Origin of the sequence: Alcanivorax sp. MD8A (genome assembly GCF_002888555.1) — a bacterium.
Classification (GTDB): Bacteria; Pseudomonadota; Gammaproteobacteria; order Pseudomonadales; family Alcanivoracaceae; genus Alcanivorax.
On record NZ_AQOQ01000003.1, the window covers coordinates 113,716 to 171,386 of the forward strand.

At 57.6% G+C, this 57,671-nt stretch carries 47 protein-coding genes (1 of these 47 running past the window's edge); 28 read left to right on the top strand and 19 right to left on the bottom strand.

Translation table 11 applies throughout. The annotated features are described in order from the left end of the window. Positions 1-59: 59 nt before the first annotated feature. From A15D_RS02600 to A15D_RS02615, 4 genes are all read right to left on the bottom strand, one after another. A complete protein-coding gene (locus tag A15D_RS02600; protein ID WP_102790651.1) occupies positions 60-656 on the bottom strand; it encodes a TetR/AcrR family transcriptional regulator in 597 nt (198 codons plus the stop codon). Positions 657-776: 120 nt separating this feature from the next. After that, entirely contained in the window at positions 777-1,478 is a 702-nt protein-coding gene (locus tag A15D_RS02605; RefSeq protein WP_102790705.1) for a PspA/IM30 family protein, read from the bottom strand. A gap of 37 nt (positions 1,479-1,515) precedes the next feature. Then, on the bottom strand, positions 1,516-1,788 hold the full coding sequence (locus A15D_RS02610) for a YiaA/YiaB family inner membrane protein (RefSeq protein WP_022985945.1): 273 nt from the start codon (positions 1,786-1,788) through the stop codon (positions 1,516-1,518). A 79-nt stretch (positions 1,789-1,867) separates the two neighbouring features. Continuing rightward, a complete protein-coding gene (locus A15D_RS02615) occupies positions 1,868-2,500 on the bottom strand; it encodes a DapH/DapD/GlmU-related protein (protein ID WP_102790652.1) in 633 nt (210 codons plus the stop codon). A gap of 222 nt (positions 2,501-2,722) precedes the next feature. Between A15D_RS02615 and A15D_RS02620 the strand changes: the two genes are divergently transcribed. Beyond that, positions 2,723-3,439, top strand: a complete 717-nt coding sequence (locus A15D_RS02620) for a DUF4197 domain-containing protein (RefSeq protein WP_233192023.1) — start codon at positions 2,723-2,725, stop codon at positions 3,437-3,439. Between the two features lie 132 nt (positions 3,440-3,571). On the opposite strand, the gene A15D_RS02625 is transcribed toward A15D_RS02620, so the two are convergent. The 3 genes from A15D_RS02625 to A15D_RS02635 all read right to left on the bottom strand — a co-directional run bounded on the left by A15D_RS02625 (position 3,572) and on the right by A15D_RS02635 (position 5,805). Beyond that, on the bottom strand, positions 3,572-4,300 hold the full coding sequence (locus tag A15D_RS02625; protein ID WP_102790654.1) for a glutamine amidotransferase: 729 nt from the start codon (positions 4,298-4,300) through the stop codon (positions 3,572-3,574). A 250-nt stretch (positions 4,301-4,550) separates the two neighbouring features. Next, positions 4,551-5,114, bottom strand: coding sequence for a DNA-3-methyladenine glycosylase I (locus A15D_RS02630; RefSeq protein WP_102790655.1), 564 nt, complete (start codon positions 5,112-5,114; stop codon positions 4,551-4,553). After that, complete coding sequence (locus tag A15D_RS02635; protein ID WP_102790656.1) at positions 5,083-5,805, bottom strand: YafY family protein; 723 nt, start codon at positions 5,803-5,805, stop codon at positions 5,083-5,085. Before A15D_RS02635 ends, A15D_RS02630 begins: the two co-directional genes overlap by 32 nt. Before the next feature lie 179 nt (positions 5,806-5,984). On the opposite strand from A15D_RS02635, the gene glyQ reads away from it, so the two are divergent. The 5 genes from glyQ to A15D_RS02660 all read left to right on the top strand — a co-directional run bounded on the left by glyQ (position 5,985) and on the right by A15D_RS02660 (position 11,284). Continuing rightward, the gene (gene glyQ, locus A15D_RS02640; RefSeq protein ID WP_022985939.1) at positions 5,985-6,974 is read left to right on the top strand and encodes a glycine--tRNA ligase subunit alpha; all 990 of its coding nucleotides are present in this window, start codon (positions 5,985-5,987) and stop codon (positions 6,972-6,974) included. Then, positions 6,974-9,046, top strand: a complete 2,073-nt coding sequence (gene glyS, locus A15D_RS02645; protein WP_102790657.1) for a glycine--tRNA ligase subunit beta — start codon at positions 6,974-6,976, stop codon at positions 9,044-9,046. Before glyQ ends, glyS begins: the two co-directional genes overlap by 1 nt. A gap of 256 nt (positions 9,047-9,302) precedes the next feature. Beyond that, positions 9,303-9,845, top strand: coding sequence for a D-glycero-beta-D-manno-heptose 1,7-bisphosphate 7-phosphatase (gene gmhB, locus A15D_RS02650; protein ID WP_102790658.1), 543 nt, complete (start codon positions 9,303-9,305; stop codon positions 9,843-9,845). Between the two features lie 2 nt (positions 9,846-9,847). Then, positions 9,848-10,573 carry a 1-acyl-sn-glycerol-3-phosphate acyltransferase gene (locus tag A15D_RS02655; RefSeq protein ID WP_102790659.1) on the top strand — a complete coding sequence of 242 codons (726 nt, stop codon included), beginning with the start codon at positions 9,848-9,850 and terminating at the stop codon, positions 10,571-10,573. 354 nt (positions 10,574-10,927) lie between these two features. Further along, positions 10,928-11,284, top strand: coding sequence for an H-NS family nucleoid-associated regulatory protein (locus A15D_RS02660; protein WP_102790660.1), 357 nt, complete (start codon positions 10,928-10,930; stop codon positions 11,282-11,284). A 320-nt stretch (positions 11,285-11,604) separates the two neighbouring features. Here A15D_RS02660 and gyrB read toward each other — a convergent pair whose 3' ends face one another. The 4 genes from gyrB to dnaA all read right to left on the bottom strand — a co-directional run bounded on the left by gyrB (position 11,605) and on the right by dnaA (position 17,994). After that, positions 11,605-14,022 (bottom strand): DNA topoisomerase (ATP-hydrolyzing) subunit B, encoded by a 2,418-nt coding sequence (gene gyrB / locus A15D_RS02665; protein WP_022985934.1) that lies wholly within the window; start codon positions 14,020-14,022, stop codon positions 11,605-11,607. A gap of 9 nt (positions 14,023-14,031) precedes the next feature. Continuing rightward, positions 14,032-15,141: a DNA replication/repair protein RecF gene (recF, locus tag A15D_RS02670; protein ID WP_022985933.1), complete on the bottom strand. Its 1,110-nt coding sequence runs from the start codon at positions 15,139-15,141 to the stop codon at positions 14,032-14,034. 293 nt (positions 15,142-15,434) lie between these two features. Continuing rightward, a complete protein-coding gene (gene dnaN / locus A15D_RS02675) occupies positions 15,435-16,535 on the bottom strand; it encodes a DNA polymerase III subunit beta (RefSeq protein ID WP_102790661.1) in 1,101 nt (366 codons plus the stop codon). Between the two features lie 43 nt (positions 16,536-16,578). Then, the gene (gene dnaA / locus A15D_RS02680) at positions 16,579-17,994 is read right to left on the bottom strand and encodes a chromosomal replication initiator protein DnaA (protein WP_102790662.1); all 1,416 of its coding nucleotides are present in this window, start codon (positions 17,992-17,994) and stop codon (positions 16,579-16,581) included. A 746-nt stretch (positions 17,995-18,740) separates the two neighbouring features. Between dnaA and rpmH the strand changes: the two genes are divergently transcribed. The 10 genes from rpmH to A15D_RS02725 all read left to right on the top strand — a co-directional run bounded on the left by rpmH (position 18,741) and on the right by A15D_RS02725 (position 30,764). After that, complete coding sequence (rpmH, locus tag A15D_RS02685) at positions 18,741-18,875, top strand: 50S ribosomal protein L34 (RefSeq protein WP_008929683.1); 135 nt, start codon at positions 18,741-18,743, stop codon at positions 18,873-18,875. 37 nt (positions 18,876-18,912) lie between these two features. Then, positions 18,913-19,278 (top strand): ribonuclease P protein component, encoded by a 366-nt coding sequence (gene rnpA / locus A15D_RS02690; RefSeq protein ID WP_102790663.1) that lies wholly within the window; start codon positions 18,913-18,915, stop codon positions 19,276-19,278. A gap of 40 nt (positions 19,279-19,318) precedes the next feature. Then, positions 19,319-21,067, top strand: coding sequence for a membrane protein insertase YidC (gene yidC / locus A15D_RS02695; protein WP_102790664.1), 1,749 nt, complete (start codon positions 19,319-19,321; stop codon positions 21,065-21,067). 184 nt (positions 21,068-21,251) lie between these two features. Continuing rightward, positions 21,252-22,619 (top strand): tRNA uridine-5-carboxymethylaminomethyl(34) synthesis GTPase MnmE, encoded by a 1,368-nt coding sequence (gene mnmE, locus A15D_RS02700; RefSeq protein ID WP_102790665.1) that lies wholly within the window; start codon positions 21,252-21,254, stop codon positions 22,617-22,619. A gap of 462 nt (positions 22,620-23,081) precedes the next feature. Then, positions 23,082-24,374, top strand: coding sequence for a hypothetical protein (locus A15D_RS02705; RefSeq protein WP_102790666.1), 1,293 nt, complete (start codon positions 23,082-23,084; stop codon positions 24,372-24,374). A gap of 128 nt (positions 24,375-24,502) precedes the next feature. After that, on the top strand, positions 24,503-24,979 hold the full coding sequence (locus tag A15D_RS17125; protein WP_146026833.1) for a hypothetical protein: 477 nt from the start codon (positions 24,503-24,505) through the stop codon (positions 24,977-24,979). A 10-nt stretch (positions 24,980-24,989) separates the two neighbouring features. Continuing rightward, positions 24,990-26,291, top strand: a complete 1,302-nt coding sequence (locus A15D_RS02710; RefSeq protein WP_146026834.1) for a hypothetical protein — start codon at positions 24,990-24,992, stop codon at positions 26,289-26,291. Between the two features lie 12 nt (positions 26,292-26,303). Then, a complete protein-coding gene (locus A15D_RS02715) occupies positions 26,304-27,005 on the top strand; it encodes a hypothetical protein (RefSeq protein WP_146026835.1) in 702 nt (233 codons plus the stop codon). Beyond that, entirely contained in the window at positions 26,995-28,998 is a 2,004-nt protein-coding gene (locus A15D_RS02720) for a DUF6160 family protein (protein ID WP_146026836.1), read from the top strand. The genes A15D_RS02715 and A15D_RS02720 overlap by 11 nt, the downstream gene beginning before the upstream one ends. A 392-nt stretch (positions 28,999-29,390) precedes the next feature. Then, positions 29,391-30,764 carry a lyase family protein gene (locus tag A15D_RS02725; RefSeq protein ID WP_102790670.1) on the top strand — a complete coding sequence of 458 codons (1,374 nt, stop codon included), beginning with the start codon at positions 29,391-29,393 and terminating at the stop codon, positions 30,762-30,764. Between the two features lie 93 nt (positions 30,765-30,857). On the opposite strand, the gene A15D_RS02730 is transcribed toward A15D_RS02725, so the two are convergent. Beyond that, entirely contained in the window at positions 30,858-31,607 is a 750-nt protein-coding gene (locus tag A15D_RS02730) for a transporter (RefSeq protein ID WP_102790671.1), read from the bottom strand. Positions 31,608-31,903: 296 nt separating this feature from the next. On the opposite strand from A15D_RS02730, the gene A15D_RS02735 reads away from it, so the two are divergent. The 4 genes from A15D_RS02735 to A15D_RS02750 all read left to right on the top strand — a co-directional run bounded on the left by A15D_RS02735 (position 31,904) and on the right by A15D_RS02750 (position 39,043). After that, positions 31,904-33,535 (top strand): fatty acid--CoA ligase, encoded by a 1,632-nt coding sequence (locus A15D_RS02735; RefSeq protein WP_022985920.1) that lies wholly within the window; start codon positions 31,904-31,906, stop codon positions 33,533-33,535. Positions 33,536-33,953: 418 nt separating this feature from the next. Beyond that, positions 33,954-35,066 (top strand): efflux RND transporter periplasmic adaptor subunit, encoded by a 1,113-nt coding sequence (locus A15D_RS02740; RefSeq protein ID WP_102790672.1) that lies wholly within the window; start codon positions 33,954-33,956, stop codon positions 35,064-35,066. Then, positions 35,063-38,155: an efflux RND transporter permease subunit gene (locus A15D_RS02745; RefSeq protein WP_102790673.1), complete on the top strand. Its 3,093-nt coding sequence runs from the start codon at positions 35,063-35,065 to the stop codon at positions 38,153-38,155. Before A15D_RS02740 ends, A15D_RS02745 begins: the two co-directional genes overlap by 4 nt. A gap of 222 nt (positions 38,156-38,377) precedes the next feature. Beyond that, positions 38,378-39,043 (top strand): M48 family metallopeptidase, encoded by a 666-nt coding sequence (locus A15D_RS02750; RefSeq protein WP_102790674.1) that lies wholly within the window; start codon positions 38,378-38,380, stop codon positions 39,041-39,043. Positions 39,044-39,126: 83 nt separating this feature from the next. Here the strand turns inward: A15D_RS02750 and A15D_RS02755 are convergent, their stop codons facing one another. The 4 genes from A15D_RS02755 to A15D_RS02770 all read right to left on the bottom strand — a co-directional run bounded on the left by A15D_RS02755 (position 39,127) and on the right by A15D_RS02770 (position 42,710). After that, positions 39,127-39,570: a transposase gene (locus A15D_RS02755; protein ID WP_102790675.1), complete on the bottom strand. Its 444-nt coding sequence runs from the start codon at positions 39,568-39,570 to the stop codon at positions 39,127-39,129. Positions 39,571-39,895: 325 nt separating this feature from the next. Next, complete coding sequence (locus A15D_RS02760) at positions 39,896-40,099, bottom strand: cold-shock protein (protein ID WP_022985916.1); 204 nt, start codon at positions 40,097-40,099, stop codon at positions 39,896-39,898. Between the two features lie 194 nt (positions 40,100-40,293). Beyond that, positions 40,294-41,106: a D-hexose-6-phosphate mutarotase gene (locus A15D_RS02765; RefSeq protein WP_233192028.1), complete on the bottom strand. Its 813-nt coding sequence runs from the start codon at positions 41,104-41,106 to the stop codon at positions 40,294-40,296. A gap of 230 nt (positions 41,107-41,336) precedes the next feature. Next, the gene (locus A15D_RS02770; protein WP_102790677.1) at positions 41,337-42,710 is read right to left on the bottom strand and encodes a wax ester/triacylglycerol synthase family O-acyltransferase; all 1,374 of its coding nucleotides are present in this window, start codon (positions 42,708-42,710) and stop codon (positions 41,337-41,339) included. A 583-nt stretch (positions 42,711-43,293) separates the two neighbouring features. Here A15D_RS02770 and A15D_RS02775 point away from each other — a divergent pair. After that, on the top strand, positions 43,294-44,892 hold the full coding sequence (locus A15D_RS02775) for an isocitrate lyase (RefSeq protein ID WP_102790678.1): 1,599 nt from the start codon (positions 43,294-43,296) through the stop codon (positions 44,890-44,892). 524 nt (positions 44,893-45,416) lie between these two features. On the opposite strand, the gene A15D_RS02780 is transcribed toward A15D_RS02775, so the two are convergent. The 3 genes from A15D_RS02780 to A15D_RS02790 form a co-directional block, all read right to left on the bottom strand. Then, positions 45,417-47,231: an acyl-CoA dehydrogenase C-terminal domain-containing protein gene (locus tag A15D_RS02780; protein ID WP_102790679.1), complete on the bottom strand. Its 1,815-nt coding sequence runs from the start codon at positions 47,229-47,231 to the stop codon at positions 45,417-45,419. 299 nt (positions 47,232-47,530) lie between these two features. Beyond that, a complete protein-coding gene (locus A15D_RS02785) occupies positions 47,531-48,340 on the bottom strand; it encodes an SDR family oxidoreductase (protein WP_022985911.1) in 810 nt (269 codons plus the stop codon). A 102-nt stretch (positions 48,341-48,442) separates the two neighbouring features. Then, positions 48,443-50,143: a potassium/proton antiporter gene (locus A15D_RS02790; protein ID WP_022985910.1), complete on the bottom strand. Its 1,701-nt coding sequence runs from the start codon at positions 50,141-50,143 to the stop codon at positions 48,443-48,445. A 369-nt stretch (positions 50,144-50,512) separates the two neighbouring features. On the opposite strand from A15D_RS02790, the gene mnmG reads away from it, so the two are divergent. The 7 genes from mnmG to atpB all read left to right on the top strand — a co-directional run. Next, complete coding sequence (gene mnmG, locus A15D_RS02795) at positions 50,513-52,408, top strand: tRNA uridine-5-carboxymethylaminomethyl(34) synthesis enzyme MnmG (RefSeq protein ID WP_102790680.1); 1,896 nt, start codon at positions 50,513-50,515, stop codon at positions 52,406-52,408. Continuing rightward, the gene (gene rsmG / locus A15D_RS02800) at positions 52,405-53,034 is read left to right on the top strand and encodes a 16S rRNA (guanine(527)-N(7))-methyltransferase RsmG (protein ID WP_102790681.1); all 630 of its coding nucleotides are present in this window, start codon (positions 52,405-52,407) and stop codon (positions 53,032-53,034) included. The genes mnmG and rsmG overlap by 4 nt, the downstream gene beginning before the upstream one ends. Positions 53,035-53,193: 159 nt before the next feature. After that, on the top strand, positions 53,194-53,991 hold the full coding sequence (locus tag A15D_RS02805; RefSeq protein WP_022985907.1) for a ParA family protein: 798 nt from the start codon (positions 53,194-53,196) through the stop codon (positions 53,989-53,991). A 114-nt stretch (positions 53,992-54,105) separates the two neighbouring features. Next, entirely contained in the window at positions 54,106-55,023 is a 918-nt protein-coding gene (locus A15D_RS02810) for a ParB/RepB/Spo0J family partition protein (RefSeq protein WP_102790682.1), read from the top strand. Between the two features lie 63 nt (positions 55,024-55,086). Further along, a complete protein-coding gene (locus tag A15D_RS02815; protein WP_102790683.1) occupies positions 55,087-56,190 on the top strand; it encodes a hypothetical protein in 1,104 nt (367 codons plus the stop codon). A 236-nt stretch (positions 56,191-56,426) separates the two neighbouring features. Then, positions 56,427-56,855, top strand: a complete 429-nt coding sequence (locus tag A15D_RS02820) for an ATP synthase subunit I (protein ID WP_233192030.1) — start codon at positions 56,427-56,429, stop codon at positions 56,853-56,855. Between the two features lie 16 nt (positions 56,856-56,871). Beyond that, a protein-coding gene (gene atpB / locus A15D_RS02825) for a F0F1 ATP synthase subunit A (RefSeq protein WP_022985904.1) crosses the window boundary here: on the top strand, positions 56,872-57,671 show its 5' portion. The gene runs 109 nt beyond the window's last position; the window shows 800 of its 909 coding nt (coding positions 1-800); the start codon lies at positions 56,872-56,874; its stop codon lies off the right edge, out of view.

Consider the following 57,671-nt stretch of genomic DNA (forward strand, 5'->3'; position numbering starts at 1 on the left):
ATCTCGGCGCGGACCGCATTCCTCTCCGCAACGACGACCTGTCCTCGTGTTGCCGCTTGCTACTCCCCGGCCCAGCTATTCAAATAATGCTGCAATAACGACTCAATCATCGCCTGCGCATCCACATCTCCGGCCACGACCAACTTGTCATCCGCGGCCAGCAGGGCAATACCGTGGACGCTGCCCCACAGGGTTCTGGCGGCCAGGTGAATCTGCGCGGTGTCCTGCTGTTGCGCAAGCTGATCCATGCGGGCTTCCACTTCGCGGAACAGGGTTGCGGTCTTTTCCAGATACCAGCCGGGTACCGCCGCGGCGTTTTGCATCTGGTGCATGAACACCATCTTCCACAGGGCTGTCTCGTCACGGGCCATGGACACATACACCTGTGCCATGTGCTGCAACTGCTCGCGAGGGGCAGGTGATGGACAGTCGATCATGGCTGCCAGCAGTTGCGCCAGGGTGTCCGCATTGGCCTGCAGAATCAGATCGTCCAGATTGGCGAACACATGGTAAAGCATGCCGGCGGTATAACCGATGCGCTCTGCCACCTTGCGCACACTGAGTTTCTCCAACCCGTGTTCAGCCACAAGGTCCCGTACCGCCTGTATCGCCAGCGCCTGCAATTCTTCACGGCTGTGTTGGTTACGACGTGCCACAGCAACTCCTGGTTGTTTTTACTTTTGAAGCAGCAGCGCCTGAGCCGCGGACCTTGAGCACATCAGGATAACGAGCATTCAGCCCTCGTTATCGCTCGGTTCGTGACTCAAGCGGCGCTCCTACGGTGCCGTCTGTGCGCCGCGCAACCCCGCCAGAATCTCTTCTGCCCGACGGCTCTGATGATCGCCGATCCCCGCTTCCGCCATGCGCTGGTCCAGGCTGTCGCCGAGACGATCCCCCTGTAACTGCGCTTCACTCTGCCACAACAGGCGACATTCTTCCTGTCGTTGCTGAATCTGCTGCAGGGTGTGCTGACTGTCGCACAATCGCTGCGCCAGACCGCGCTGGTCCTGATGACGTTGCCGGGATTCTCCAAACAGGGTTTCCTGGCTGCGCGCCATGGATTGCTCCTGGCGCAGGGTTTTCAGGGTATCTGCTGCCTGTTTGATAAACGCCTGAAACTCGGTTTTCTGTTGCTCCAGCGTCACGCCTTGCCGGGCAAGGCGGCTTTGCTGTTGCTCCAGATCCGCCAGACGCTTGCCGATATCCAACGCCAGGACATCATTCTCTGCCGCCAGGGCCTGGCGAGCCCCCTCCTCATAATGCCGACTCTGTCTGATCAACTCATCGGCACGACGCTGATTCAGTTTCTCTTCCGCCATCAGCCTTGCCAATTGACGGCGCGCGTCACGCAGGGATTGCTCGGTTTCATACAGCTGCTGGTCCAGCAGCAGCATGTCATTCGCGTTGACGATCTGTTCCATGCTGATACGGGCCTGGCCTCGCATCAGGGTTTTCAGTTTGGTCCATGCTGTTGCCATGGTGTTCTCCTTATTCACATCTGACATTCGACCGGTTTTAGTCGGTGTATTCCTTCAACAATCTTTCCGTCTTCGCCTCACTGATCCGGTTGATCAGACGCCGGGCCTCATGGTCATCGCGCAGGGTCTTGGCAAGGGTGATGGTGGAGCCGACCACAAACATGATGCCCATCACCAGGTAGCCCTTGATCCACAGGTCAGTGGGTAACCAGACGATGCCCAGCACCATCAACCCCAGGCTGATCCCGAATGCCGCCTTGACGTAAAACAGCCAGCCCCCGGAGTGTCGTTGAATCGCACTTTCATCCATGGTGAAACCCTCTTGTTTAACGGTGTTCAATTAAAATGCCAAACAACTAAACACCGTTCAACAATAAGGATGTTACCGGCTATGTCGAGGGGTGTTCAGGGGGCGAACCTGGCCGGCGGCCAATGGGCCGGGCAGGGTTGCCCGCCACGATGGTCCAGGGGGGAACATCCTTGGTAACCACGGCCCCCATCCCCACCACGGCATGATCTCCGAGGGTCACCCCGTCCACAATCCCGACCCGGGCGCCCACCCAAACATCCTTGCCAATGTGAATCCCCTTTGACGTGACCGGCTGCTCGCGCACCGGACGGTCTGCATGCACACCGTGGTTGAAGGCATAAAAGGTACAGTAAGCAGCGATACGGGAGCCGTCGCCGATATGCACCCCGGCGCCCCCTCCTTCCAGAGTCACATGGTGGTTCAGACTGACATTTCGGCCCAGGCGTACCGGGCCGTGAATGACGCAATCTGCGGCGATCTGGCTGCCATCACCGACGATAATGTCGCGACCTGGCTCGGCCAGCAGCACCGCCTGCGGCGCCACAAAACAGTCCGTTCCAAAAGTCACCGTTTCCAGCGCCATCCAGCGTTGCTGAAGGGCCTGCTGCCACGGCTCGGCCCAGGCGCGATGCTTCGGTTTCAACCGGGCATACAGCCAGGGCATATAGGCGAGGCGTTGCTTGTGTTGTTCGCGGTAATCGTCTTCGGTCATAAGGCAGGGGCAAGCTACAAGCTTCAAGCTGCAAGGCGCGATCATGCTTATTGAGCCTTGAAAGGCTGTGCCCGCGCAACATTAATTCCATGAATCGCGGCGCAGATCCAATCGGTTACAACTCGCCTGATCCGCGTTGTAGCTTGTAGCTTGCTCCTGAAAGAAGTGTTTAGCCGCCCGGACGGGTGCAGTAGCATGTCCGCCAAAACAAAGGAGACTCCCTTGAAGACACGACTTTCTCTTGTCCCCCTGTTGCTTGTCCTGGCTCTGACCGGGTGTCAGCACATGGAAGCGGTCATGCCCTGGGTCAACGCAGGCAACCAGATGGCCAAAGACGCCGGTTACGATACCGAGTCGCGGCTGGTCTCCGGCATCAAGGAAGCCCTGATCAAGGGCACCGATACCGCTGCTGCCCAGCTGTCCCGCGAAGGGGCCATGAACCTGCAACTGCCGGACGCTGCCCAGCCGGTGGCCAACACCCTGCGCCAGTTTGGCTTGGGCCGTTATGTAGACCAGCTCGAAACCGCCATGAACCGGGGGGCAGAAAAGGCCGTCGCGGCGGGCGCCCCGGTCTTCAAAAATGCCATCAATTCCATGAGCGTGGATGATGCCCTGGGCATTATTCAGGGCGGGGACACCGCAGCCACCACCTATTTCCGCGGGGAGACGGAAGCAAGCCTGCGCCAGCGTTTTGAACCCATTGTGGAAGACAACCTGCGCAAGACCGGGTTCTATGATCAATACCAGACATTACTGGCGGCCTACGATAAGTTACCACTTACTAACAAGCCGAACCTGGACCTGGAAAAGTACGTTATCGACACCAGCATGGACCAGCTCTACACCCGCATCGGCGAGCAGGAAACCCAGATCCGCCAAAACCCCTTCCAGCAGGGCAGTGCCCTGATCGGCGCGGTGTTCGGTGAACAGGCAGAATAAGTCGCAAGCGACAACGCGGGAATCTTCATCGTGTCTGAAATGCCCTACGCGGACCGAATCAGGAGCGCGGGCAGGGCGGGCTGCTTAATGACGAGACCCGCCGCGTTGTAGCTTGAAGCTTGTCGCTTGCTCCTACGCCACCTGCGGCAACGTCAGGCGGGCGAAACGGGCCAGGATGCTGCTGGCATCCTGACACTCCCGCACATCCTGAAGATGGGTATCCACCTGCTGCTGGGTGAGGCTGTCACCGCTCAACGCCTGCAGGTAGGCACGCATTACATCAGCGCTGAACTCGGGGTGAAATTGCACCCCCCAGACACACTCCCCGTACCGGAAGGCCTGACAGGCGTCATGAACATTGCTGGCAAGCACCGTGGCGCCCCTGGGCGGAGTCAGTACTGACTGCCTGTGCACCACTTGTGCCCACGGATGCCCGACGATGGCGCTCAATAAGGGATCGTGATGCCCCGCCTCGGTGAGCCGCAGGGGCACAGTCCCAACCTCCATTCCCATCGGATTGTCAGCCACTTCGCCCCCCAGGGCATGGGCCAGCAGTTGATGCCCAAAACACAACCCCAGCACCGGCATCGCCGGGCTATCCTTCACCAGGCTATATAGCCAGTGGGTCAGGGCCCGCATCCAGGGGGTTTGCTCTGTGACCATGGCATGAGACCCGGTAATGACCACCCCGGCCAGCGATGCCGGTTCGGGTAGCGGGTCGCCATGGTGGGCACTGATGACACAGGCAGGGGTATTGCCAAGCCCCGTGTGAATCCAGTGGTCAAAGTCCCCATAGTGCTGGCTGATCTGGGGATAGGTGTTGCCGGTCTTGATGATGAGGATGGGCTTGCTGTTATTCATTGCTGGGTACCCTGAACGACATCCTGTCTTTGACTACTCTCCATCCTTACCCTCAGCAAGGGGCGTACCAACTTTTGAGGGGCAAGGGGCAAGCGGCAAGCTTCAAGCTACAACGCGACTCAAGGCGTTTCTCTTCTCAAATGCACTGCACGCGCCCAGAGATTTCAGCGCGGGGTCACATTCGTGAAAATACACTCATGATTCTGGTTCGTGTTGCAGCTTGAAGCTTGAAGCTTGTAGCTTGCCGCTTTCAACTGCACTCACTGTGCCGCGGACAGGTGATGAGGTGGTCATTGACCATGCCCACCGCCTGCATGAAGGCATAGACAATGGTCGGCCCGACGAACTTGAAACCGGCTTTTTTCAGGGCCTTGCTCATGGCTTCAGCGGTAGGCGTCAGGGCCGGCACCTCGGCAAGCGTCGCAAAATGGTTGATCGTCGGGGTACCGTCGACAAAATCCCAGAGAAAGCCAGACAAGCTCTGTCCGCGATCACGCATGGCGAGAAAGGCCTGGGCATTGCCAATGGTGGCCGCCACCTTGAGTCGATTGCGGATAATCCCGGGATCCGCCAGCAAGGCAGCCACCTTCGCCTCGTCATAACGGGCGATCTTTTCCGGATCGAAGCCATCAAAAACCTGCCGATAGTGCTCACGCTTGCGCAGCACCGTGATCCAGCTGAGGCCCGCCTGGGCACCTTCCAGATTCAGGCACTCGAACAGGGTCTGATCGTCATATTCCGGAACGCCCCATTCTTCATCATGGTAGCGCTGATAGAGCGGGTCATCCCCGCACCAGGGACAGCGGTCTTTCATCGGCTTCTCTCTTTTCACACTGTTCGATTTCCAGGGCTTCATAATCCGCAAGCGTCTGACCAGGCATGACCGGATAATGGCTGCCCAGGGTTTGCAGAATGACGATCCGGTCGACACGAAAATGCCGAAATGCCCTGCGCAATTCGCACCATCCCACCAGGGTCCAGCAATGGCCCCAGAAATACAGCCCCAACGGCCAAAGCGTACGCACACTCTGGGCGTCCAAGGCATCGCGGTAATGAATCTGCACCTTCACCTGATCGGCGATAGCCCGCTGCAGGGGATCGAGCAACGCACCAAGCATCCTTCGCTCGGGCAAGGCTGGCGCGGTTACCGTCGCTGTCTGCGCCCGTAACCGGGCCGGCACCGCCATGGCGAGTTTTTCCTGAACGGCCTGCAAAACTCCCGCCTGGCGCTGCCCAGCCCAACCTTGCGCCATGGCCAACCCGGTCAGCAACGCCTGCCATTCCTCGGCACTGAACATCAGCGGAGGGAGTTGATATCCCTCCAGCAGGGCATAGCCCTTGCCCGCCTGGGCGTAGACCGGCACGCCACTGCCACACAGATGGTCAATATCCCGGTAAATGGTGCGCTCCGACACCTCCAGGCGCTGCGCCAGAGTCTGGGCCGTGGTCCAGGGGTTGGCCCCGATGATCTGTACGATCTGAAACAAGCGTTCCGCGCGTCGCATGCTCTTCCCTGTGATATGTCGCCTGACGGCCTGCCGGCCGATATCCACACCATTCTACCCGGTGTCTACTGACACCCTGCTGTCAGTAGTTGCGAGAGGCGCAACAGCGGTATCACCGCTGCGGACGGCCCGGTATACTTGCGCCTTCGCGGAAAATGTATTGAACAACAGGATTCACCATGGCGGAACAACCGCAGACGGATATCATGACGTTTCAGGGCCTGATTCTGGCCCTTCAGCAATACTGGGCAGAGCAAGGTTGCGTGGTGGTACAGCCACTGGATATGGAAGTCGGTGCGGGTACCTTTCACCCCTCTACCTTCCTGCGCGCCATCGGCCCGGAGAACTGGAACAGTGCCTACGTGCAGCCTTCCCGTCGTCCCACCGACGGCCGTTACGGGGAAAACCCCAACCGGCTGCAGCACTACTACCAGTTCCAGGTGGTCCTGAAACCGTCGCCGGACAACATCCAGGAGCTGTACCTGGGTTCCCTGCGCATGCTGGGTTTTGATCCGCTGGTCCATGATATCCGCTTTGTGGAAGACAACTGGGAATCCCCAACGCTGGGCGCCTGGGGACTGGGTTGGGAAGTGTGGCTCAATGGCATGGAAGTGACCCAGTTCACCTACTTCCAGCAGGTGGGCGGCATCGACTGCTACCCGGTGACCGGGGAAATCACCTACGGTCTTGAGCGTCTCGCCATGTACATTCAGGGCGTAGATTCGGTCTACGATCTGGTGTGGTCCGATGGCCCCTTCGGCAAAGTCACTTACGGCGATGTGTTCCTGCAAAACGAAGTGGAAATGTCCACGTTCAACTTCGAGCATGCCAACGTGGAAGAACTGTTCAAGCAGTTCGACCTGTTCGAATCCGAGTCCACCAAGCTGATCGAGGCCGGCCTGCCGCTGCCCGCCTATGAATATGTCCTGAAGGCCTCGCACACCTTCAACCTGCTGGATGCCCGCAAGGCCATCTCTGTCACCGAACGCCAGCGCTTTATCCTGCGGGTACGCACCCTGGCCCGGGCCGTGGCCCAGGCCTACTTCGATGCGCGCCGCACGCTGGGTTTCCCCATGGCCGACGACGCCATTCGTGAGGAAGTGATGGCAGAGCTGCAAAAGCAGGATGAGAAAGCCGCCAAACAGGCGAACAAGAAGGGGAAGAAATAATGTCCCGGGATTTGCTGATTGAACTGGGCACCGAAGAGCTGCCCCCAAAAGCCCTGCCGAACCTGAGTGCGGCGCTCACCGACGAGTTTGTTCGCCAGCTGGATGAAGCAGGACTGAATCACGGTGACGTAGAAAGCTTTGCCGCCCCCCGTCGTCTGGCGGTACTGGTTCGTGGCCTGGACGACAAGCAGGCTGACCGTGACATCGAACGCCAGGGCCCGGCCGTACAGGCGGCCTTCGACAAGGACGGCAACCCCACCAAGGCCGCCCAAGGCTTTGCCGCTTCACTGGGTCTGACCGTGGACCAACTGGGCCGCCAGGACACCGGCAAGGGCGAACGTCTGGTCGCCAACATTACCGAGCAGGGCAAGCCCACCGTTGAGCTGGTGCCGGAATTCTTTGCCCAGGCCATTCAGAAACTGCCGATCCCCAAACGCATGCGCTGGGGCAAACGCAAGGTACAGTTTGTGCGCCCCGCGCACTGGCTTGTGGCGCTGTTTGGTGACGAAGTAGTGCCGTTCGAGTTGCTGGACCTGCAATCCGGTCGCACCAGCTATGGCCACCGTTTCCACGCACCGGGTGCCATCGAGCTGGCCAACGCCGGTGAATACCCGACACGGATGGAAAATGACGGTCATGTGATCGCTGACTTCAATCGCCGCAAGGCCATGATCGATGAACAGGCCATTGCCGCAGGCAAGCAGGCCGGCGGCACGGCGCAGATTGACCCTGACCTGCTCAACGAAGTTACCGCGCTGGTGGAATGGCCTGAAGCCCTCACCGGCAGCTTCGACGAGGACTTCCTGCGGGTCCCCCAGGAAGCACTGATCAGCGCCATGGAAGAACACCAGAAGTACTTCTCTGTTCTGGACGCCAACGGCAAGCTGATGCCCAGGTTCATTACCATCAGCAACATCCAGTCCAAGGATGCTGAACAGGTCATCGCCGGCAACGAGAAAGTGATTCGCCCGCGTCTGGCCGATGCGGCGTTTTTCTACGACAACGATTGCAAGAAGACCCTGGCGCAACACGGCGAGGGATTGGCCAATGTGGTGTTCCAGCAGCAGCTGGGTACCGTGGCGGACAAATGCCAGCGCATTGGTGCCCTGGCGGCAGTGATTGCCGAGCAGATTGGTGGCGACGCGGCCCAGGCCAAACTGGCGGGCGAGCTGAGCAAGGCCGACCTGAACAGCGAGATGGTGTACGAGTTCGACACCATGCAGGGCATCATGGGTTACTACCTGGCCCAGCGTGAAGGCCAGCCGGAAGAGGTCGCCAACGCACTGTACGAGCAGTACCTGCCGCGCTTCGCCGGCGACAGCCTGCCGCAGAGCAAGACTGGCATGGCCGTCTCTCTGGCCGACAAGATTGATACCCTGGTGGGCATCTTCGGCATCGGCCAGAAGCCCAGCGGCACCAAGGATCCCTATGCCTTGCGTCGCGCCACCCTGGGGGTGCTGCGCATCATCATCGAAAACGGTCTCGCCATTGACCTGCGTGAGCTGCTCGATCAGGCAGGCCAGCAACTTGGCGAACGCATTGATGCCAGCCAGATCGACGAGGCGTTCGATTTCATCAAGGGCCGTTACCGCGCCATGTACCAGGAGCGGGGCATTGCCACCCCGGTGATCCTGTCGGTACTGGCCATCGACGACGCCTGCCGCAAGCCACTGGATTTCGACCGACGCGTGAAAGCCGTTGCCGATTTCCAGCAGCGTGAAGAAGCTGCCGCGCTGGCCGCCGCCAATAAGCGGGTGTCCAACATTCTGGCCAAGCTCGACGGGGAACCGCCCGAAGAGATCGACGGCGCTCTTCTGGAAGACGACGCCGAACAGACCCTGACCAATCTGGTCGTGGCCAGCTATGAGCAATCCGAACCGCTGCTGGAGCAGGGTGACTATCAGGGTGTGCTGGAAATGCTGGCCGAGCTGCGTGAACCGGTCGATGCCTTCTTCGACACCGTGATGGTGATGGCCGAAGATGAAGCCGTACGCAACAACCGGCTGGCGTTGCTCGCATTCCTGCGTGATCTGTTCCTGAACGTGGCGGACATCAGTCTGCTGCAAGAGTAAGACGCAACACGCTGCACGCATCAAGTAACACGCAAAACCGGGCCGCAGTCACTGCGGCCTTTGTTTATACACCCAACACTGCTGTAAGAGCGTCGCTGGCGGCGCGATCACAACGTCGTGAGTGACGAAAACGAGTTTCGAAAGATAAAACCCGCAGACCATTCGGTTTCAAGGTTTTAGAAACTCGTTACCCGTCCCAGGCCAAGGTGATCGCGCCGCCAGCGACGCTCCTACAACTAAGGCACAGGGTTTATTCATGAACAAACTCATCATCCTCGACCGTGACGGGGTCATTAACGAAGACTCCGATGCCTACATCAAGACGGTAGACGAATGGGTTCCGATCCCGGGCAGCATCAATGCCATCTCACGGCTCAGCCAGGCCGGATATACCGTGGTGGTGGCCACCAATCAGTCCGGGATTGGCCGTGGCTACTACGACGTTGCCACCCTGGATGCCATGCATGCGCGGATGCGTGAATTGGTGGCCGCGCAGGGCGGTGAAATGGGCGGTATTTTCTACTGCCCCCACGGCCCGGACGATGGCTGCGACTGCCGCAAACCCCTTCCCGGTCTGATCGACCAGATTGTTACCGAGTATGGCGATGTCACCGGAGCACCACTGATTGGTGATAGCCTTAGGGACCTGCAAGCGGGAATCGCTCGTCACTGCCAACCGGTGCTGGTACTCACCGGCAAGGGACAAAAGACCCTGGACAAGGGCCTGCCCGAGACATTGGGTGACGTGGCCATTTTTGATTCTCTTGCCGACTTTGTTGATCACACCTTGAAGGACTAGGTATGCAGCACGACACACCGTCGCTGTCGATCAAGGTTCGCAGCGCGCTGTTTTTCGTGCTGTATAACCTTGCCGGAATCATTTACAGCTTTTTCTGCGTCATCGTTGGCTTCTGGCTGCCGATGCGCCCCCGCCATCGTTTTATCAACCAGTGGACTCACCTGACCATGTGGCTCGACCGCCACCTCAATGGGGTGAAGGTGCAGCTGGAAGGGGTCCATAACCTGCCCGATGCACCTTGCGTGGTGCTCTCCAATCACCAGAGCAGCTGGGAAACCTTTTTCCTGCAAACGCTCATCTGTCCGCAGACTACCGTGGTCAAACGGGAGCTGTTGTGGATCCCGTTTTTCGGTTGGGGGCTGGCCCTGCTCAACCCCATTCGCATTGACCGCAGCAAAGGCAATGCCGCACTGAAATCCCTGCTCAAGCAAGGCAAGGAACGACTGCAACAGGGACTACCGGTAGTCATTTTCCCGGAAGGGACACGCCAACCACCGGGCACCATCGGTCGCTTCAATCATGGCGGCACCATGCTGGCCTGCCAGGCCGGTGTCCCGGTGGTAGCCATCAGTAGCAACAGCGGTGATTGCTGGCCCAAAGGCAGCTGGATTCGCTATCCCGGCACCATCACCGTTCGCATCAGCCCCCCGATCGGCACGGAAGGAAAGAAAGCCCAGCAGGTCACCGCAGAAGTACAGCAGTGGATTCAGGAGCATTATCCGGGGTAGGGCAGGGCGTTTATTCGGGAAACGTGGGCGGCTAGCAGAACCGGTTGCCTCGCTTGGGCTCGGTTCGTTATGCGAGTGTTTTGTATAGGCTCTGGAATCCTTACCTCGTTTAGACTCGGATCGCCATGCGAGCATGGCTCCTACAAAGTGCTCGGGTTATTTATTGGCGCCGAACTCAACGATCTGAAAGGCGTTTCCGTTCTTCTAAAAAACCTGGGAACTATTTTGGGTTTGCCTTTCCAATCAAGTGTAGCTTGTAGCTCACATCTATTTTAACCAAACCCTTATTGCCAACCCTGCTTAAAATAATTAGAGTCGTCGCGCAGTTAAATGACAAATCACAAGGGCATAATAATGACCATCAATCTTGATGAACTTTCCATCGACGAACTGGAAAAACTGATCAAGCAGGCGGAAGCCGCTCTGGATAAAAAGCGTAAGGCTGAGCTGAAAAATGCCCAGGCGGTACTGGAGAAGATGGCCAAGGAACTGGGCGTAGATCCTTCTGAACTGCTGAAGGCCAACGACAAGAAAAAGACCACTCGCAAGAAAACGGCTGGCAAGAAAAAAGCAGGGGTACGCAAACCTGCTGCAGTGAAATTCCGCGACCCGAACAACAGCAGCAACACCTGGACTGGACGCGGCAAACGTCCGCTGTGGTTGCAGGATGCGCTGGCCAAAGGCGCAAAGCTGGAAGATTTTGCGGTGTAAGGCAACGCTGACACGCGACACCCTTGCACGCAAAGAAAAAGCGAACCCATCGGGTTCGCTTTTTTTATGGGTTCATCGTCAATTGACGCAATTAGAATCAGCTTCCCGTAGGAGCGTCGCTCGCGGCGCGATCACCTTGGCCAGGAGCGAGTAACGAGTGTCGAAAACCTTTAAGCCATCAGATCTGCTGATTTTGCCTTTCGAAACTCGCGACTTTGTGATCGCGCCGCGAGCGACGCTCCTACGGTGGCGCCGGTTGATAAACAAAGGCCGCAGTCACTGCCTGCGGCCTCGGTTAGGCGTGTTCCCTGTTGCGTTAATTACACATCCAGGTTCGATACCTGCAACGCGTTGGACTCGATGAACTGACGGCGGGGATCCACATCATCGCCCATCAGGCAGGTAAAGATCTGGTCCGCCGCAATGGCGTCTTCGATGGTCACCTGCAGCATACGGCGGCTCTCGGGATCCATAGTAGTTTCCCACAGCTGCTCGGCATTCATTTCACCCAACCCTTTATAACGCTGGATAGCCGTACCACGACGGGCCTGGATCATCAGCCACTCCAGCGCTTCCGCAAAGTGGCGAATCGGCCTCTGGGTTTCGCCACGCTGCACATAGGCATCTTCTGCCAGCAGGCCTTCCAGGGTCTCGCCCAGTGCCTTGATCTTCTGGTAGTCCGGAGACTGAAGAAAATCGATAGTCACTTGATATTCGCGGGGTACACCGTGAGCAAGTACTCGCACACGTGGCAAGAAGAGGCCACGCTCTTCGTCCTTGCGGGCACTGATGGTAAAGGTCTGGGTAGCATCCGTAATGGCATCCACACGCTTGCCCAAACTCTCACACCAGCTTTCCATGCCCGCCTGGTCTTTCAGGCTGTCTTCAGACAGGGAGGGCATGTAAATCATTTGCTCCAGCACTTCCTCAGGGAAGACCCGGGACTGACGATCCACGATTTTCATCACATTGCGGTATTCCGCAATCAGATTGGCCAGCGGTTCACCACTGATCGGCGGCGCATCGTTACCCGGGTACAAGGAGGTCTTTTCCAATGCCAGGGTCGTGAGGTACTCCTCCATGGCCGGATCATCCTTGATATAGGTTTCCTGCTTGCCTTTCTTCACCTTGTACAACGGCGGCTGGGCAATATACACATAGCCACGTTCAATCAGCTCTGGCATTTGACGGAAGAAGAAGGTCAGCAGCAGGGTGCGAATGTGGGAGCCGTCCACGTCCGCATCGGTCATGATGATGATGCGGTGGTAACGCAGCTTTTCCACGTTGTATTCATCACGGCCGATACCGCAGCCCAGGGCCGTGATCAGGGTGCCCACTTCCTGAGAAGAGAGCATCTTGTCGAAACGCGCCTTTTCCACATTGAGGATCTTGCCCTTCAGCGGCAGGATCGCCTGATTCTTGCGATCGCGGCCCTGTTTGGCTGAGCCCCCCGCAGAGTCACCCTCCACAATGTACAGTTCAGAGAGGGCAGGGTCCTTTTGCTGGCAATCCGCCAACTTGCCTGGCAAGCCGGCAATATCCAGCGCCCCTTTACGGCGGGTCATTTCGCGCGCCTTGCGGGCCGCATCCCGTGCACGCGCGGCATCAATGATCTTCTGGGTAATGGCCTTGGCTTCACCCGGGTTTTCCAGCAGATAGTCCTGGAAAAGCTCTCCCATGGTCTGCTCTACCGCCCCCTTGACCTCGGAGGACACCAGCTTGTCTTTGGTCTGGCTGGAGAACTTGGGATCCGGCACCTTCACGGAAATCACCGCTGTCAGGCCCTCCCGGGCGTCATCACCGGACGGGTTGGCCTTTTCTTTCTTGAGCAGACCTTCCTTGTCCATGTAGTTGTTCAGGGTACGGGTCAACGCACCCCGGAAGCCGGCCAGGTGAGTACCACCATCCCGCTGGGGGATATTGTTGGTGAAACAGAAGATGTTTTCCTGATAGGAATCATTCCACTGCATGGCCACTTCCACGGCAATACCGTCTTCCTCACGGTCATACTGGAAGTGAAACACCTGATTCAGTGGCGTCTTATTCTCGTTCAGGAAGCTGACAAAGGCGCTCAGGCCCCCTTCATATTCGAACACTTCCTCTTCACCGCTACGCTCATCTTTCAGATGAATACGCACACCGGAGTTCAGGAAGCTCAGTTCACGCAGGCGCTTGGCCAGAATATCGTAGTGGAACTTGATGTTACTGAAAGTCTCCGCAGAAGGGCGGAAGTGGATGCTGGTCCCGCTGGAGTCCGTGTTACCTACGACATCCAGGGGTTTGTCCGGTACGCCATGACGGTAGATCTGCTCGTGGACCTGGCCATTACGCCGAATCGTCAGCTTCAGCTCTTCGGAGAGGGCATTCACTACGGACACCCCTACACCGTGCAGCCCACCCGATACCTTGTAGGTGTTGTCATCGAACTTGCCGCCGGCGTGCAGTACGGTGAGGATTACCTCTGCCGCTGAAACCCCTTCTTCCTCATGGATATCCACCGGAATTCCGCGACCATTATCCTGAATGGAGACGGATTCGTCCGGGTGAATGACAACCTTGATCTCGGAACAGAAGCCAGCAAGAGCTTCATCGATGGAGTTATCCACCACCTCAAAGACCATATGATGCAGACCGGTGCCATCATCCGTGTCACCAATGTACATGCCGGGGCGCTTGCGAACGGCATCCAACCCTTTCAGCACCTTGATGCTGGATGAATCGTAATTTTTCTCCGCCATGCTCTTTCCTTATTCACTCCCGGTAAGGGATCGAAGCTTGCCATGTTCCACGTGGAACATTTTGCTCTCGATCGCCTGTAAAGCGTTGTTGTCATTCACGATGGCCGCCCATTGGGGCGCATCCAGCGCGGTTATCAATGTCTGGTGGCCCGTCATCGCCAGGTATTGAAGCAGACGGTGACGGTGCTCTTCGTCCAGCTCTGCGGCCAGATCATCCACCAGCAGGGTACACACCTTGCCCACTCGCTGTATCAGCGGTAGCTGAGCCAACACCATGCCATACGCCACCAGCTTGGCCTGACCACGGGACAACCGGTCCCGGGCCACTACCTCACCGATATCAATGCGAATATCCGACCGGTGAAAACCCGCCTGGCTGAACCCCCTGCGGATATCGTCTTGCCGCAAGCGCTGCAGCGCAGCAAGAGTGTCTTCGCCTTTTTGGCGCCCGGTCTGCAGCCGTAAACGGATCTTCATGTCCGGCGATAGCACGGCCAGGGCGTCATCAAGTCCAGCCTGCAGTTCTTTCAAATAGCTGCGGCGTAACCCTTCGATTCTATCAGAAGTCTGCGCCAGTTGCTGATCCCAAAAGCCCAATTCCCGCGGGTTTATGCTGCCACTGCGTAAAAGCGCATTGCGTTGCTTCAACGCAGCATTGGCGGTACGCCAGAGGGGCATAAACTCATGTTCCACGTGGAACATTCCCCAGTCCATAAAGCGGCGACGCAGAGCCGAAGCCCCAAACACCAAGTCCACGGAGCCGGGATGAAGCGCCAATACCGGAAGCAATGTGGCCACCTCACTGAGGGCCTTCGGGGTGGCACCATCCAGCTTGATCGCATCAATGCCGCCCGGCGTCCGGCGAACCCCAAGACGGCGAACACTTTCACCATCATGCACTTCCGCGTAGAGCGTCGCGGCTTCCGCCCCGTCACGCACAAGACGAGACAGGCGACCACCCCGAAACGAGCGCCCGCCACTGCCAATAAAATAGATCGCCTCAAGCAGACTGGTCTTGCCACTGCCGTTATCACCCAGGATTACATTCAGGGAAGGAGACAGGCTGACATCCGCCTGACGGTAGTTACGAAAATCTCCCAGCTGGAGACGATTCAACATAAATCCGGATCCTGACCCCGAAGACAGCACTGGCACCAGCGCAAAACAACCGCACCGGCAAACGAATTGGACATTGATTGTAGCGCAGGCAGCCCCAGGCTGCCTGCACCCCCAGCCACCTTTCTCCACAGCAAGACACAGGCTACCCACAGACCTATCCACAAGGCGAGGAACCCCAAGCCCAAGCTTAAATGAATAGCGAGCAAGAACAGGCTGACGCGCTCATCCACGATGAAGCACAAAAAAAGCCCGGCAAATGCCGGGCTTTTTCTATCCAGAACAGTCAGGTCACATCACAGCCGCATGGGCATCACCACATACACCGCCGCTTTACTTTCCGGATCGAAGACCAGGGCACTGCTATTGCTGTCCCCCATCTCCAGTTCCGCCTGGGTGCCAGACATGGTGTTCAGCACATCCAGCAGATAACTCACGTTAAAGCCGATTTCCAGCGGCTGACCATTGAAGTCCACGGACACTTCCTCTTCCGCTTCTTCCTGCTCGGGGTTGTTGGCGACAATACGCAGGCTGCCTTCGGCCAGCTGGACACGCACGCCGCGGTACTTTTCATTGGAAAGAATCGCCACCCGGGCCAGCGCCTGGCGCAGGGTTTCACGATCGGCAATCACGTGCCGAGTGCCTTCCTTGGGAATCACACGATCGTATTCCGGGAACTTGCCATCGACCAGCTTGGAGGTGAAGGTAATCGCGCCCACCACGATCCGCACATGGTTGCGACCGATCGTCAGCCGCGCGACTTCACCGGCATCCCCAAGGATACGAGACAGCTCCATAACCCCTTTACGGGGCAGAATGACAGAAGCCTCTTCTACCGGTGCCTCCAGCTCGGCATCGCACAATGCCAGGCGATGGCCATCGGTGGCAACCGCACGCAGACGGCCCGGCTTGAGCTCGAACAACATGCCATTGAGGTAGTAGCGAACGTCCTGCTGGGCCATGGAGAACGCGGTGCGGTCAATCAGGCTGCGCAGCACATTGGGCTGGATATCCAGCGTAGAGCCTGCAGCATCCTCTTCCTGGTTGGGGAACTCGGATGCGGGCAGGGTGGACAGGGTGAACCGGCTACGCCCGGAACGCACCAGCATGCGCTCGCCATCGACCTCAAACCGGATATCCGCTTCGGCAGGCAAGCTCTTGGCAATATCCACCAGCTTGCGTGCCGGCACCGTGGTTTCACCCGGCTGCATTTCCCCTTCCAGCGGCAGGCGAGCGACCAACTCCAGTTCCAGGTCCGTGCCCGTCATGGAAAGCTGCCCATCGCCCACTTCCAGCAACACATTGGAGAGCACCGGCAGGGTCTGACGTTTTTCCACCACCGCAGCCACCTGCTGCAAGGGCTTGAGGAGCTGTTCTCTATTGATTGAGAATTTCATCGCGCTTTCCCGTTCTGGTTACCTTCCTGGATATGGTCCCTGCTCATGACGTCAGCGTCCGTAGCAGGTTCTGATAATCTTCTTCAATTTCCGGGTTGGATTCCCGTAACTCCAATACCTTTCGGCAGGCATGCAGCACAGTGGTGTGGTCCCGACCACCAAAGTTTTCACCGATTTCCGGCAGGCTGTGGCTGGTCAACTCCTTGGAGAGCGCCATAGCCACCTGGCGCGGACGCGCCACCGAGCGAGTACGCCGTGGCGAGAGCAGATCGTTGATCTTGATCTTGTAGTACTCGGCCACAACCCGCTGGATATTGTCGATACTGATTTGCCGCGCCTGAAGGGCAATGAGATCCTTCAACGCTTCCTTGATCAACCCGATATCGATCTGCGCACCGGTAAATCGCACATGGGCGATCACCCGCCGCAGCGCCCCTTCCAGTTCTCGTACATTAGACCGGATTCGTTGCGCAATAAAGAAGGCGGCATCATTGGGCAGGTCAACCTTGGCCTCTTCTGCCTTCTTCTTGAGAATCGCGACACGGGTTTCCAGTTCTGGCGGCTCCATGGGCTGGGACAACCCCCAGCCAAAGCGGCTCTTGAGACGCTCTTCCAGGCCATCGACTTCCTTCGGGAATTTGTCGCAGGTAAGGATGATCTGCTGCCCGTTTTCCAGCAGAGCATTGAAGGTATGGAAGAACTCTTCCTGAGACTGCTCCTTACCTGCAAAAAACTGAATATCATCGATCAGCAGGGCATCCACACTACGGTAGAAGCGCTTGAACTCATTGATGGTCTTGTTACGCAGCGCCGAAATCATATCCGCCACAAAGCGCTCACTGTGAAGGTACACCACCTTGGCATTGGGGTTGCGGCGCATCAGCTCGTTGCCCACCGCATGCATCAGGTGGGTCTTGCCGAGCCCCACACCGCCATACAACAACAGCGGGTTATAGCCATGGCTGGCCGGGTTCTCCGCCACCTGCTGGGCTGCCGCCGCCGCCATGCGATTCGACTTGCCCTCTACAAAGGTGGAAAACGTAAAGCCGGTATTGAGATTACTACGGTGCTTGCGGGCACCACCGACTTCCGCCACAACAGGGCGCGGCTCAGGGGCCTCCTGATGACTCTGCATACCATTAAAGGGCTGAGGGGCAGGACGAGCTGTGGCGGGCTCTGCAACGGGCGCTACGGACGCAGGGACAGGCCGGCTGGAGCCGACCTCCAGACGCAACTGAGGCAACGGGCCAGACTGCATCTCGCCCAGCACCTCGCCAATGCGATCCAGGTACTTGTCACGAACCCAGTCCACCACAAAGCGGTTGGGCGCAAACAGGGTCAGCTCGGCACCATCTGCGGACGCCGCAACCTGTAACGGGCGGATCCACATGTTGTATTGCTGTGACGGCAACTCATCTTCGAGCCGCGTCAGACAGCGTTGCCAGAGCTCTTCAGACACAAAACCGCCTTGCTCGCTTGTCGTTATACAGAGAAAGAGGGCTCAAGGTGAACCCGAATCGAGCCAGCCATTCTACCCTCAGGCAGGCACATCTATCCACAGGGCGGCCGGCATTTTTTGCAATCATTCACTCTGTGGATAACTATGACCATAACCGTGTGAATTCCCACAGGGACAACCGCGTGGATAACCACCGGGATGAGTTATACACACAGTTAATGACAGGCCATCCCCATGTCGTCCCCGCAGACGACACAGGGTCATACGCAAGTTATCATTAACACAAGATTTTGAATTTATTAGATATTTGATACTTACCCACAGAATCTGGCGAGCCCTATAATTACCAATACAACTAATAAATACTTAAATATATAAATTCTATTAACAGTGACCGTTTCAAAAGGGATCGAGCATGCTCAAGGCTAAATCCTCAACGAAGAAAAGACGTGAATCGGCGTTGTGATGAACCAGATGAAGCGCTTATGACTCTTGACAGTTTGCAGCAGGACCGTCGCTCGTGGCGCGATTCCAGACCTGGGTTAAAAACAAGTTCACCGCAGGGAACACTCCGCCCACAGAGAAAAGCCCTCTTTGCTGTCGGGCATTCCTCGCTAAAGTTCGAAACCCAAAAAATCGCCCCTTCCCACGACAATCCCGTCACGCAATATCGTTGACACTGAGACCGGGATTCCCTAGACTTGCCGCCCTTCTAAATAGCAGTCTATTTCCACAGGTAAGACGCCATGAAACGTACATTTCAGCCCAGCGTACTGAAGCGCAAGCGCGCCCACGGTTTCCGTGCCCGTATGGCCACCAAGAATGGTCGCAAGGTACTGGCTGCTCGCCGTGCCAAGGGTCGCAAGCGGTTGGCTGCCTAAGCCAACCGTTTTCTCCTACCCTCCGGCTGAGGTAACTGTGCCTTTGTCCCAGGCCTTTACCCGGCAACACCGACTTCTCACCGGTTCTCACTATCAGGCTGTTTTTGACCACGCTTCCTGGAAGGTGGGCAATGCCTCGTTTTTGTTGATGGCAAAAGCCTCTGAGGAACCCCTGCCGCGACTGGGTCTGGTGATTGGACGCAAGCGTGCCAAACGGGCAGTTGACCGGGCCTGTATCAAGCGCCGCGCCCGTGAACAGTTCCGGCTTCGCCAACAGAGCCTTCACGGCCTGGATATTATCTTGCTGGTCCGCGGTCGTGTGGATCACCCCGATCCAGCCCTTGTCAGCCAACAGCTAGGTCAGCTTTTCGACAAGCTGCTTGCCAAGTGCCGGCAGGCTTGAGAAACTGCGGCCCGTTTTTCACGCCAAAGATAAGCCTCTTATGGAAATCCCGCGCGCCTTAGTGATTACTGGCATTGCCGTCGTCTCCTACCTGATGATTCAGGCTTGGCAGAAAGACTATGCCAACCCCTCCCAACCCGCTGTCACCGAGCAAGTGGCTGACGCGGGCAACGCGACCCCTGATCTTCCCGCTCCCCAGTCTGATTTGGGCGAGGATAACGGGGTGCCCTCCGCGCAAGCCGAAACCGCAGCGGCTGACGCTCTGGGCCTGCCTGCTGTGGAAAACACGCAGACCTCCTCCTCGTCACGGCAGATCGAAGTCAACACCGACGTATTGCGAGTCGAAATCGACCTGCAAGGTGGGGATATTGTCCGCCTGGCACTGCCGGACTACCCAACCCACGTCGAGACACCGGATCAGCCATTTGTACTGATGGAGCAGGATGCTACCCGTACCTACGTTGCCCAGAGCGGCCTGGTGGGGACTAACGGCACCGATTCCAGTGCTGGCCGGCCACTGTGGTCAGCTGCGTCAGACCGCTACACCCTGAATGAAAGCGACAATGAGCTGAATGTTGACCTGACCCTGAGTCAGGACAACGGTGCGCAAATCATCAAGCGCTATACCTTTGAAAAAGGCAGCTATCTGGTGCGTGTCAGCCATATCGTCCGCAACCAGGGCAATAGTGAATGGTCCGGGGCCCTGTACGGGCAGATCAAACGCGATGGCAATGACGATCCGGGGCTGTCCAAGCAGGGCTGGGCGCCCATGCCGACGTATCTTGGGGCAGCCTACTGGGATACCGAAAAGCCCTACAACAAGCTGGACTTCGATGACATGCAGGAAAGCCCGCTGAACCTCACTGTTGAGGGCGGCTGGCTGGCCATGGTGCAGCATTACTTTGTATCGGCGTGGATTCCTGACCCGCAGCAGCGTAACCACTATTCCAGCGTGCACCTCAAGCAGCGTGACCAGTACCTGCTGCGTTTTGTGTCCCCCACCGTGAAAGTGGCGCCGGGCGAAGAGAAGGTACTGTATGCCGAGTTTTATGCCGGGCCGAAAACCCAGGATCACCTGGAAGCCATCAGCCCTGGCCTGAACATGACCGTGGACTATGGCTGGCTGTGGTTTATTTCCCAGCCGATCTTTGCCCTGCTGGTGTTCCTGCAGAGCGGCGAAGTGTCCATTTTCGGCATGGATATCGATATCGGTGGCGGCGTCAGCAACTGGGGCGTGGCGATCATTCTGCTGACCTTCATCATCAAGGCGATCTTCTTCAAGCTTAGCGCGACCAGCTATCGTTCCATGGCGAAGATGCGCAAGGTGGCTCCCGAGATGCAGCGCATCAAGGAGCAGAACAAGAACGATCGTCAGAAAGCGCAGATGGAAACCATGAAGCTGTTCCAGCGGGAAAAGATCAACCCGCTGGGTGGCTGTCTGCCGATGCTGGTGCAGATGCCGGTGTTCATCGCCCTGTACTATGTGCTGCTGGAATCGGTGGAGCTGCGCCAGGCGCCGTTCTTCCTGTGGATCAATGACCTGTCGGTGATGGATCCCTATTTCGTGCTGCCGATCCTGATGGGCGCCTCCATGTTCCTGCAGACCCGCCTTAACCCGACCCCGGCGGATCCCATGCAGGCCCAGGTGATGAAGTGGATGCCAATCGTGTTCTCCGTCTTCATGTTGTGGTTCCCGGCTGGTCTGGTGCTGTACTGGCTGACCAACAATATCCTGTCCATCGCCCAGCAGTGGGTAATCACCAAAAACATCGAAAAAGGCAACGACTAACGTCGTTGCCGGGTGCACGGTCTCCAACCTATCCGTAGGAGCGTCGCTCGCGGCGCGATATTGGACGTTGGGGATCGCGCCGCCAGCGACGCTCCTACGGGTAGCGAGCCTTTTAAATTCGTGACATTTCGCCCTTTTTAGGTTTTCCTTGCGGCTTGAAGCTTGCCGTTTGTCGCTTTTTCCCATGCCTAATTCCGCTGACACCATCGTTGCCATTGCTACCGCTCCCGGTCGGGGTGGGGTGGGTGTGGTGCGTCTGTCCGGGCCTGCTGCCCTTGGCATCTCAAAATCAATCTGCGGCGATCGCGAACTGACCCCGCGCCTGGCGCACTTTGCCCGCTTTCGGGATGTCGCAGGACAGGTCATCGACGAAGGACTGGCCATCTATTTCCCAGCGCCAAACTCCTTTACCGGTGAAGACGTGGTGGAATTGCAGGGGCATGGGGGCCCCGTCATTCTCGATTTGCTGGTGAAGGCGTGTATCGATGCCGGTGCACGGCAGGCTCGGGCGGGGGAGTTCTCTCAACGGGCCTTCCTGAACGAAAAGATGGACCTGACCCAGGCGGAAGCCATTGCCGACCTGATTGATGCCGGTACAGAAGCCTCTGCCAGAGCCGCGCTCAATTCCCTGCAAGGCGCTTTTTCCAGCGAAGTGAATCAACTGGTAGAAGACCTGATCGGCCTGCGCATCTATGTGGAAGCCGCCATCGATTTCCCGGAAGAGGAAATCGACTTCCTGTCAGACGGCAAGGTAGCCGGTGACCTGCAAGCGGTGCACCAGCAATGCCTGCGGGTGCTGGATGAGGCTCGGCAAGGCCGATTGGTCCGAGAAGGGATGACCCTGGTCATTGCGGGCAAACCCAATGCGGGCAAATCGTCCCTGATGAACGCCCTGGCCGGGTTCGATGCGGCCATCGTCACGGACATAGCGGGCACTACCCGGGATGTGCTGCGCGAATCTATTCAGATTGATGGCATGCCGCTGAACCTGATCGATACCGCCGGCCTGCGTGACAGTGCGGATGTGGTCGAGCAGGAAGGCATCCGCCGGGCCTTTGCTGAAATCAAAAAAGCCGACCGGTTGCTGGTCATGGTGGATTCCCGGGAACAGTCAATAGATCCACAGGATATCCACAGCCTGTTGCCGCAGAGTCAGCAACAGCTGGAGGATCTGGCGCTTCCCATCACCGTGATCCTCAACAAGGCGGACTTGTCGGGCTTGCCCTGTGGGCCGCGTTCGGATGGTTGCTTTGTACTGTCCGCTTCCACTGGAGAGGGGCTCCCGGCCTTCCGTGACCACCTCAAACAGGTGGCTGGCTACCAGGGGGAGGGGCAAAGCCGATTCTCGGCCCGCCGCCGCCATATCACTGCGCTGGAGCAGGCCCTGCAGGCTCTGGAAAACGGCCGGGCGCAACTGCACGGTTATGCCGCAGGCGAACTCCTCGCCGAAGATCTGCGCGCCGCCCAAAAAGCGCTGGAAGAGATCACCGGCGCCTTCACCGCCGATGACCTGCTCGGCCGCATCTTTTCCTCCTTCTGCATCGGCAAATAACCCACCAGACATCCCCTCTCCGTAGGAGCGTCGCTCGCGGCGCGATAGCCTAACGCCTGGAATCGCGCCGCCACCGAGCGCAGCGAATGAACGCCCGCAGGGTGAGCGTTGCGAATAACCGGCGCTCCTACAGCGGCTTCGCGTTCAAGGGTGGGGGGATCCCCCTGTGGGTGTGGTCCCCTCCACACCGTAAGCGATTGATAAACAAAACGTTTCCTAAACAAACCGTCTACACGATTGGCCAAATAAATCGCCTTTATGACCATTCCGCCCATCTGCCGACCAGTGAAAAAAACCCTTATAAAACAAGGGAATAAAGTTGCGTATACAAAATCCCGCTTGCTGATCATTGTTTGATCAGTACTATCGCGCCACCTTATGTAAAGCTATAGCAACTATCTGTGAACGAATGTAAACAGATAGGAAATAATAATAGAAAGACTGTATATGGGAGAGTGCGTCATGCAGACGATTCGTCAGCGCATGCGTGTTGTGTGCTATTCAGCGCGAGCGGGACTGCTCGGCCTGCTGGCCCTGTTGCCCCTCAGCAGCATGGCTGCACTGGAGCGCATGGATGACGCCGCCATGTCCGATGTGAGCGGGGCCGGTATTGCACTCGGTTTTGAGAATTTTCGCTGGCTCACCAAACCGACCAGTTATTTTGAGCAGATGGGCACAGCTCCTGTCGGCACAACCACTTTTCAACGTGCCGATATGCGTTGGTATGGCTTAAGCATCACCGCAGTCCCTGATGGCTCGACCGGAAACGAGGGTTTCCATTGGGATCAGTCTGGTAGCAGTTTTGGTACGGCGTGTACTGGCACCGGTCTGGCTTGTCCGCTGGGAGGTGTGATCCCAAATTTCTCCCCCTACGATAACCCCTATGTGCTGCGGGCCTTTTCTCCTTCGGGCTATAGCTATGATGGCACCTTGCTGAATGCGGATCCGGATAGCCCGGATAAAACGGTTTATGAATACGTTGCTCCAACCAATCAGCCTTACTACAACTTTGCCTTCATGGGGGAAATAGAAGCAGGCAGAACTGCTCCCAATGAATACTTGAATGCGCAAAATATGTCCAGCGGCGTTACGGGGGATGTGGGAGATTTTCTTAAATCACAGACATTGATTCAGGGGAATGCGGCAGGTTCCATTTTCAGGCTGTTCCAGCATACCCAGCCTGGTAATGAAACCTTTGCAATCATGTACCACAGTGATTTGCGAGGGGATTTCCGTTTCTCGGCTGCTCAGGATAGCCGAGCTGCCAGCGATGTTGTTGGTGTACCAGTAATTTTTGATGAACAGGAAGGGCTTCATTTTAAAAATGTAGAAGCATTTATTGCCCTTGGCCAACCTTTCTACCAAGCGTTAACTCTTGATGCAGTGCCCAGTCAGGACGGTAACTTCATTATGGAACTGCCGTTTCTCAGGGACCCGGCTCAAAGCCCTTATGTTGCTTTGAACAATGCGCAGAAACACTTCTATTCGTACGCCGTTGACGAAGATGTGGTGCACGGTAGCTATGTGCTTGATGGAACCACCTATGAGAATGGTATAGCGGGTTTCATCACGGCTCGACTTGCTTACTTGCACAATATTGGCAGTCCAAATGTCGCCACATACGAACAACACGTGATCAACCAGTATGGCGTCACCCTTTATGAAGGTTTTGCCAATGCCCAGGCCTGGTTGGATCAATACAACACCACCATGGCTACTCACGTTGGGGAGACTGGACTCCTTGCCGTGGGATAGGTTGCCCAACCGTACATGGCGTTAGTGGTACGAAATCGCACCCGGACCGTAATGCCTATAACAGTACTTCTGACGGCATGTTCTTTCGAAAATGCTCAACCTGCGCTGACTTTGATGCGTTTGCGTACATGCTAACTGCGGTGGATGTGAGAAACGGCAACAGTCAGTACACCTGCCCTGGCGGTGAGGGGTGTGCGGGCGATGGCTATACCCCTCGCGGCGTCGGTGTCTCTAATAGAAATGATGGTCCTGGGGACCAATATACCGATGGCTACGATATGAGTGGCCGTTATTACGCTATTTCGGATAGCTGTCAGGCAACAAGTGGTGATCCATATCGCTGTGGTTATGGAGGAAGTTACTCCGTTAATGCGGGGGCCAAGCATGTATTTGTTTTAAATAAACTTGATCCATCAACGACATTTGGCGTTGCAAGCCGCCCCTACAAAGAAGAAGTGGATTGCGGTTTCTTCTGTGGAACCACGGGTGAGACTCGAGGCATTCCTGTTATTAGAACTGATGTTGTCAACATCGGGGATTCCAGGATTGAAGGAATGCAAATGAATTACATGAAATTCACCAGTTACGGTGCAGGTTCGCCGTAAAGTTATCGAAATGAATAAAAACAAAAAAATCTGCAATGTAAGAATTTTTATCGCATTGCTGATGGTTTCATACTCGATATCTGGTAAAGCGCTTTCTCATTCAGGAATGGTCGAACTTGAAGATAGCGATTTGCGGGAAGTATCAGGTCAGGGGTTGTTTGTGGCCGATATGATTCGTGGTGACGAGCTGACAGGGGCGAATGAATACTCAACACCGTTCAATTTTTACCGAGTAGGTATGGATGGTGAGATGCAACTTAATCTCAACATGACAAAGCTGCAGCTGGGGTGTGGTGGTGTGAATGACTTCCTGTCTGGTCATGCAGGTTGTGATATCGATATTGACTACGTCAGCATGATGGGCCGTGATGGTTACAAGCCTGGTGATCCACAAAGCCCCGTTACGCTGGATCGCCCATATATGGAATTTGCGATAAAGAATGATGATACCCATACCATGCGCGAAGTGGTCGGGATCAAAATCGGAGCCGCGACAGTCGATGGTTTTATGGCAACAGGGCGCCGTTACTACAATGGGGTCGTCAACGAAGAAAATACGGGATTCGGCAGCACGTGTAACCCCAGTGATTTTGTTGGTGCAAACGTCGTGGGATGCCACTCGGGCCTGAATTCGGTGAGTGGCTTTCTGGGAACAGATCTTTCTTTAACAATGCGAGTGAAGGCGGCGGTCGCTGGCCTTATTCCATTGGATGCCTGGGGTTGTACCGGGCGAACAACAACTACCGTTGATGAATGCGGTACGAGTCAGGATGAATCCATTTTTGTGGACCTTGCAGGAACACGTATGCAGAGTCTGGGACTCAGGTCGGCGGTATTGACACTCAATGGTGATGGCATTGTTTCCTTGCTCCAGGCGATTGGTCTGAATGATGTCTACGCTCAATTGAATGCGGATGCTCGTACTGTGCACGGTCTTGCCTTTGCGGAGACTGGTGACTTCTTTCTGTCGTTCCAGCGCGAGCCGGTCGCTTATCCCCGTTATGCCAAGGTGTCACCAACAGAAGAGTTTACCGAGCAAGGACTCATGGGGGTTGCTCTGGATGCTTGTGCAACCACCACACACGACACTCCCCGTTGCCATAGTGCCTATGCGGTGCCTGCAAATACCGGGTGGTGGATGAATGCACCAAGCGCCAAACTGGTTGATGTCTTCAACGATGATTTTGATCTTGGCAATGTGTCTATTGGTGGAGCCCTGGAGCTCCTGGGGGCGCCAGGTTTCCTGATTGAAAACCCGGAACTTAATTTTCACCGTGCACAAAACTGCTATGGCAGCAGTAAGTTCTGCTAGGGGAGGAAGGCGATGAGAATAATGATAAAGCCCCTTTATTTACTACTGTTACTGATTTCTGGCGTCATTAAGGCAAATGATCTTTCGCCTATGAACGACGAAGAAATGGGAGCCATAACAGGACAAAATGCCATTCAGTTGTCGGTAAAACTCCATAACAATGTAGAAGTTCAAGATAACAATCACGTTGCCGGGGCGCATTGTACACCTGATGCAAGTGGCTATAGCCCGTGCCGTCTCGGCATGGAATTTGTCGACAAGGAACGAAACTGGCTGGTGATGAAACAGTTTTACGGATATCTGAATCTGACTGATATCCGTTTGGAAGGGGTAAGCCTGCCATCCAGCAATACAGCTTACTACGATCCGGATCGATTCAAGCGTGCAGATGGAACTTGCTTGATTGCAGGTACCTGTAATCCGAGAGCCCTGGCCGCAATCGAAATGAGCTATCCGTCATCAAAAGGGTCTGGTGAATACCAGGATATGCAGACCTTTCTGAACATTGGTGCGATGGTTGTAGAAAGAAATAATCCAGGGGCTTCCTACAGTGATGCGGCTAACCCGCATAGACCGGATGCGGTAGCCGATTACGGTTTCATGCGTGACGAGACTGCCGGGGTTGCCAATGCGTTCCGCATTAGTGATAGCAGTGGTCCCAATGCCAATATGCAGGTTCGTTTTGACGGGAGCACACTAATCTATGGCTTCTAAAACGTTTTCCTTATTGCTGGCAATGCCTGTAAGTGTCTTGGCATTGACACCTATGGATGATGCGGGGCTTTCCCAAGTAAATGGTCGTGATGGCCTAACAGTGAACCTTGAGAGTTCGTCAGGGATAAACGCGGAAAGCTTGACGTGGGAAACCGACGAGGGCACCGCCCAGGAAGCGTTGACCAGGCTTAGTGACGTTTCACTGGATGGTAATGGCTCGAATCTGTCTGCCAGCTGGGTAATGGATGTTTCACACGACGGTACCGACCCCCTGCTTTCCATACAAAGTCAGTGGGGATTGACTCGTCTGATTATGGGAGGGATGAGTATTGAAACTCCGACCAATACGTCTTCCTCTATGGGACAGGCTGCCTTGTATTCTCAAGGCTCGCTGAATTTTATAAATAGAGGGATTTTCGATAACGATGGCAACAAGGCAAAGCTTGCCTTTGATCTGAATGGTGACTGGATCTATCGGCAGGGTGGGCCAGGGAGCGCCGAAATCAGTTTCGGAAATCTGGAATTTACCAACCGGTTTACAACCGGAGCGGCTAACAGCCACGCTGATGGCCTGGGCACCATTGCCATTGATAACACTGGCATCAAGGTAGCCTCGTCGTTTACAGAATCTATCCTTCAGTTTGATCTGATGTATAACGACACTGCTACGGACTTTGATACCAGTGGCCGTACGGCCATGATGCATGCTGGGTGGATTGGTGGACTGACAGATACTTTGGTCAGAGTTTCCCCTGGGGGTGTAGGAGTCAATGCGCTTTCGCCAAAGACTCAGGGGCTGAGTGTCCTTACCCAATGGGGTTTTGACAGCGATTTCATTCTGAATCTCGGTCATGCAGGAGGAAATGATACCCAGCTGCAGTTCCGTGACTGGAGGCATCTCGGTAATGGTTCAGGGCCAATGTTGAAAATGGAAATGGCGTTGGATGTTTTACAGGATGGCGCGGGTAGTGGTGGGCTTTGTTTCGGTGTGACGGGCCAAACCTGTGTCGCTGATGATTTCTACGATACACGTGCCGATGCAGGAGAATCTGCATTCGCCATTTTACTGCGTGACAGTTACCTGCGGGCCTATAGCGAAAGCATTGCGGTAGATAGCCTGGCTAATGTAGATAGTGCCAGTGCCTATGACTGGAGTGTCATTCTGACCATGGGCTTGCTCGAGTCAGATATTCTGGTCTATCCCGGAGGGCCATATGCCGAGCCTGATGGTTTCAGGCTGGATGCCGCCTTAATGGTCCAATCTCCCGGGTACTGGGATGCGGCAAACAGTAATGTTGCGGCAATGCGGGATGCGGCGGCAGCGGGTTGGGAAACCAACTCACACTTTCTTTTTGCTGACATGGGTGCCGATGTGGCAATTGGGCTGATGAATGTGGATGTGTTGTGGAATGCGGATGACTTGTACCTGGTGTTAGGTCAGGATGATCCGGCTTTTCCGGATCTGCCTTCAGGTATGATGTTGAGTACTGATGTGCTCTCGCGCTATCAGGTGCGGGGCCTTCTGGGGGCTGGGAGTCCGTCCGATCTTGGTAGCGATGTCGCAAAAATTGCGCTTTGGGATTTGAACCTTTCAGCCAATCAGTTCCGCTTTGTGCTTTATCCTACCACTGCCAGCGGATCTGAGGCTCTGGGCTTTGATGCGTTCATGAATCTGGATGGCTCCTCTTATCTGACTCTGGCTGAAGTCTCCAGTCCGCAATCGGCGTTTCAGCTATACAATGTCACTGGTAGTCTCGGTTGGGGGAACGGTAGCATTACGGTTCGATCAGAGAATGAAACCGCTGATAACCTTCCCAGTCTGACGATTGCCAATAAGCTTTATATTGGTGAGAACGCTGACTTTGGCCAAACGGGCGCAAATCATCTTGACCCGCTGATAGGAAGTCTGGGATTCGGTGATCAAAATTATGGGCAGATCGCGATGCCCGGCGGTGTTTGGCATAGCGAAATTGTTGCCAAAATTCCTCAGTAATACTGAGCTAAATTTAGGAACCGTTGCAAAAAGCCTTTGTTTGTGGCTCTTTGACATCGAACTGACTTCTAACTTGTTTCTTCCTCCCGGCCTCTATGCCAGTAGGGATTTTATCCTCGCCAAGGCTCGGGATCGCCTTGAGAGCAAGGCTCCTACAGAGCGGGGGTATTGGTATGGATTGAATGGTGGGAGCCAGCCTGCTGGCGATGGGGCGGTTTGCTACCACTCGCAACCAGACTGTCTCCAACAACACAGAGTGCCCTCCTATTTTCCTCTGCAATCTCCGTGACCTCTACGCTAAACGTTTCGGTCTAGCGAACCCTTGAAATGCAACCTCGTCGCTGCCATGCCATGATGGAACCATGTTGTTCTATGTAGGCAGGAGGCAGGTCATGGCATCCACTGACACCCGCACCGAAAAAGATTCCCTCGGCGAAATTCAGGTCCCGGCCAGTGCCCGTTGGGGTGCGCAGACACAACGGGCAGTGGATAATTTTCCCATCAGCGGGCGGCCGTTGCCTGCACGCTTTATTGAGGCTGTCGTGCGCATCAAGCGCTGTGCTGCACAGGCCAACCGGGAACTTAACCAGCTGCCTTCTGACAAGTCCGTTGCGATTGTGGGTGCCTGCAATGACCTGTTGTCCGGGCAACATACAGACCAGTTCCCGGTGGATATTTTCCAGACTGGCTCCGGCACCAGTACCAACATGAATGTGAATGAGGTGATTGCTCACCTGTGTCATGAGGCAGGGGCCGACATTCACCCCAATGATGATGTGAATCTCGGCCAGAGCAGTAATGACACCATCCCCACGGCTCTGCATGTGTCATCGGTATTGGCTGTCACCGAGCAGCTGATACCGGCCCTGGAGCATTTGATCGTGACCTTGGCAATGCGGGCCCGGGAAGGCCGCGACACGGTGAAGACAGGCAGAACCCATCTGATGGATGCCATGCCGGTGACCCTGGAGCAGGAACTGGATACCTGGGTACTGCAACTGCAGGCAGCCAGTAGCCGGTTAGCGGTAGCAAGGGATGAACTGCACGGTATCCCACAAGGTGGCACGGCGGTAGGCAGCGGGATCAATACCCACCCGGATTTTGCCGAATACATTGCCCGTCAGTTGTCAGAGGAAACCGGCCATGCCTTTACGGCACTGCCCCATGCCTTTGTGGCACAGAGCGCACTGGATGCGCCGTTGGCCCTGTCTTCAGCCTTGCGTGGGCTGGCGGTAGTGATCATGAAAATTGCCAACGATCTGCGCTGGATGAATTCCGGGCCGATCCATGGGCTGGCAGAAGTACAGTTGCCTGCGACCCAACCCGGATCATCCATCATGCCGGGCAAGGTCAATCCGGTTATCTGTGAGTCGGCAACCATGGTGGCAGCCCAGGTCATGGGGCTGGATCAGGCCAATGCCATTGCCGCGCAGAGTGGTAATTTTCAGCTCAACGTCATGTTGCCCCTGGTGGCGACCAACCTGTTGGACATGACGGCGTGGCTCGCCAACACCTGCACCAATATGGCTGACCGGGCGATCCGGGACATGACCTTCAATGTGGAGAATCTTGCTGCAGGGGTGGGCAAAAACCCGATTCTGGTCACCGCACTGAACCCGGTGATCGGCTACGAAAAAGCCGCGGCCATTGCCAAGGACGCCTTTGCCAGTGGTCGCCCGGTTATCGAGGTGGCCGTAGAGCACACCGGGTTACCCAGAGATGAGCTGGAGGCCTTGCTGGATCCAAAACGGCTGACAGGGCCCTGATGGCCGGGATGCCCGCTTGCCCTCGTCGGCGCCGCCCTTCGTGCGTTACTCCGCTCTACTACGTTCCTACAGAGAGGAGGGGCGACGGGTTCCTTAAAACGCGACGGCAAGCCCCAGGCCCGCTTCGTTATCAATACTGTCGCTATCCAGTGCACCTCGCCCGTAGAGATCAAACTGAATGGCCGGGGTGAGCATCCAGGTGATACCGCCGCCGGCACGGTTATTATCGTCGCCATTATCTTCGTTGCGGCTGAAGCCGGCATCCAGAAATACAGCCCATTGATCGTTAAGCCGTGCATGCCAACTGGGCACCACGGTAATCCACTTGTTGCTACCGCTATCGTCATAGCGTGCGCTGAGTTGCAGTTGATGTCGGTCGTCCAGCCACCAACCGCCGCTGATGGCCATGAAGCTGCCATCCTCTTCGTCACTGAAGGCATCGCTGGCGGTGTCCAGCAACATGCCAGCCAGCAGGGCGGCACGGAAGGTATCGCCCCGGTACAAGGCGAATTTGGCGCCCAGGCTGCTGTCGCCCATCCCGTCCTGCTCGTTGGATTGTTTTCCCTGCGTGAGGTCTTGATAGCGGTAGCTGTTAACGCCTACCTGAATCTCTATCCGCCGGACGACCCGAAGCCGTAGCTGGGTGTTGAAATCCAGTGTCGTGATTTCCGGGGTGCCCCGTTTATCCAGGGTGGCATCGGGCAACCCCTGTTCAACGGCGATGCGGTATTTGCCTAACAAATCCGGATTCAAGCCCAAGCCTGGGCGCTCGAAGGCGGGGGCGGCAAGGGTCAGTCCAGGCACAAGAGACAGTACAGGCAGTGCGGCAAGCCAACGGGGCATCAGATCTTCACTCCTTGAAGAACATGCAGGCGAACAAATCGAAAGAGGCACCGTAGCACCGCCAGAACCGGCTTCACCATTAACCGAAAGAACTAACTGAGCCGGATGGCGACGAGATAGCTAGACAGGGTGTCTACATGGCGTAGTATTTTGTAACCGTTCCGGGTTTGCCGCAGGTGACCTGCGGGGAAGGCTGTGCCACCCTTGGGGGCCGGCATACTGGTGAGTAGGTGGAACACCCTGCCGCCGCCGGAACCATAATAATTGCCATATTTATGGATCTTTGGAGAGTCAACATGAGTAGCGACCTGAGCATTCAGCGCAGTGCTTCCGCCGTGGAGCCGGCGCTGGTGATCAACCGTATCCTGGAAGCGGGGGTGCGCAAGGCGCCGAACCAGACCATCACCTACAATGGTCGTGATTACACCTACCGCGAGTTTGAGGAGCGGGTTCATCGTTTGGCCGGGGCGCTGGCCGCCCAGGGCATCAAGCCCGGTGACACCGTCGCCGTCATGGACTGGGATACCAACCGCTACCTGGAAGCCTTCTTTGCAATCCCGATGATGGGGGCTGTGCTGCACACCGTAAATGTACGGTTGAGCCCGGAGCAGATCCTTTACACCATCAACCACGCCAAGGATGACGCTATCCTGGTGAACAGCGAATTCCTGCCGGTGCTGGAAGAGCTGAAAGACCGTATCGAGCCGGTGAAAACCTATATCCTGCTGGACGATGATGGGGTCAAAGGCAGTGACAGCCTGCCCCTGGCGGGGGAATACGAGGCGCTGCTGGCCGACGCGCCGGCCCGCTATGCGTTCCCGGAGCTGGACGAAAACACCCGCGCCACCACCTTCTACACCACCGGCACCACCGGCCTGCCCAAAGGGGTGTATTTCTCCCACCGTCAGCTGGTGCTGCATACCTTTGCCGGTCGTAACACCATGTCCGGTGTCGGTCAGGGTCGCTTCAACGAAGACGACGTCTATATGCCGATTACCCCCATGTTTCATGTGCACGCTTGGGGGATTCCCTACATGGCGACCCTGATGGGCGTGCAGCAGGTATACCCGGGCCGTTATGAGCCGGCTACCCTGCTCAAGCTGCTGGTCAGCAAGAAAGTCACCTTCTCTCACTGTGTCCCCACCATTATCCAGATGCTGTTGCAGGCGGAAGCCGCCAAGAGCGTGGACCTGAGTGGCTGGAAAGTGATCATCGGCGGTTCGGCCTTGCCCAAGGCTCTGGCCATGGGGGCGCTGGAGCGAGGTATTGATATCTATACCGGTTACGGCATGAGCGAAACCTGCCCACTGCTGACCCTCGCACAGTTGACCCCGGAGCTGGAGAACGCCGACCTGGAAACCCAGGCCGACTACCGCACCCGCACCGGTCGCCCGGTGGCCATGGTGCAGTTGCGAATCGTCGATGGCGAGATGAACGACGTCCCTCACGATGGCAAGAGCCAGGGGGAAGTGGTTGTCCGCGCCCCCTGGCTGACCCAGGGTTACCTGAACGATCCGGAAAAGTCCGAAGAGCTGTGGGCGGGTGGCTGGTTGCATACCGGTGACGTGGCGGTGATGAGCGACGATGGTTGGCTGAAGATCGTTGACCGCATCAAGGACGTGATCAAGACGGGCGGCGAGTGGGTCTCCTCCATTGATCTGGAAGGCCTTGTCCTGCAACACCCCGGTGTGGGTGAGTGTGCAGTGGTCGGCGTGCCGGATGCCAAGTGGGGCGAACGCCCGGTGGCGCTGGTGGTGAAAAGCGGTGATGCCGACGAAGAGGGTATCAAGGCCCTGATTGCCGACTATGCCGAGAAAGGCATCATCAGCCGTTATGGCATCCCGGACCGGGTGATTTTTGTCGATGCCCTGCCGCGTACCTCCGTGGGCAAGCTCGACAAGAAGAAGATGCGGGCGGAAATGGTGTAAGAAGCCCTGGCAAATACGGTGGTTCGACCGCGAAGGGTCAGCGACGCTTGGCGCGTCGCGGTGGAACCACCGTTCCCTCAGAACAGCGACCTGCAATCAGCGTTGCCACGATAACCACGACGAAGGTGCTGTAGGAGCGGAGGTTCCGCCGCTCAACCGAACTCTGGAAACCCCACCTTCACCGCAGTGCATGACGACGCACGAAGCATCCCCCGGTTTTATCTCTTTGCCCTCTGTGGTGATGACCGCTCTGGAGCACCTTCCCGGCAAGACACCAGCAGATCAAGGCGCGATATTCGCAAAGAATGTATCCATAAATGAATTAGCTTCATACTTGGCGGTCAGACTGGCGTATGAATTGCGAATTGCTTGCATAATGACGCGCTAGGCTTGGCGTGTTGAATTGAGGGAGTACCCCATGGGGCGGATTTTGGCGGGGCTGGTGCTGTTGGCGCTGGCGGCAGGGGGTATCTGGTGGGCACTGGTGCCCGATAGTGCGGCACCGCGACAACGGCCACCCACCGCGGTCAACGTGGCACCCAGCATTGAGCGGGACCTGTTTGATCAGGTCGAGGCCGTGGGCACCGCCCGGGCGGCCCAGGCCGTGGTGCTGTTGGCGGAGGTGCCTGGGCGGGTCTCGAAGATTCATTTTCAACAGGGCCAGCAAGTCAAACGGGGTCAGCTGCTGGTGCAGCTCGATGATCGCAATGCCCGTGCCGAACTGGCCCGGGCCGAAGCCGAATACCAGCGTCCCCAAGACGATTTTCGCCGTGGCCAGCAGTTGGTAGACCGCCGGGCGATCTCGCAATCGGAAGTGGATACTTTCCGCACCAGCCTGGAAGCCGCCAGAGCCAATCGCGATGCAGCCCAGGCGAACCTCAACGACCACCGCATTCAGGCTCCCTTTGCGGGAGTGGTCGGGCTACGCCAGGTGGATCCTGGCGCTTATCTTCAAACCGGTGATGCCATCACCACGCTGGATAACCTGGGCCATATCGAAGTGGATTTTCAAATACCGGAGCGCTATCTGGGGCGGCTTACCGTGGGGCTGCGGGTGCATGCCAGCAATGAGGCGTTCCCGAACCTGAATTTTGACGGGGCCATCAGCCATCTGGATTCCCGGGTCAATGCCAGCAGCCGCAGCCTGACCGCCCGGGCCCGGCTCAACAACCCCGGTAACCGGGTACGTCCCGGTCAGTTCATGCGTATTACCGTGCAACTGGCACAACGCACCGCGTTACTGGTACCGGAACAGGCGATCATCACCCAGGGAGCACAAAGCTATGTGTTCACCGTGGATGCCAACAGCCAGGCGATTCGTCATCCGGTGACCCTCGGCGGTCGGCGTGATGGTTGGGTAGAGATTCGTGACGGTCTGGTGGGGAACCCCGAGATCATCGTTAACGGACACACCCGGCTGGGCAGTGGTCAGGCGGTCAACATCATCGACAACCCCGATGCCTTGTTGCCGGAACAGCGGGTCTTGATTGCCCCACCGACACAGGACGTGGCGGGAGACGCGGCCGCATGATCCTGTCTGATGTGTCCATCAAGCGGCCGGTCTTCGCTACGGTGATCAGCCTGCTGATCGTGGTGTTCGGTGTCAGTGCCTTGCAGAAACTGCCGATCCGGGAATACCCAGACATTGATCCGCCGGAAGTGTCGGTAACGGTGGATTATGCAGGCGCGGCACCAGAGGTGATCGATACCCAGATTATCCAGGTTATTGAAGGCGCCATTGCCGGGGTGGAAGGGGTGCACCGCATTGAGTCGCGAAGCCGGTTGGGTTCGGCGCGGACCACGGTGGAATTCAGCCTTGAGCGGGATGTGGATATCGCCGCCAATGATGTTCGCGACGCCGTATCACGGGTGTTGAATCGGCTTCCGGAAGAAGCAGAAACACCGGTGATTGCCAAGGCCGATGCGGATGCCCGTCCGATCATCTGGGTGACACTGACCAGTACCTCGCTGGCGCCACAGGAGCTGACGGACTTTGCCGAGCGTTCTCTGGTGGACCGTTTTGCAGTGCTCGATGGCGTATCGGAAGTGATCATCGGCGGTGAGCGCCGTTATGCCATGCGGGTGTGGCTGGATCGTCAGAGGATGGCAGCCAACGGCGTTACCGTGACCGATATCGAGCTGGCCCTGCGCAGCAACAATGTGGAGCTGCCGGCGGGGCGGCTGGAGTCCGACTCGCGCGCCTTTACGCTGCGCGCCGACAACCGGTTGGCAACCGTGGACGCCTTCAAGGACCTGGTGGTGCGCCGCCAGGGCGATTACCTGTTGCGGCTCGGTGATGTGGCGAGAATTTCCCTGGGGGTGGAAAACGACGATTCCATTCTTCGCGCCAACGGTGAAACCGCCATTGGCCTTGGGGTCGTGCGCCAGTCCAAGGCCAACACCGTGGCGGTATCGGACCTGGTGCGTGAAGAGATTCTGGCGGTGCGCGAAAGCCTGCCGGCTGATATTCATCTGGATATCAATTCTGACGAGTCCCTGTTCATTCGCGCCTCTATCCGCGAGGTGTTGATCACCCTTGGGATCTCGGTGGTGCTGGTGATTGCCGTGATCTTTGCCTTCCTGGGCAATTTGCGTGCGACCCTGATTCCTGCCGTCACCATCCCGGTTTCCGTAATCGGCGCCTTTATCGGTTTCGGGATGATGGATTTCTCCATCAATGTGCTCACTCTGTTGGCGTTGATTCTGGCCATTGGTCTGGTGGTGGATGATGCCATCGTGATGCTGGAAAACATTCAGCGGCGTATTGATGAAGGGGAGTCGCGACTGGTGGCGGCTTACCTGGGGGCCCGGCAGGTGGCCTTTGCCGTGGTCGCCACTACGCTGACCCTGGTCGCGGTGTTTGTGCCCATCTCGTTCATGGGCGGCGATGTGGGACGGTTATTCAGTGAATTTGGTTTTACCCTCGCTTCAGCAGTGATCATTTCCAGTATCGTGGCGCTCAGTCTTGCGCCCATGCTGTGCTCGCGCTGGCTGCACCGTCACAGCCAAAAAAATCAGCAAGGGCAGGGCAACGCATTTGAGCGCGCGTTGACGCGACTCAACAATGGCTACGCGAGCACCCTGAAACGGACCCTGCAATCACCAGGGTTTTTGATTGGTGGCTGCGTGTTGTTGTGTGTAGTGGCGGTCGTGCTGTTCCGTCAATTGCCCCAGGAACTCGCCCCCACAGAAGATCGCGGCGTCTTTATTATTCCAGCCACCGCGCCCCAGGGAGCCACGGTGGAATATGGCGCTCATCACACCCAGGCAGTGGAAGAGATTCTCATGCCGCTGGTGGAAAACGGTGAAGCAGAACGGGTGCTGGCAATCGTTGGTTTCCGGGGGGTGCCAGAGCGGGCGTTCACCATTGTTCGCCTGAAAGACTGGGAAGATCGCGAGCGCACCCAGCAGGAAATCGTTAACGGGATTCATGGCCCGCTGATGAACGTGACAGGCCTGCGAGCCTTCCCGGTGAATCCCCCGGGGCTCGGGCAGAGTGCCTTCAATCAGGAATTGGAAGTGGTGGTCGCCGGACCAGACTATGAGCAAGTGTTGGCCTGGAGCGAAACCCTGATGCAGGCCATGAATGACAATCCCAACCTGACCAGCATCGACACCGATTTCGAACAAACCCAGCCGCAACTGGACGTGAAACTGAATCGTGAACGGGCCGCGGATCTGGGCATCACCGCCACCGATGTGGGGCAGACCCTGCAGGCCATGTTCGCCACCCTCACCGCGTCCACCTATGTGGATCGTGGTCGCGAATATGATGTGCTGCTGGAAGCCGAAAAACGCGCCAGCCGCAGTCCTGAGGACGTACTGCCGATCTACCTGCGCGGCAGTAACGGCGATCTGGTACCGTTCTCCAGTGTGGTGGAACTGACCACCACCGGCGATGCCCCGGAGCTGCGCCGGGTGGATCGCCTGCCCGCGATTACCCTGTCTGCCAACCTGGCAGAAGGCTACGATCTGGCCTCGGCCATGAACTATGTGGAACAGAAAGCGCAGGAAATCCTGCCGCTGGAAGCGCGCATCAGCTATAAGGGGATGGCCGAAGAACTGGAAGAATCCTCCTCGGCCATTCTGATTACCTTTGCGCTGGCGCTGGTGATTGTGTTCCTGGTGCTGGCGGCCCAGTTCGAAAGCTGGATCCACCCCCTGATCATCATGTTGACCGTGCCACTGGCGCTGGCCGGCGCAGTGATTGCCATCCGCGTCACCGGGGACACCCTCAATATCTACAGCCAGATTGGCATGATCATGCTGCTTGGACTCATGGCCAAGAACGGCATCCTCATCGTTGAATTCGCCAATCAGTTACGGGATGAAGGCAGCAGCGTCAAAGACGCGATTTACCAGGGCGCCATTGTGCGTTTCCGGCCGGTGTTGATGACCGGGGTGTCCACCATTTTTGGTGCCGTACCACTGGTGCTGGCCACCGGTGCCGGTGCGGAAAGCCGTTTTACCATCGGCGTGGTGATTCTGGGTGGCTTGCTCTTTGCCACGGTACTCACACTCTTTATCATCCCGGTGTTGTACCAGTGGTTGGCACCCTACGCTTCCCCCGCCGATGCGGTGAAGCAGCAGCTGGATAAGGAAATGCCGGGAAGCCACTAACTACGCTGTAGGAGCGTCGCTCGCGGCGCCATAAACCAAACCTTTAAAAGCGATTTACCACAGAGGGCAAAAAGGGAATGTACGCTGTGCTCTCTGTGGTGAAACTGCTTTTGATCCTGGTCTTTTATCGCGCCGTCACCGAGCGTAGCGAAGGAACGCCCGCAGGGCGGCCCGAAGGGTGAGCGAAGCGAATAACCGACGCTCCTACGGCGAGGTTGATTCATGACTGACTACCAACTGATCCGCAGCAAGCGCCGCAGCCTGGAGCTGCGTATACTGGAAGATGGCCGTGTTCAGGTGCGTGCGCCGCAGCGGGCGTCCCTGCGCATGGTGCAGGATTTTGTGGATAGCCGGCGTCAGTGGATAGCTGACCAGCAACAGCGCCAGGCCAGCCGCCCCCGGCAACGCTGGCAAGATGGTGCCACGCTCGCGTGGCGCGGCGAGCCCTTGCAGATGGATGTCTGTGAAGGGCGCACCCGGGTCGCGCTCAGCGGACCCTACCTGTCGGTGCGGGTGGCAGAGCCGGAGCAGGAAATGGCGGTGCGCAGCGCCGTGGAGGGCTGGATGCGCCGCCAGGCCAAACCGGTGTTTGAAGACAGTATCGAGCGCCAGTTTCACTGGTTTGAACAACAGGGCTTTGTTCGCCCCACCTTGCGCATCAAGAAAATGCGCACCCGCTGGGGGTCACTGTCTGCCCGCGGTTACATCAACCTCAACATGGCGCTGCTGCACTACCCGGCCGACGCACTGGACTATGTGGTGATGCACGAGCTCTGCCACCTAAAACACATGGACCACGGTCCCGGCTTCCACGCCCTCATGGACGCCCGCATGCCCGACTGGCGCCACCGCAAAACCCTCCTCGAACAACCCCTGTTCCAACCGTGAATGAAAACCCCCCACCCTTCCTGTAGGAGCGTCGCTCGCGGCGCGATCCCCTGGCGTATGAAATCGCGCCGCAAGCGACGCTCCTACAGCCAAACGGCGTACCAATAGGGGTATTGGCGTACGCTTTTAGTGATTCCTGCGCGAAGCGGATTGGCAACGAGATAACGTGCTATTTGCAAAGTATCTTCTTCTTTGCGGACCGCATGGTCATGAAAGCCCCGTTGCCAGATGGGGTGCCCAATGACTCTGGCGGTCTGGCTTTTGAGCATGCCTACGGTTTGAGACAGTGAATATTTTCCTGAGAGGTCAAACAACCAGTGAATATGGTCCGGCATCACCACAAAGCAAAGAGTGGTCGTCGCGCCTTGTTTATCCATGCCCAGTACGTTGCGTGAGAGTAGCCTGGCCATTCGGGTTTCTTCAAACCAGGGGATACGGTCCCGGGTAACAGCGGTAACCAGGTAGCGCTGGTGCTGTTGGGAATATCGACCCTTTCTAAGCTTGTGGCCACTATGCAAAGATTCCATGGCACGAGCTTGCGGTGTTCCTTCGCCGGAGCAGAAGTAGCCGACACCGAAAAACGTGTAGGCCAGTCACGACCCTTTCCGTAGGAGCGTCGCTCGCGGCGCGATAAACAACGGTGTAAAAGGCGTCTCGATCACACAGGACACAGAAATCACCGAGAAACGAAGGGTTTTCCACCGCGTGCGCTGTACCTCTGTGGTCAATCATTTTATCCAGGGTCCGTGATCGCGCCGCGAGCGACGCTCCTACTTGGCGCGTGCGCCTGGCATTTTCGCCAGGCACAAAAAAACCCGCCGAAGCGGGTTTTTTGTTTGCCGAAGCAGTGACTTAGTCAGCCACTACGTTGGCAGCCTGAGGACCTTTAGGGCCCTGCTGGATCTCGAAGGAAACCTTCTGACCCTCGGCCAGGGTTTTGAAGCCTGAGCCAGTGATTGCACTGAAATGAACGAATACGTCCGCACCACCATCGTCCTGGGAGATGAAACCAAAACCCTTGGACTCGTTGAACCACTTCACAGTACCAGTAGCCATGTGAATCTATACCTCAAAAACTATTACTTAGGGTGTTGCTTGCAAACCATGATGGGGGGTGTTCGGAGACAACTTCAGCTTCACGCAGGGAAGGCAACTACCAACACAAACCTCGGCCATAATTCGCAGCCACTTCCGACTCTACTCCCCTTTTACGGCAATCACCACCTCTTTTTATGGCGTATTTCTGCGGCTTACAGCGGCGTTGTCATAAATCTGACCGCCATCTCATGGTGCTGGCCCGGTGCCAGCACCAGCATGTCGTCCAGCACGCGGGCGGTTTCAATGCAGATCATCTGTTGCCAGGCATCGTCCGGGAACTGGCTCAGGCGCTGACTTTTCTCGACCCACGGGTTCCACACCACTGCGGATTGGCTGCCGGAAACCGACAGGGTAATGCGCCGTTGCCAACCGGGATCGTCGATATGGAGCTGATTGCCCAGCTTCAGGTACAGGCGATCCGTTTCGCCTTGCAGGGTCAGCGGGCCCTGCTGCAAATGGCTGTGCCATTGGTCCAGAGCATCCACATAGGGGTGCCCATCGAGGCCCTGCAGGGTAATTCGCCGGCTGTCGCTGACCGCAAAATAGCTATGCAGTGCCTGAGACAGCGCGACCTCGGACTCACTGTGGTTGTGGTTAACCAGCGTCAGTGTCAGGTGCTGGTCCAGACAGACGATCAGTGTCGGGGTCACGCCGGGGGCCTCATCGGGTAGCTCATCAGGGTCGGGCCGGAACCGCAGCACACATTGCTGCGAGCTCTGCACCTGCTCTACCAGTGTCCATGGCAGGCCTCGCACCAGGCCATGGGCGGGCGGGTCGGCCAGGGTATAGCGTGAGGCGACAGCGTCGGGATTGAAGCCAAGCCCACCAAACCAGGGCCAACAAACGGGCACCCCTCCGCGTACGCTCTGGCCACGCTGGTAGGCCGCTTCCGGGCTCAACCAGATCAGTGGGGGCTCGCCGTCGTGGCGGTACTCCAGCACCTGGGCGCCCTGTTCTGCGATCACCAGCGTTTGTCCTCGATGACAAATCTGCCAGCAGGACAGTTCACCGCGGGTGATTTGGGAGATTGAAGAGGTCATCCGTTACCTGCCATTGTCGTCAGGAGGAAATCGGCGTTAGCCGATCTTCGCTGTCATATAGCAGCCGCTCCGGTTTGCATCGGGCAGGAAATGTCGGAGATGGGCTTGCGCCCATTTCCGACCTGCGGTTCAGCGGTTTACCCAGCTTGCCTATGTCACTTGATCCCTGCCGCGATTTCCAGCTCGCGGATGGACTGCTCCAGATAATCCAGCAGGCGCTGCATGGAAGGCAGGGTCCGGCGGCAGGCGATCAGCCCAAATTCCAGCTGATCCTGGTAGCTGGTCAGGGTGATATTGAGGGCAATGCGATCCAGGGCAATGGAGACCGGGTACACCCCCTTGAGTTGGGCCCCGTTCCAGTACAGCGGCTCACGGGGCCCCGGCACGTTGGAAATCACCACATTGAAGGCACGCCATTTGGGGGCCAGCCCGGTCAACAGGTTGAGGCCGGTGGGCGCCATGGTCAGGGCGGTAAAGTTGAGGATTTCCTCGGCACTCATTTGCGAGAAGCGTTGCTTGGCCTCCTCGATGGAGTCATGCACCACCCGGATACGGTTGCCGGGATCACAGATATGGGTGCCCAGGTTGGCCAGGATCATACCGATCTGGTTACCGCCGGCGCTGTCGTCGGTACGCAAGTTCATGGGCACCATGGCAATCAGCGGTTCGTCCGGCAGGGCATGTTGGCTGATCAGATATTCGCGCAGGGCGTGACCGCACATGGCCAGCACCACGGTGTTCACCGTACAGCCAAACGCCTTGGCAATGCCTTTCAGGCGCGACAGGCAGAAGCTCTGGGCGGCGAACCGGCGCGAACCGGTGATGGCACCATTCAGGATGGTGTCAGGGGCCTGGAAGATGGAAACGTAATTCTCATCCTTCTTGGCCTTCTGGGTGACCTTGTAGATCTCCCGCGCCAGCGCAGGCACCGTCGCCGCCTGCTTGCTCACGCCGGCGGTGAGGCGGGCCAGGCTGGAGGCTACATCCACCGGGTTGCTGGGCAGTGAGCGTTGGCGCTTCTTGATCTGGAAAGCCCAGCTCGGTGCCATATCCCGCTCATCGGGGTCGGTAGACAAGGTGCGTGTAGCCGTGCGCATGGCCGAAATACCGTCCATGACCGAATGGTGAATCTTGTAGTAGAGCGCAAACTGGCGACCGCGGATGCCTTCAATCAGGTGGGCTTCCCACAGCGGCCGCTCCCGGTCCATCAGGTTGGAATGCTCTGCGGACACCAGTGCCAGCAGCTCACGGATACGGCCGGGTTTGGGCAGGGCTTCGTGACGAAAGTGATGGTCCAGGTCGAACTGTTTGTCCTCGGTCCAGTAGTACTGGCCAAGGCGCCGGGTCAGGCGCTGATTGAATGGCGCCACCGGGCTGGAATATTCACGCATCTGCTCGGCCAGCTCACTGACATACTTGGGGCCGGCACCCTCCGGAAAATGGAACAATTGCAGGCCGCCTACATGCATGGGCTGCTGACGTTTTTCGAGCCACAAGAACAACTGGTCCACCGGGCTTAGCGCTTTCATAGAGTCCTGTTCCTTTTCTCTTGTCGTGGTTCCATTTACACAGACTGTCTACCGCTATTGAAAATGAAATGCAGCGTCCGTGCCAATCGGTGAAAAAACCGATTTTTTGCTTGGCAGAGAGGATGATAGCGATAAAAACGGGTGGGGGTCACTGTGTTGACGGCGAGGTCATCATGGCATTCATGTGAATAAGAAGGGCTGTCTCAGTGAGCAATGTTATCGAAGCCTGTTCAGCGTAAATGCTCATAGCGTGGCGGCAATACGCAAGGAATTTGTGGCTTGCACACGGGCTGGGTTTCACTAACACTCAGTGGCTGACTGAGCAGTCACACCAGGGTGAGAAGGAGAGCAGTCTGGCCTCACGTCATATGTCGGTATTGTGCGATCGCTATCCTCAGGAAGGGGAGGCGATGTGTTCGCCAAAGCATTCATCCCATGAATACTGAAAATAGACCGTATTGATTATGTTTATGGGATGGCCAGGTCTAGAATGCGCTGCATCGTAGGCCGGCATGTCATGGCATGTAACAGGGTTGCCCCTCTCCGGTATCGATAAATCAATTTCTTTTATCAGAGGTTCACCATGTCATACACCAAAGACATCGAAGCACTGAGCTCCGTAATTGGCGCCAACAGCACCTGGAAAGATATCAACCCGGAATCTGCTGTTCGCATGCGTCTGCAAAACCGTTTTAACACGCATCTGGACATCGCCAAGTACAACGCCAAGATCATGCGTGAAGACATGGCGGCCTATGACGCTGACAACAGCAAGTACACCCAGTCCCTGGGTTGCTGGCACGGTTTCATCGGTCAGCAGAAGCTGATCTCCATCAAGAAGCACTTCGGCACCACCAAGCGTCGTTACCTGTACCTGTCCGGCTGGATGGTTGCTGCCCTGCGCTCCCAGTTCGGTCCGCTGCCTGACCAGTCCATGCACGAGAAGACTACCGTTGCTGACCTGATTCGTGAGCTGTACACCTTCCTGAAGCAAGCTGACGCTTGGGAACTGAACCACCTGTACCGCGCTCTGGACGATGCCAAAGAAGCTGGCGACGCTGCCAAGCAAGCTGAAATCATCGACAAGATCGACAACTACGAAACTCACGTTGTTCCGATCATCGCTGACATCGATGCTGGTTTCGGTAACCCGGAAGCCACCTACCTGATGGCCAAGCAAATGATCGAAGCGGGTGCTTGCTGTATCCAGATCGAAAACCAGGTTTCCGACGAGAAGCAGTGTGGCCACCAGGACGGTAAAGTAACCGTTCCTCACGCCGACTTCCTGGCCAAGATCAATGCCGTACGTTACGCGTTCCTCGAGCTGGGCGTTGACGATGGTGTGATCGTTGCCCGTACCGACTCTGAAGGTGCTGGCCTGACCAAGCAGATCGCTGTTTCCACTCAGGAAGGCGACCTGGCTGATCAGTACAACTCCTTCCTGGAAGGTGAAGAAGTCACCGATCCGTCTACCGTTTCTCACGGTGACGTTCTGGTTAAGACTGCTGGCAAGCTGATCAAGCCGACCAAACTGGCTTCTGGCCTGTTCCAGTTCCGTCGCGATTCCAACATCGATCGTGTTGTTCTGGACTGTGTCACCAGCCTCCAGAACGGCGCTGACCTGCTGTGGATCGAAACCCCGACTCCGAACATCGAGCACATCAAAGGCATGGTTGATCGCATCCGCGAACAAGAGCCGTCTGCCAAGCTGGTGTACAACAACAGCCCGTCCTTCAACTGGACCCTGAACTTCCGTCAGCAGGTATTCGATGCGTGGGAGAAAGAAGGCAAAGACGTATCCGGTTACGACCGTGCCCGTCTGATGAGCGCTGACTTCGATAACTCCGAGCTGGCTGCTGAAGCTGACAAGTGGTGTCAGAACTTCCAGCGTGATGCTGCTCGTGAAGCCGGTGTATTCCACCACCTGATCACTCTGCCGACCTACCACACCGCTGCTCTGTCCACCGACCAGCTGGTAGAAGGCTACTTCGGCGAAGAAGGCATGCTGGCCTACGCCGCTGGTGTTCAGCGTCAGGAAATCCGTCGCGGTATCGCTACCGTGAAGCACCAGGACATGGCCGGTTCCAACATCGGTGATGACCACAAAGAGTACTTCTCTGGTGAAGCTGCTCTGAAAGCTGGTGGTAAGCACAACACCATGGGTCAGTTCGAGAACAACTAAGTTTCTCGATCTAACCTTCGGTTAGTGTGAAAAACGGCCCCCTTGGGGGCCGTTTTTTTATGCCCAATCGCCTGGAAAGCATCATGCGACCCTTCCTGTAGGAGCCTTGCTTGCAAGGCGATCCCCGAGCCCGGGCGAGGGTCAACACCGTATCATCGAGAGGGAACAAAGACTCCCAAGATAAAAACCCGGGGGAAATCCCGGTTTCCCGGTATGCATTACGGTGAAGGTCGATTTGCGCGAGGTCGGTTTTCGCGGCGGAACCTCCGTTTCCACAGCCGCTTCTATCACAGGGTAAGGCGTTCGATTTCTCCTCCCCCGCAGGAACGTAGCACCGCACGAAGAGCGGCCCCGAAGGGGTGAGCGAAGCGAATCACCTTGCTCGCAAGGCGATCCTGGCCAAAGCGAGGTCCTGTTCCTGCAAAAGAAAGACAACCCCTGTTGCGTGCAAACCAAAAAAAGGGGCGGCCATCAGGCCGCCCCTTTTTGCATCCGACGTCAGTCACCTGACGCCTGACGATCACTTACTCGTAATCGAACGAGAAGTGCTCTTCTTTCAACTGCATGGTGCTCTTGGTAGGCTTCAGCGCGGCTTCGGCATGGCCTTTGGCGCTGGGCAGCATACGCTCGAAGTAGAACTCTGCAGTGGCCAGCTTGGCTTTGTAGAATTCCGCCGGCTCGGCACCGCCGTTCTCCAGCTTGTCCTTGGCAACGCCTGCCTGCAGTGCCCAGAAGTACGCCATCATGGCGTAGCCGCTGTACATCAGGAAGTCGTAGCTGGCAGTGGAGACCATGTCGCGGTCCTTGGCAGCCACCAGCATGATGCGGGTGGTCAGGTAGTTCCACTCTGCCGCGATTTTCAGCAGCTTCCAGGCGAACGGACGCAGCTTCGGATCACGCAGGTTCTTGGTGCCGAAATCCACCAGCTTCTTGCTGAAGTCACGAACACATTTGCCTTTGGTGCTCAGCAGAACCTTACGGCCCAGCAGATCCAGTGCCTGGATACCGGTGGTGCCTTCGTACAGGGTAGAGATCCGCGCATCGCGCACGATCTGCTCCATGCCGTGTTCCTTGATGTAGCCGTGGCCACCGAACACCTGCATGCCGTCGTTAGCCACTTCCAGACCCTTCTCGGTCAGGAAGCCCTTCAGGATCGGGGTGAAGAAGCCCAGCTCGCTGTCCCAGTGCTCGTACTTCTTCATGTCGTCTTCCAGGATGCCGGAAATCATGTTGTCGGCGTACTGGGCGGCGAAGTAGATCATGGCACGACCGCCTTCGGCGATGGCCTTCTGCTTGAGCAGCATGCGGCGTACATCACCGTGATGGATCAGGCTGTCAGCAATCTCATCCGGCTGTTTCTTGCCAGACAGGGCACGCATGGACTTACGCTCTTTGGCATAAGGCAGTGCGCCCTGATAAGACAGTTCGGCGTGGGCAATGCCCTGCATGGCGGTACCCAGACGGGCAGTGTTCATAAAGGTGAACATGCACTCCAGGCCCTTGTTTTCCGGACCGATCAGGAAGCCGGTCGCGCCGTCAAAGTTCATCACACAGGTAGCGGAGGCTTTGATCCCCATTTTCTTTTCCAGGGAACCGACGCTGACACCGTTGTCTTCACCGATCTTGCCCGGCAGGTACTTGGGCACGATGAACAGGGAAATCCCCTTGGTGCCTTTGGGGGCGTCCGGCAGACGAGCCAGCACGATGTGGACGATGTTTTCGACCATGTCGTGATCGCCGGACGAGATGAAGATCTTGGTGCCGGTAATCTTGTAGCTGCCGTCAGCTTGCGGCTCGGCTTTGGTTTTCACCTGGCCCAGGTCGGTACCACATTGGGGTTCGGTCAGGCACATGGTGCCACCCCAAGTGCCTTCAGTCAGCGGCACCATGTAGGCTTGTTTCTGCTCTTCGGTGCCGTGCAGCTGGATGGTGTTCATAGCGCCGAGTGACAGACCCGGGTACATGGAGAACGACCAGTTGGCGGTGGCCATCATTTCCTGCTTGAGCAGGCCCAGAGACATGGGCAGGCCCTGGCCGCCATATTCCACCGGGTGGCTCAGACCTTGCCAGCCGCCGGCGACAAATTCGTTATAGGCTTCCTTGAAGCCTTTCGGGGTCACTACCACGCCGTCTTTCAGCTCGCAGCCTTCTTCATCGCCGCTCTGGTACAGGGGGGCAATGGTGTTTTCGCACAGCTTGGCCATTTCACCGATGATGGCTTCCACCATATCCGGGGTGGCTTCTTCACCATTGGGCAGAGTCTTGTAGTGACTCTCGAAATCGAACACTTCGTTCATCAAAAAGCGCATATCGCGCACGGGGGCCTTGTAAGTCGGCATGGAAATTCCCTCGTCAGAATCAGTCAGGCTGTCATAAAGAGCCAAAGGTGGTCTTAAACGGACAGCGGATCACGGGGCGCATTGTTGGGGAAAGCCAGCGCAAAGACATTGACTGCCAAGGCGGCAGGGGCGCGGCGTTAGGGTGAATGGGCGTTCACGGGGTGTTGAGCTTCGAGCTGTTAGCGACGAGCTGTCAGGAAAACCACAAACATCGCAACAACGCCGCTGCGCTACGTTCCCACAGCAGCTCCGTAGAAAGGGTTTTCCTCACAGCTCAAAGCGCATAGCTCACAGCTGTCTTACTTCTTTCCCTTCCAGCTATACATGGAAGTCGACACCCCGATGCGGTACGCCACTTCATCCCAGGCCTTGCGCGGCAGTGCCGCCTTGAGCAGCTCGGTGGATTTGGCGATGGCCGGCTCGATGACAAAGCTGTCTTTCTTCTGCATGCCGCGAAGAATGCTTTTGACCACTTTCTCCGGGGTCAGCATGGGGGTGAACATGGGCGTCTTCACCCCGTCGAACATGCCGGTGGAAATGTAGCTGGGGCACACGGTGGTCACATGCACGTGTTTGATCTTGCGCACGTCCAGTTCCAGCCGAATGGATTCGGAAAAACCCACCACGGCCCATTTGCTTGCCGCGTAGGTGCTGCCATAGGGCAGGCCAACAAAGGCAGAAGCGCTGGCGATATTGACCAGGTAACCTTCCTTCGCACTGATCAGGTCATCCAGAAACGCATGGGTGGTGGCCATCAGCCCTTCGCTGTTGATGCGAAAGGTATTGAGGTGCTGCTCCAGATCCACCTGCTCGAACTCGCCACCGAATACCACGCCTGCGTTATTGATCAGCCCGGTGATGGGCCCCACATCGGCGTGCAGCTTGTCGCGGAATTTGGCGATGCTGGCAAGCTTGCTCACATCCAGCACATAGGGATGGGCCTTGCCGCCGGCGGCCTTGATACGGTCGGCGACCTCGCGGGCGGCACTGATACGGCGAGCGGTGACAATCACCTCGGCCCCCTTGCGCGCAAACTCTTCTGCCATCAGGGCGCCGATACCGGCACCGGCGCCAGTGATCAGAATGCGGTGATTATCAAAACGGGCCATGGGTCATCCTTGTTGGTGTCGACAGTGAATGCGGGGGTCCATGCTCGCATGCCCGCCCCGCCACAGTAAGGATAATAACCGTCAGGGCAGGGATATGTTGTGCTATCCCGGCAGTTTCAGACCGGCCAGCACCACTTGCCCATTTTCGACCGAGCGGGCGCGCAGACGCAGGCCACTGATGCGTACCGTATCTCCGACCACGGCGTGCTTGCCGACCTGTTTGGTAAACAGCTCGGCCACGGTGAGTCCCTGCCAAAGGGGGGGAGGAGATTCCACCCCGTAGACGGCCACCAATTGGGCCACCGGGGTTTTGCCGAGCACGGAAAAGTCCCCGTAATAGCGTTTTTCGTCCTGACTCATCTTGTGGCACAGGTCAGACAGCGCCGATTTCTCGGACAGGGGAGCCAGCCAGGAAATCAGGTCGCCGGCTTCAATGACGGGCTCGTCCCGTGGGCTCAGCACCGTGTGATTGCGGTACAGCATCAAGGGCGTGCGCCCGTCATCGGACAGCTCAGCCAACGGTTTGCCCACCGCCCGGGCGCCGTCTTCCACCTGGAACTGCAGTAAATAGCGGTCCCGTGGGGCGGCCAGGGCGACCGTCTGCCGGGGTTCGGTGGAGGGCGGCACCGAGACTTTCAGGCGTCGCGCCATAAAACGCAGGCTCGCGCCCTGGCCAATCAGGGAAATCAGTACCACCACCAGAGTGATATCAAACAACAGGTAGGTCTGTTCCACCCCGGCCAGCAACGGGAACACTGCCAGCACGATGGGCACGGCGCCGCGCAGCCCGGTCCAGGCAATGAACATTTCCTCGCGCCAGGTAAAGCGGAACGGCAGCAGGCTGATCCAGACGGCCAGCGGCCGCGCCAGCAGCATCAGGAAGGCCGCCACGGCCAGCGCCCAGGCCAGGTGTTCGGTCAGTCGCGACGGCGTGACCAGCAGACCCAGAATCAAAAACATGCCAGATTGGGCCAGCCAGGCCATGGAGTCCATGGACTTGAGGACGTTGTCGCCGGTCCCGCCGCGGCGATTGCCCGCCACCAGGCCAGTCAGGTAGATCGCCAGAAACCCCGAGCCGCCCACCAGGTTAGTAAGCGCAAACACCATGGCGCCGCCAGAGCACAGCAGCAATGCATGGAGCCCTTCATTGCTGCGCACCCGCAGCAGCAGTTCGCTGATCACCACCCCCAGCACCAGTCCCATCAGTGCGCCAAGGCCGAATTGCTGCACCAGGGTCACCAGCATGCCAATGCCCCACTGGGCATCTGGATTGACCAGTAATCCCACCAGCATCAGGGTGATGAAGATGGCCATCGGGTCGTTGAGTCCGGATTCGATTTCCAGGGTACTGGCGACCCGCTCGTTCAGGGACACACCGGCCCCCTTGATCACGCTGAACACCGCCGCCGCATCGGTAGAACCAATAATGCCCCCCAGCAGCAGGCCCACTCGCCAGTCCACGCCCATCAACCAGGTGGCAAAGGCGCCTACCAGCCCGGCAGAGATGGCCACCCCGAGGGTGGCGAGACTGAGCGCCGGCTTCAGTCCCAGCTTGAAGGTACTGAGCCGGGTGCGCAGGCCGCCATCCAGCAGGATCACGGCCAGGGCAATGTTGCCAATCACATAGGCGGTGGAAAAATCATCGAAATCAATCCCGCCAAGGCCGTCTTCCCCTGCCGCCATGCCCACCAGCAGGAAAATCAACAGCGACGGCACCCCGAAGCGAGCGCTCAGGGACCCAAGCAGCAAGCCGGTGAACATCAGCCCGGTGCCGATCAGCAGGAATAAGTTCAATGAATCCAAGGAGTTTTCCGGTTAAGTGAGATGAACGATCTATAGTAGAATAGCTTACACGCAAGTGGCGCCAGGCTGCATGCTCTCTGTAGGAGCGTCGCTTGCGGCGCGATTCCAAACCAGGATCAAAAACCTTTCCACCACAGCGCGCACTGGGTTCACAGAGAAAACCGTGTTTCCTTAGTGACCTCTGCGCGCTCTGTGGTAAATCCGGTTTAATCGCCGTGGTTTATCGCGCCGCGAGCGAGGCTCCTACGGTAGGGTTTGGTGGCATGGTGTGAGACGCGTGACACTTGCGGCGTGGGGCGTTCTTTCTATACTATCGCGCCCCTTTGATCATATTTTGAGCAGCAGGCAAACCTGCAAGGTTGTTGTCAGATGGATTATTCCCAGCGTTTTGGCGTGATTGTGATCGGTGGCGGTCATGCCGGTACCGAAGCCGCCCTGGCGTCTGCGCGCATGGGCGTGTCCACCCTGTTGCTTACCCACAATATCGAAACCCTGGGTCAGATGAGCTGCAACCCGGCCATCGGCGGTATTGGCAAGAGCCACCTGGTGCGCGAGATCGATGCCCTCGGCGGGGCCATGGCCCGCGCCACCGATAAAGGCGGCATCCAGTTCCGTGTGCTCAATGCCCGCAAGGGCCCGGCAGTGCGCGCCACCCGTGCCCAGGCGGACCGCATCCGCTACAAGGCGGCGATCCGCGAGACGCTGGAAAATCAGCCCAACCTGACCATCTTCCAGCAGCCCGTTGACGACCTGATCGTGGACAATGGCCGCTGTGTTGGCGCTGTTACCAACATGGGCCTGCGTTTTCATGCCAATGCGGTAGTGCTGTGTACCGGTACCTTCCTGGGCGGCGTGATCCACATCGGTCTGGATAACCACCAGGGTGGCCGTGCCGGCGACCAGCCCTCCAATGCGCTGGCCCGCCGTCTGCGCGAGCTGCCGTTCCGGGTGGATCGTCTGAAAACCGGGACCCCGCCGCGTATCGATGGAAAGACCGTGGATTTCTCGGTGATGGAAGAGCAGTGGGGCGACACCCCGCTGCCGGTGATGAGCTATCTGGGCAAGGTGGAAGAGCACCCGCGCCAGATCTGCTGCTATATCACCCACACCAATGCGCAGACCCATGACATCATTCGCAGTGGTTTCGACCGCAGCCCCATGTTCACGGGGGTGATCGAAGGCACCGGCCCGCGCTATTGCCCGTCCATTGAAGACAAGGTGAATCGCTACCCGGACAAGGACACTCACCAGATCTTTGTGGAGCCGGAAGGCCTCGACACCCACGAGCTGTATCCCAATGGCATCTCTACCAGCCTGCCGTTCGATGTGCAGCTGCAGGCGGTGCGTTCCATCCGCGGCTTTGAAAATGCCCACATTACTCGCCCTGGCTATGCCATCGAGTATGACTTCTTCAATCCCCAGGATCTCAAGCACAGCCTGGAAACCAAGCATATGCCGGGGCTGTTCTTTGCCGGCCAGATCAATGGCACCACCGGCTACGAAGAAGCCGGGGCCCAGGGGTTGCTGGCGGGCCTGAATGCCGCCCGCCTGAGCCTCGAGCAGGATGCCTGGACCCCGCGCCGTGATGAGGCCTACATCGGCGTGCTGGTGGACGACCTGATTACCATGGGTACCCAGGAGCCTTACCGCATGTTCACCAGCCGGGCCGAATATCGGCTGTTGCTGCGTGAAGACAATGCCGACCTGCGTCTGACAGAGAAAGGGCGCGAACTGGGGCTGGTGGACGACGAGCGCTGGGCGGCCTTCAATGCCAAGCGCGAGGGCATGGAAAAGGAAGAGCAGCGCCTGAAAAATACCTGGGTGCGGCCACAGACACCGCAGGCTGAAGCGGTGAACCAGCTGATCGAGAACCCGCTGACCCGCGAATACAGCCTGTTGGACCTGCTCAAGCGTCCGGAGCTGGATTACGCCAGTCTGGCCAATGCTGTGGCGCTGGAAGATCGCCCGTCCGCCGAAGTGGTCGAGCAGATGGAAATTCTCGCCAAGTACGCCGGCTACATTGACCGTCAGACCGACGAGATCGAAAAGCTGCGGGCGGCGGAAACCACGGCTCTGCCGGCGGATTTCGACTACGAGCAGGTGAAAGGCCTGTCCAACGAGGTGAAGCAGAAGCTCGGCACCGTGCGCCCGGACACCCTGGGCCAGGCGGGCCGGATTCCCGGGGTGACCCCGGCGGCCATTTCCCTGCTGATGATTTACCTGAAGAAACACCACCACCAGAACAAGGCCGCCCAACACGCATGAGCCTGCCCGCACAACTGGCTGACACTCTGGCCCGGGGGATCGACACCCTCGGCCTGCCCCTCAGCGACGACCAGCAACGCCAGCTGATCCACTACGTGGAACTGCTGGTCAAATGGAACCAGGCCTACAACCTCACCGCCATCCGCGACCCGCAGGAAATGGTGACCCGCCACCTGCTCGACTCGCTGGCGGTGCTGCCGTTCGTGGGCGAGGGCGACACCCTGGATGTGGGAACCGGTGCCGGCATTCCCGGCATTATCCTCGCGGTATCCCGCCCGCAGCAGTCGTTCACCCTGCTGGATTCCAATGGCAAGAAAACCCGCTTTGTGCGCCAGGCCCGCCGGGAACTGGGGCTGGATAACGTGGAGGTTGTACACGGTCGCGTGGAACAGTACCGTAAAGCGCCATCACAGATAATTTGTCGGGCCTTTGCCTCCTTGTCGGACATGCTGGCGCTCATGACGTCCATAATGACCGACAATACCCGGCTACTGGCCATGAAAGCGGCCAGCACGGAAGACGAACTGGCGACCCTGCCGCAAGGCTGGAAGGGTCACCACCACAGTCTGCAGGTGCCGGGTCTGGATGAGGCGCGCACCCTGGTGATCGTAGAGTCGGTTTCGTAGGTCGGAAATGGGCGTCAGCCCATCTCCGACAGGATGCCACGGGGTGGAGCGATCGGTGGAGATTGCCTCCGGCAATTTCCCCCCTACCCAAAACGGGTTGCAGGGTTTTGCGTCGAGCATCCAGCCTCTGGCGCCAGGCGTACTATCAAGGAGAACAGCGTGACCACCGTATTTGCCGTAGCGAACCAGAAAGGCGGCGTGGGGAAAACTACCAGCAGCGTGAATCTGGCCGCCTCCCTGGCAGCCACACGCAAGAAGGTGTTGCTGGTAGACATTGATCCCCAGGGGAACGCAACCACCGGTTCCGGTGTGGACAAGTTCGACACCGACTACACCATCTACGACGTACTGTGTGATGAGGTGCCCACCGAAAAGGCCATCGTCAACACCCCGGAAGACAGCGGCTTCGACCTGATCACCGCCAACGGTGACCTGACGGCGGCGGAAGTCCAGCTGCTGGACATGAAATCCCGTGAGTTCCGCCTGCGCAACGCGCTGGCCCGCATCCGCGACAATTACGACTATATCCTCATCGACTGCCCGCCGAGCCTCAATATGCTCACGGTGAATGCCCTGACCGCGGCAGACTCGGTGATCGTGCCGATCCAGTGCGAATACTACGCCCTGGAAGGCCTCACGGCCCTGATGAACACCATCGAAAAAATCCGCACCGTGCTGAACCCCAAGCTGCACATCGGCGGCCTGTTGCGCACCATGTACGATCCGCGCAACAGCCTTTCCAACGATGTCTCCAACCAGCTGATCAGCCACTTTGGTGACAAGGTGTACCGCACCATCATTCCGCGCAACGTGCGGTTGGCGGAGGCTCCCAGCCACGGCGCCCCGGTGATTACCTATGATCCCAAGTCCCGTGGTGCGGTAAGCTACCTGGCACTGGCCGGCGAAATCCTGCGCCGCGAACAGGCCCTCAAGACTCAACCTGCCGCGGCATCGTAATTGCACGGCAGATGACACGCATTACCTGTGGGAGCGGTCGTTCAACCGCGATTTTCACACTGGAACGGGGATCGCGGTGGAACCACCGCTCCCACAGAAGAACAAGGAACCACCATGGCGGCAAAGCGTAAACGCGGTCTCAGCAAGGGCCTGGATGCCCTGCTCAGCAGTAATGAGTCCTACCAGCAACGGCAGCAGGACGAAGTGAGTGTGGAGGCCGGTGAGCAACCGGATCCGGTGACCCAGCCACCCCGCGACGGTGAATTGCGCCACCTGCCGGTGGAATACATGGAGCGTGGCCGCTACCAGCCGCGCCGTGACATGTCTCCGGATGCCCTCGAAGAGCTGGCCGAATCCATTCGCGCCCAGGGGGTCATGCAGCCCATCGTGGTGCGCCCGCTCGGCGAAAAGCGCTACGAGATCATCGCTGGCGAGCGTCGCTGGCGTGCCGCCCAGATGGCCGAGCTGGACACCATCCCGGCGGTAGTGCGCGAAGTCCCGGACGAAGCCGCCATTGCCATGGCGCTGATCGAGAACATCCAGCGGGAAAACCTCAATCCCATGGAAGAAGCCATTGCCCTGGGTCGCCTGAAAGAAGAATTCGGCCTGACCCATCAGCAAGTGGCTGACGCAGTAGGTAAATCCCGCGCCATGGTCACCAACCTGCTGCGCCTGATGAGCCTGGAGCCTGACGTCAAAAAGCTGCTGGAACACGGCGACCTGGAAATGGGCCATGCCCGTGCCCTGTTGGCGCTGGACGGCAACAAGCAGATCGATGCGGCCCGCACCGTGGTGGCCAAGGGGCTGTCCGTCCGCCAGACCGAAGAGCTGGTGCGTGACTACGAAAAGGCCAAACCCGCCAAACCGGCCGCCCCCAAGGAAGACCCCAACGTTAAAGCGCTGGTCAACGACCTGTCCGATCGCCTTGGGGCGCCGGTACAGATCCAGTCTGGCCAAGGGAGCAAGGGCAAGCTGGTGATCAGCTACAACAACCTGGACGAGCTCGACGGCATCCTCGCCCATATCAAGTAAGGGGCGGCACTCGGCGCCGATCGCGCTAGAGTCAGGGAAGAACAAAAAGAACCAGAGAGAGCCATGGGAAAGTTTATCTTTCGGGCGCAGTCGTCCAACGGGGAGCTGGCTGGCGTTCAGGAAGCGGCCACGGCCGCCGAGGCGGTTGCCCAACTGGAATCTCAGGGCCTGACCGACGTCCGGCTACAGAGCCATGTCCTTGCTGCCTCGCAGCCGCTGCAGACGCATGGTCTCAGCGATAGCGACTATGCACGCAATTATCGCTACTTCCAGACGAATCAAGGCTGGACGGCCTTTCTGAAGGCGTTTTTACGCCAGAACTGGTGGCTTTGGCCGCTGGCTTTAGCGATGGCGGTTTGGTGCGTTACCACAGGGGATCTTTTCTGGGCCGCTCTGGCTTTGGCGTTACCCATTGTTTTGCTGGGCTGGGGGGCGTGGAAATATCGCGATGCTCAACTATTCAATCAGGTGCTTGCTGCTTGCGCTCGTGGCCAGTGGCAGGCAGGCAAGGATGCTATTGAAGTATTGCGCCGCCGGGTAAAGGACCCGGCCGTGCAAATGGAGCTGGCTGTGCACGAAGCCTGCATTCTGGCCCGGGAAAATCAGCAGGAAGCGGCGCAAGCGGTACTGGATGAATGGAAGCCGCTCATGGATAACCTGATGCCGGGCATGTATGTGGCGCATCAGGCGCGCCTGGCATTGGCGCGACGCGACTTCGCAGCCGTATGTGAGCTGCACCGCCAGGCAATGGAGGCTACCGGCGGTGATGCAGCCATGACCCTGGACTATGCTCTCATGGAAGCCCGCTATGGGTCTTCAGCACGGGCACACTGTGTTTTGCTGGAGGTGTCAGCCGCAACCCTGCCTGAATACGGCTATGCATTTTTACCTTGGGTTGAGGGGGTTGTGGCGCTGCGGCAGCAGCGAACGGATGAAGCGCTGGAGAAATTGCAACAAGCCATGTCGGGCCTGCAAGTTTTCGCCGACAACCCCGCGATCTGGCCCACATTGGCGATGATGTCGTCCGATTTGGGGCTGGCCTTGCTTGCGAAGGGGCAGCCGGAAGCCGCGAATGGCGTGGTCGCAGCGGCTTGGCCGGTCCTTTCGGTGCACGGCGATCCGGATGACTTGGCGCTTTTCCGTGACCGCTTCTCATTGCCTGCCTGATCTGCACAGAAAACGGGCAACGATTCCTGATTGCTTGTGAATCAGATTCATTTTTGACTGTGTTGCTATCCTGTCGCGAAAACGGCTCGACCATGGTCGAACATTGACCAACAATCCACGCTCTACGGTTGCCACTTGCGTGCCAACTCCATATACTTCGCCGCGCTAACGATCAGGGGTGCCCAAGACCTTGCGCCTGGTGCGGCATCAACATGCATCAGCCCAGAGGCTTCACGGTGACCACCAGCAACGAATTCCAGGCCCACAGAACATTGTTCTGGGGGTTAATGCGCGCTCAACTAGCCGCCATTGTGGTGTTCGCCCTGCTGGTAACGGTAACGGCCGGAACACTGGCCGGCCTGGTAGCGGCCTGGGGAGGCACTATCAGCCTGATCGCATATGCCTGGGGCGGCTATCAGATATGGCTGCATCCCGGCAATCATGCGCCCAAGCGCATGGCCACCGCAGCAGTACGGGCGGAAATGGGCAAGATCGCAATTATGTTATTGCTGTTCTGGCTCACTTTTTCCAAGGTCCCTGAAACGCGGGAAATGAAAATTGCAATGGTTCTGCTGCTAGGCTTCCTGATCGCCCAGGTCGTGGGCTGGATTCAGGTAGCGCGTCTCGACGGACGCACAGCAGGGCAAGACGGGCAAAACGACTGAGACTGTAGGTATCAATATGGCTGGTAGCTCTCCGGGCGAGTACATCAAGCACCATTTGGGTAATCTGACCTATGGCGAACTGCCCGCAGGCTATGTCCGTGAATGTCACGGTCATGCCGAGACGCTGAGCGAAACCACCTGGACTTTTGCCTGTAACGGTACCGAAGCCAAAGACATGGGCTTCATGGCATTCCACGTTGATTCCCTCGCCTGGTCCGGTGGTCTCGGCATCATCATGTGCCTGTTGTTCTGGCTGGGTGCCCGCAAGGCAACCGCCGGCGTCCCTACCGGTTTCATGAACTTCATCGAAACCATCATTGAATTTATCGACACCCAGGTTCGCGATTCTTTCCACGGCAAGAGCAAACTGGTGGCGCCGCTGTCACTGGTGATCTTCTGCTGGGTATTCCTGATGAACCTGATGGATCTGATCCCTGTGGACTTCATCCCGCAGACCTTTACCTGGATCATGACCACCTTCTTCGGCTGGACCGCACACGAAGCCTACTTCAAGATCGTGCCCAGCACTGACCCCAACATCACGTTGTCCATGTCCTTCTCCGTCATGCTGCTGGTGATCTTCTTCACCATCAAGGCGAAAGGTGTGGGTGGCTTTATCGGTACCTTGGCCCTGCATCCCTTTGAGGCCAGCAACCCGGTAGTGAAATGTCTGTTGATCCCGGTGAACCTGCTGCTGGAGACCATTGGTCTGCTGGCCAAGCCGGTATCCCTGGGTCTGCGACTGTTCGGCAACATGTATGCCGGCGAGTTCGTGTTTATTCTGCTGGCCGCCATGATGGGCACCTGGCAGTTTAT

What these genes read in the sequence shown, in the direction of transcription:
- A15D_RS02770 (WP_102790677.1), bottom strand. Translation starts at nt 42,710, where the DNA reads ATGAAAGCGCTAAGCCCGGTGGACCAGTTGTTCTTGTGGCTCGAAAAA.
- A15D_RS02730 (WP_102790671.1), bottom strand. Translation starts at nt 31,607, where the DNA reads ATGCCCCGTTGGCTTGCCGCACTGCCTGTACTGTCTCTTGTGCCTGGA.
- A15D_RS02755 (WP_102790675.1), bottom strand. Translation starts at nt 39,570, where the DNA reads ATGGAATCTTTGCATAGTGGCCACAAGCTTAGAAAGGGTCGATATTCC.
- A15D_RS02705 (WP_102790666.1), top strand. Translation starts at nt 23,082, where the DNA reads ATGCAGACGATTCGTCAGCGCATGCGTGTTGTGTGCTATTCAGCGCGA.
- rpmH (WP_008929683.1), top strand. Translation starts at nt 18,741, where the DNA reads ATGAAACGTACATTTCAGCCCAGCGTACTGAAGCGCAAGCGCGCCCAC.
- A15D_RS02720 (WP_146026836.1), top strand. Translation starts at nt 26,995, where the DNA reads ATGGCTTCTAAAACGTTTTCCTTATTGCTGGCAATGCCTGTAAGTGTC.
- recF (WP_022985933.1), bottom strand. Translation starts at nt 15,141, where the DNA reads ATGTTGAATCGTCTCCAGCTGGGAGATTTTCGTAACTACCGTCAGGCG.
- mnmE (WP_102790665.1), top strand. Translation starts at nt 21,252, where the DNA reads ATGCCTAATTCCGCTGACACCATCGTTGCCATTGCTACCGCTCCCGGT.
- A15D_RS02785 (WP_022985911.1), bottom strand. Translation starts at nt 48,340, where the DNA reads ATGGCCCGTTTTGATAATCACCGCATTCTGATCACTGGCGCCGGTGCC.
- A15D_RS02740 (WP_102790672.1), top strand. Translation starts at nt 33,954, where the DNA reads ATGGGGCGGATTTTGGCGGGGCTGGTGCTGTTGGCGCTGGCGGCAGGG.
- dnaN (WP_102790661.1), bottom strand. Translation starts at nt 16,535, where the DNA reads ATGAAATTCTCAATCAATAGAGAACAGCTCCTCAAGCCCTTGCAGCAG.
- gyrB (WP_022985934.1), bottom strand. Translation starts at nt 14,022, where the DNA reads ATGGCGGAGAAAAATTACGATTCATCCAGCATCAAGGTGCTGAAAGGG.
- A15D_RS02630 (WP_102790655.1), bottom strand. Translation starts at nt 5,114, where the DNA reads ATGAAAGACCGCTGTCCCTGGTGCGGGGATGACCCGCTCTATCAGCGC.
- glyQ (WP_022985939.1), top strand. Translation starts at nt 5,985, where the DNA reads ATGGCGGAACAACCGCAGACGGATATCATGACGTTTCAGGGCCTGATT.
- A15D_RS02655 (WP_102790659.1), top strand. Translation starts at nt 9,848, where the DNA reads ATGCAGCACGACACACCGTCGCTGTCGATCAAGGTTCGCAGCGCGCTG.
- A15D_RS02710 (WP_146026834.1), top strand. Translation starts at nt 24,990, where the DNA reads ATGAATAAAAACAAAAAAATCTGCAATGTAAGAATTTTTATCGCATTG.
- A15D_RS02660 (WP_102790660.1), top strand. Translation starts at nt 10,928, where the DNA reads ATGACCATCAATCTTGATGAACTTTCCATCGACGAACTGGAAAAACTG.
- A15D_RS17125 (WP_146026833.1), top strand. Translation starts at nt 24,503, where the DNA reads ATGCTAACTGCGGTGGATGTGAGAAACGGCAACAGTCAGTACACCTGC.
- A15D_RS02760 (WP_022985916.1), bottom strand. Translation starts at nt 40,099, where the DNA reads ATGGCTACTGGTACTGTGAAGTGGTTCAACGAGTCCAAGGGTTTTGGT.
- A15D_RS02615 (WP_102790652.1), bottom strand. Translation starts at nt 2,500, where the DNA reads ATGACCGAAGACGATTACCGCGAACAACACAAGCAACGCCTCGCCTAT.
- A15D_RS02725 (WP_102790670.1), top strand. Translation starts at nt 29,391, where the DNA reads ATGGCATCCACTGACACCCGCACCGAAAAAGATTCCCTCGGCGAAATT.
- A15D_RS02745 (WP_102790673.1), top strand. Translation starts at nt 35,063, where the DNA reads ATGATCCTGTCTGATGTGTCCATCAAGCGGCCGGTCTTCGCTACGGTG.
- A15D_RS02610 (WP_022985945.1), bottom strand. Translation starts at nt 1,788, where the DNA reads ATGGATGAAAGTGCGATTCAACGACACTCCGGGGGCTGGCTGTTTTAC.
- A15D_RS02735 (WP_022985920.1), top strand. Translation starts at nt 31,904, where the DNA reads ATGAGTAGCGACCTGAGCATTCAGCGCAGTGCTTCCGCCGTGGAGCCG.
- yidC (WP_102790664.1), top strand. Translation starts at nt 19,319, where the DNA reads ATGGAAATCCCGCGCGCCTTAGTGATTACTGGCATTGCCGTCGTCTCC.
- A15D_RS02750 (WP_102790674.1), top strand. Translation starts at nt 38,378, where the DNA reads ATGACTGACTACCAACTGATCCGCAGCAAGCGCCGCAGCCTGGAGCTG.
- A15D_RS02625 (WP_102790654.1), bottom strand. Translation starts at nt 4,300, where the DNA reads ATGAATAACAGCAAGCCCATCCTCATCATCAAGACCGGCAACACCTAT.
- A15D_RS02780 (WP_102790679.1), bottom strand. Translation starts at nt 47,231, where the DNA reads ATGCCGACTTACAAGGCCCCCGTGCGCGATATGCGCTTTTTGATGAAC.
- mnmG (WP_102790680.1), top strand. Translation starts at nt 50,513, where the DNA reads ATGGATTATTCCCAGCGTTTTGGCGTGATTGTGATCGGTGGCGGTCAT.
- gmhB (WP_102790658.1), top strand. Translation starts at nt 9,303, where the DNA reads ATGAACAAACTCATCATCCTCGACCGTGACGGGGTCATTAACGAAGAC.
- rsmG (WP_102790681.1), top strand. Translation starts at nt 52,405, where the DNA reads ATGAGCCTGCCCGCACAACTGGCTGACACTCTGGCCCGGGGGATCGAC.
- A15D_RS02810 (WP_102790682.1), top strand. Translation starts at nt 54,106, where the DNA reads ATGGCGGCAAAGCGTAAACGCGGTCTCAGCAAGGGCCTGGATGCCCTG.
- A15D_RS02605 (WP_102790705.1), bottom strand. Translation starts at nt 1,478, where the DNA reads ATGGCAACAGCATGGACCAAACTGAAAACCCTGATGCGAGGCCAGGCC.
- glyS (WP_102790657.1), top strand. Translation starts at nt 6,974, where the DNA reads ATGTCCCGGGATTTGCTGATTGAACTGGGCACCGAAGAGCTGCCCCCA.
- A15D_RS02715 (WP_146026835.1), top strand. Translation starts at nt 26,304, where the DNA reads ATGAGAATAATGATAAAGCCCCTTTATTTACTACTGTTACTGATTTCT.
- A15D_RS02815 (WP_102790683.1), top strand. Translation starts at nt 55,087, where the DNA reads ATGGGAAAGTTTATCTTTCGGGCGCAGTCGTCCAACGGGGAGCTGGCT.
- A15D_RS02635 (WP_102790656.1), bottom strand. Translation starts at nt 5,805, where the DNA reads ATGCGACGCGCGGAACGCTTGTTTCAGATCGTACAGATCATCGGGGCC.
- A15D_RS02775 (WP_102790678.1), top strand. Translation starts at nt 43,294, where the DNA reads ATGTCATACACCAAAGACATCGAAGCACTGAGCTCCGTAATTGGCGCC.